Consider the following 55,810-nt stretch of genomic DNA (forward strand, 5'->3'; position numbering starts at 1 on the left):
AGTACATGGCCAATGCCCACACTGCCGACGCCCTGGTATGCATCTCCAATTGCGATAAGATCACCCCGGGCATGCTCAATGCGGCACTGCGCCTGAACATTCCCACCATCTTCGTCTCCGGCGGACCGATGGAGGCCGGCAAAGCCGTCGTGGTTGATGGCGTAGCCCACGCCCCCACCGACCTCATCACCGCCATCACCGCCTCTGCCAATGACGCGGTATCCGATGAAGGCTTGACCCAGGTAGAGGAATCCGCCTGCCCCACCTGTGGCTCCTGTTCTGGCATGTTTACCGCCAATTCCATGAACTGCCTGACTGAGGCCCTCGGCTTGGCGCTGCCCGGCAACGGCACCACCCTGGCCACCCACACGGCTCGCCGCAGCCTTTTTGAAAAGGCCGGCTCTACCATCGTTGATATGTGCCGCCGCTATTACGGCGAGGAGGACAAATCCGTTCTCCCCCGCAATATCGCCACCAAGGAAGCCTTCACCAACGCCATGGCGCTTGACATGGCCATGGGCGGATCCACCAACACCATCCTGCACACGCTCGCAGCCGCACAGGAGGGCGAGGTGGATTTCACCCTCGATGACATTAATGACATCTCCTACCGCGTGCCCTGCCTGTCCAAGGTCGCACCCAATGGCACCTACCACATTGAGGATGTCCACCGCGCCGGCGGTATCCCCGCTATCTTGGGAGAGCTTCGCCGCGCCGGGCACTTGAACCTGAAGGTACATACGGCGCTCTATGACAACGCCGAGCAGTGGCTCGATGACTGGGATATCCGCAACCCCCACGCCACCGATGAGGCCCGCGAACTGTACTACGCCGCGCCGGGCGGCGTGCGCACTACCGAACCATTTTCCCAATCCAACCGCTGGGACGAGCTCGACACTGACGCCGCCAATGGCTGCATTCACGACGCCGATCACGCCTTTTCTTCCGACGGCGGCCTAGTTGTCCTGCGCGGAAACCTGGCTCCAGACGGGGCCATCGTCAAGGCAGCGGGCGTTGAAGAAGAGCTGTGGACATTCTCTGGACCTGCCCGTGTGGTCGAATCCCAGGAAGAGGCCGTATCGATAATCCTGAACAAGGAAGTTCAGCCGGGCGACGTGGTGGTCATTCGCTATGAAGGCCCGTCCGGCGGCCCGGGTATGCAGGAGATGCTCCACCCCACCTCCTTCCTGAAAGGCGCCGGTTTGGGAAAGGCATGCGCCTTGATTACCGACGGCCGCTTTTCCGGCGGCACCTCAGGCCTTTCCATCGGCCATATCTCCCCGGAGGCAGCCCACCAGGGCCTTATCGGGCTCATCGAAAATGGCGACACCATCACAATCAATATCCACGAACGCGAACTAACCCTGGATGTGGACGAGGACGTGCTGGAGCGCCGCCGCGCTGCCCAAGAACAGCGCGAGCGCCCCTGGACCCCAGTGAGCCGCAACCGACCGTTCACTAAGGCGCTGCGTGCGTATGCAGCCATGGCCACCTCTGCCGATCGCGGCGCGGTGCGCGCGGTCGATGGCCATGTGAATTAGCCAGTATTAACTGCTAAATCCCTATGAGCCTCGGTGGGGTGCACGCCCGTTTGCCTGCAGATCGCATAAAGTGTACTGCGATGAAACTCGCGCGCACCCCACTTTTTCGTTATGCCTTAGCTCTGCTGGGCCTCATTTTTGGCGCCTGCAAGATTATTCAAGACACCCGCATCACGGACTTTCCCATTGACATGGTGGTCTACCGCGAGGGCGTCAAGGCCTTCCTTGAGCATCGCTCCGTCTATAGCGAGCCCATGCTGGCCGGGGACATTGAACTTCCCTTCATTTATCCGCCCTTTGGCGCGCTCGTCATGGTTCCGATCACGGCCTTTGACGGCATTGACCACGATATGGCAGGCGACATCGTGGTCGTCCTGTCTGACCTTCTCGTGCTCCTATGCCTCTACTTTGTATTCAAGGCAGTCCTGAAAAAGCCAGAAGTTCCTCCTGCCCGTCACCGCCATTACTTGGGCCATTGCCTTGCGCTTCGAACCAGTTGACCTCAACAATGGTTTTGCGCAGATCAATATCGTGGTGATGGCGCTGGTTATCCTCGACCTCGTTCCGCGCAAGCGCTTCTTGCCCCAAGGTATCTTGATTGGCTTGGCCGCCGCAATCAAAATTACCCCACTGGCTATGTTGCTGTATTTCCTCGTGCGCAAGGAGTGGAAGCAGATTGCCACAGCGCTCCTTTCCGCTGTTGCGGCCACCCTCCTTGCCGCAGCCTTCCGCTGGGACGCGTTCGTGGAGTTCTTCAGTTCCAAATTGCTCGATATGGGCTCTGGCGGCGACTTCGGCGTGGGGACTGATTACCAGTCCAATAGCTCTATCAAGGGCGCCATTCAGCGCATGTATTCTTCTTCCGAGGCCATGGACGCCAATGGGCTGGCCATCAACATCGCGTGGATCGCCGCCTCCCTCGTGGTAATTGCATTCGCCGCGTGGCTTATCAAGCGGCTGTGCGAGGAGCACCTGCTTGTCGACGCCCAATTGGTCACCGCCCTCACCCTCCTGCTCATCTCCCCGGTTTCCTGGTCGCACCACTGGGTCTGGCTCACGCTCATCATCCCGGTCTTTGTCTACCGCGCCTGGACCTGGCTGCCATCTGGATGGGCCGCGGGCAGCCTGCTGACCGTCCTCGTCGCCTGGTCAGCCATGCTGCTGACCGTCCCGCCCAAGTGGTGGTGGGGCGATCAAGTCGATGTCCACGCCATGGAGCGCTACCAGAAGTTCTGGGTGGATGACTTCGTGTGGCTAACCATACTGACCGTCGCACTTTTCGCAGCCGCTTTCTATGCCTCCCAGCGCAATAACCGGAACGCGAATACCGCTACTCCTGCCCCGCTAGCGTCTTAAGCGCTGCAAGGTGCGAATCGAATGCGGCTTTACCTTTAGCCGTGAGCATCACCCATACCGTGTCCTTGCCTCGCGAGGATCCATACTCACGAAAGCGACTGACATACCCCTCTTTTTCCAGTGCGCTTAGCTGCTTAGACAGCGTGGCATCGGATTGATTCACCTTGTCTCGAATCGCGGGAAATCGCATCTCTTTGTTGATGGCGCCTTCCACTGCCCCAGCCGCGTTGAGCACCGCACAAATCTTAAATCGGTTGAGCGGGTGGATTACTGGATCAAGCTCACTCATCGCCGCTTGCCCGCTTATTACTCTCGTGGTCTCGCGTGGACAGATCCATCGCACCGGAATTGAAAACCCAGAAGACAGCGAGTCCCCACAGCGTGGATGCTACGGCCGCAATTACCATGTGTCCTTCGAGAAAGGTCTGGAAAAACGTAGGGATAAAAATCAGAATGATTCCGAAATAGTATTTCTTATCCGGCTGGGGCTGTTCAAAAGGATTTTGTCTATAGCCTGCACGTACGTCACTCTTTTTAGCGCCAACCCAGAGTCCTACTCCCGCGCAGACCACCACTAAACCAAGGGACAACCACCACGGCATGCCATTCCCCCATTGGATCAAGACAAACCAAAGTACTGCCAGCGCTGCAGCAAACAAGGCATTAAGCGCAGTCCGCCGTCTGTCGCTTTGTTCCTTCTCCACTTCCTCGTTGAAGGCCAGTGCCTCGTGTACGCTTTCGTCCATGGTCGCCGTTCCTTTCGCCTTCGACTTTTCGTTGTTTTCCACTTTAGAAAGTATCATACTTTCCACCCAGGAAAGCAAGAGGGGAAAGAAAATCCGCCGCTATTGCGACGGACAATCTATTAGCGCCTAACTCAGCGGATTAACCCCTGCGCCGAAGAACCAGAGTGCGGCGAGAATGGCGATGCCGATGAGAACAAAGGCCCAGGAAGTACCCAGTGGGCGGCGTGCCCACGAGCGCTTGAAGTCTAGGGAGATAAAGCCTGGGCCAGTAAACTGCAGGCCCACTGCGATGACAAAGAGGACCAAGGAAAGCCATACGGATTCCGGCCAGCTAAAGACGTCCAGGCCGGCATCGGTCTGGGCTAGCTCGTGGACGGCGGTAAAGCCGGTCACTACCAAGCCAATCATGGCCGCCAGCGGCGTGATGAGGCCGAGCAGCAAGAACACACCAGCGATAAGCTGCATGGTCGGCACCGCAATGGACAGTGCGGTATCCCAGGCATAGTTAGCAAAGTCGCTCTCTAGACCGGACAAGCCCTGGCTATCACCCAGCTCGAAAAAGGTTTTTGCACCGGCAATGATCAGGTAGGCGCTCAGTGCGATGCGAATGAATAGCAGACCAAAATCGATAGTACCGCGGCGCCCGTAGCGTTGATAGCCTTCCTTTTCTTCTTGTTCCGCCTGTAGGCGCGCCTCGCGCTCCTCTGCGGTTTCGGTGCTGAGGGTGCTGTCCACGGGGGCGTCGGCAGTAGCAAGTGCCGTTTCTTGCTCTACGCTAGCCGGCGTGGTGGACTCCGGTTGCGCGAAGGCTACGGTCTCTTCGCCGGCGCCACTGTCCTGACGTGCGGCTTCATTGGCACTGGAATAGGACAGCACCTCGGTTTCAGGGTGGTCCTGCTGCGCCTGGGAAGGCTTGATCTCCTGCGGCTCAGCGCGGCCGGCGCGCTCGAAAAGGCCGGGCTTCGACTTTCCCTGGCCGGAAGCAGAATCCTTACTAGCGGGCTTCGCGTTGTAGGTAGGCACGTCCATATCCTCATCAAACGGGGTGGCTTTATCCGGTTGCTGCTTATCGCTCATAGCTCCAACTTAGGGCACGTGCCTGCACTTTTGTGGTACCCACCACGGCGCGCCGCACCAGCTTGCGCGCTATGTGGCCACCAAGTCGCTCGCAGCCTCGAGAACCGAACGCGTAAGTTCGCTCAAAACCTCTGATTCCAAGCGCCAACGCTGCCAGTAAAGGTCGATATCGAGCGGGGAGTCGTCGAGAAGCACCAGCTCTTTTGCCGCCAATAGGGGCAACGCTTGGGCCTGGGGCAGAAGTCCCCACCCCAGACCAACGCGAACGGCCTCGAGGTAGCCCTCGGAAGAGGGAATCTGCGATACCCGGGCACGCACCACGGCCGAATCAATGAAGCGCTCCCGCATCGCATCATCCAGCACCTGATCGTTGGGACCATAGCCAACAAGGGGCATAGTTTCCCAGGTCAGGTGGCCATTATGGAAGCTTTCTGCAATATGTGGTGCCGCGACTGGGAAGTAGCGCATCGTACCTAAGAAGCTAGACTCGCAGCCCGAGACCGGCGTGGCTTCCCTCGTTACCGCGCCAAGCACATCGCCCCGTCGCAGCATGGCTAAGGTGCGGGCCTCATCCTCAATCCGGATGCGCAAGGCGACATCACCGCGCCGCGCGGTATCGCTAAGGACCCTACGAAACCATGTCGCTAGGGAATCCGAGTTCACTGCGACAGAGAGCGGAACCCGGGCTAGGCGGTGGCCCAGGCGCGCGTCCGTTTCGGCCTGCACCAACGCCATACGGCGTGCGGATTGCACCAGGATCTCCCCCGCTTCTGTCGCGGTTACCGGAGTGGCACGGCGAAGGAGCACTCGACCGGTGCTCGATTCTAGGGCCTTGATTCGTTGACTTACCGCAGACGGCGAGATGCCGAGCACGGCTGCGGCGACATCGAAGCTGCCTTCATCCACGATGGCGAGCAATGTTTCTAGGTGCACCGGGTTCATGAAGCTATTCTAAACCAACTGTAGATTCATTAACTGGAATAATTCAGGCCGGGAATTCACACTGGAAGGCATGTCCATCGTGCTTGCTGGTTTCTTCCTGGGATTATCGCTCATCGTGGCCGTCGGCCCACAAAATGCCATGCTGCTCAAATACGGCATCCGCCGCGACCACATCGGCCTCATCATTGTCGTCTGCGCGCTTTCCGACGTCATCCTGATCACCTCCGGCACGGCCGGCGTGGGCTACTTGGTAGAAAAATTCCCCAACGCCCTGCAGGTTCTGAAATATGTTGGCGCCGCCTACCTGGCGTATTTCACCTTTACCTGCTTCCGCGATGCGCTCAAGACCAAAGGCGAGGCCATCGAGGTGGAATCCACGCAGCCGAAGGTACCGCAGGAAGTCGCTTCCTTCGATGGCTCTCAGGCACGCAGCACGACCAAGACCGCAACTCGCGTCGAGATTAAGCGCTCCCCCTCCTGGGCTAAGCCGCTGCTGACCGCCCTGGCCTTAACGTGGCTTAACCCAGGCGCCTACGTGGACGTAGTGGTCATGCTCGGCAGCATTGCTAATCAATATGGCGAATCGGGGCGCTGGCTTTTCGCCGTGGGCGCAATCTGCGCCAGCTTCACCTGGTTCCCCTTCATCGGCTTTGGCGCCGCGCGCTTCTCCCACGTGCTGTCCCGGCCCACAGTGTGGCGCTGGATCAACTTCGGCATCGGCGTCATCATGATTGGCCTAACGCTCAAGTTGCTCCTGCTCTAGGGCCAGGGTTCAGCCCGCCTAGTTTCCTCGCACGCGCGACGCAGTGGCGCCGGCCCAACGGTTGATGCCGGCGTCATGGGCGGCGTCGTCAATCGCAGCCAGCTCCTCCGCGCTGAAGTCGAGCTTGTCCAGCGCGCCCAGGTTGTGCTCGAGCTGCTCCACGGAAGAAGCGCCCAACAGCGCCGAGGTAAGCGTGCGATCGCCCTGATCACGCAGCACCCACGAGATAGCCATCTGGGCCAGCGACTGACCGCGCTGGCCTGCAATATCGTTGAGCGAGCGGATCATGGACAGGTTTTCCTCATTGAGCCAGTCTTTTTCCAAGGTCTTATTCTTCGCCGCACGCGAATCTGCGGGGATGCCGTCGATATAGCGGTCCGTCAGCATGCCCTGCGCCAACGGGCCGAAGCCGATGACGCCTAGGCCGCTGCGCGCTGTGACATCAAGCAGCGACTCGCCGTCTTCGCCCGGGCGCTCAATCCAGCGATTCAGAATGGAATAGCTGGGCTGATGAATCAGCAACGGGCAGCCCTCATCTTCCATAAACTCCACGGCCTCATCGGTGAGCTCCGGGCCATAGGAAGAAATGCCCACATACAGGGCCTTGCCGGAGGCTACGATATCGCGCAGTGCATACAGGGTCTCCTCCAGCGGGGTATCCGGGTCCGGACGGTGGTGGTAGAAGATGTCCACGTAATCCAAGCCCATGCGCTTCAGAGAAGCGTCCAAGGAGCTCACCAGGTACTTGCGGGAGCCGCCGAAACCGTAGGGCGAATCATTCATTACCCAGCCGGCCTTGGAGGAGATGATCATTTCATCGCGGAAGGGACGAAAATCACGGGCGAAGATGCGTCCGAAGTTGTCCTCTGCGGCGCCTGGTTCAGGGCCATAGTTATTGGCCAAATCGAAATGAGTAATCCCCCGGTCATACGCCGCGCGCAGGATGTCGCGCTGCGTGGCCAGGGGACGGTCGTCACCGAAGTTCTGCCATAGGCCAAGGGAAATGGCCGGCAGCTTCAGCCCAGAGTTGCCTACTCGGCGGTACTCCATCGAATCATAACGGTCAGATGCGGGTGCATAGATACTCATGGCACCCCATTGTCCGCTTAATTCTTGGAATTGTCAGCCTTTGGCAGCTCCTCATCTTCCTCAGGGTCGCCGGATGCGCCGGTTTCTTCGACCCACTTTTCAATTTCTTCCGGGGTGCGGTCAGTTTCTACCGCATCACGCTCGGTGTAGTAAGAGTGATCGTGGCGATTTTCTTCGTACTTTTCCTTGTCAAAGTCCACGTCGTCGTCGCCATCGAGCTCTTCGGTGACTTCCTCCACCAGCTCATCATAGAGGGCCTCATTGTCCATATTGGAGTCCTCGATGTGCTGGCCAATTTCATCGTCGTAGCGCTCGGCGTCGTAGTCCTTGTCTGGGTGCAGCTTCAGGTGCATGAGGGCACGTACGCGCTCACGGCGCACGGCCTCATCCTGGATCTGAGACTGGCTGCGGAACCAAGCAAAGACCAAGATGGCCACCATCAGAATGCCCATGTAGCCGATGACTGGGTAGATGTAGTTCATCAGGGTCTTAAAGCCGGCGAAGGACACGGCAAAACCGGCCAAGCAGCCAACGATAAAGATAACCGGGAAGCGCTTCTCATGGCCGGCAGATAGGCGCTTGCCCAGCGCGTAGAACATGCCGATAGCGGTATTAAAGATCATCATGTAAATGATGACCGCCATGATGGCACCCAGCGTCGGGTTAACGTCATCTACCAAGGACAGCATCGGAATATCGGAACCTTGTGCCTTATCCGAGTTCATCAGCAAGGAGAATCCGGCAAGGCCCATCATGATGGAGTAGATGACGCCGCCTACAACGCCGCCCCAACCGGCCTCGCGCGGGCTGATATTGTCGCCGCCGATGACCAGGGACATGGACACGGCGAGCATCAGGGCAAGGCCGTTGTAGTTGAGTGCGGAAATGAGCCAGTTACCAATCGGGGTGTCGATCTGGCTGGAGGCATCCATAGCTGCGCCGATGTCATCCGGCATATTGAGGCCGGTGTAGATGGCCACGCCGATGACCGCAATGATGATGGTCGGCGTTACGGCACCAATAACCTTGGATACCTTGTCCACGTCGAGCATGCCGACAATCAAAACCAAGACCAGCATGAGCGTGGAGCCGATCCAAGTCTTCCAGCCAAATTGCTGCTCCATATTGGAACCCGCGCCAGCCAACATCACAAAGCCAATAGCAAAGAGGGTGATGATGACCGCGATGTCCAGCAACTTGGAGACGATCGGGTGGGTGACATTGCGAAAAACGGTGTTGTGCTCAGAAGCGTGGAAGTAACTGCCCAGCTGCAAGAACACGGTACCGGCAAGGGTCATGATGAGTGCGGCAATAATGATGCCGGGAATACCCCAGGAACCAAAGGCAGTGAAGTACTGCACCACCTCTTGGCCCGTGGCAAAGCCGGCGCCCACCAACAAGCCCACGAAGGACATGGCAATGGCGATAATGTTTTTAGAAGACACGGTTGCCTAACTTTTTGTAGCGAATATCTCTCGCATACTGGTGCGCGCGGCCCCTTGTCCCCCACTCCCCAGCACGTGGGTCCCACAACACCGGTATGCGTTCCTTAAGGAATGGTACGTAAGTGACCCGTTAAACACCTACTGACACATACCGATGTTGTGATAAATCACATTTGGTGATTAGGCGAAATCAACCTAACGCTTTAGTCATCGAAGGTCGCGGTGTCAATCACGAAGCGGAACTTTACATCGCCTGCCACCACGCGCTCATAAGCGTCGTCAACATCGTTAACGCCGATCTTTTCAATGACGGCGCCGATACCGTGCTCGGCACAGAAGTCCAGCATCTCCTGGGTCTCTGCAATGCCGCCGATGTTATTACCCGTAAGCACCTTGCCGCCGCCAACGAGGCTACTCATATGAATCCCCAGCTCCTCCGGCGGAAGTCCCACAACGGACATGATGCCGCGCGGCTTGAGCAACTGCAGGTAGTCATTGAGGGAGTACTGGGCAGAAATGGTGGACAAGATGACGTCGAATTCGCCGCGGTGGTTGGCAAAGAAGTCTTCCTCTTCACCGGTGGCCAGAATATGCTTCGCACCCAGCTCATAGGCTTCCTTTTCCTTGCGCAGGGAGCGGGAAATCACGGTTACTTCCGCGCCCTTTGCCGCAGCGATCTGCACACCCATGTGACCCAAGCCGCCTAGGCCCACTACGGCAACCTTGTCGCCTTCCTTGACCTGCCAGCGAGCCAGCGGCGAATAGGTGGTGATTCCGGCGCACAGCAGCGGGGCTGCGACATCAAAGTCGATACCCTCCGGAATGGTGCACACAAAGTTTTCGTTGACCACTACCTTCTGGGCGTAGCCGCCTTGGGTAATGGTGCCGTCTACGTCTTCGGAGTTATAGGTGCCCACATTGCCATTCAGGCAGTTCTGCTCCTGTCCGTTGCGACACTGTTCGCACTCACCACAGGAGTTCACCAGGCAGCCCACGCCAACGCGGTCGCCGACTTTAAACTTCGTGACCTTATCGCCCACGGCTTCCACGACGCCGGCAATCTCGTGGCCCACCGTCAGCGGGAAGTGGGCTTGACCCCATTCGTTGCGGATGGTGTGAATATCGGAGTGGCAGATGCCCGCAGCCTTGATATCAATGACCACGTCGTCTTCGCGCGGATCGCGGCGCTCAATTTCTACGACCTTGAATGGTGCTTCAGGGCTTTCCTTTTGCAATACTTTGCTCTTAATTGTCATGCCCACGACCCTACGCTTAACCCCACTGACCTCGCCTAACGAAAATAATCACCAGTTCCGGCAGGGAAGGAAAACCAAAAAGCCAGCCACGTCCCTTCGGTTGAAGAGGGATGAACGCGGCTGGCTATGTGGGGGTCTTAGTTCAGCTTCTCTGCGATGAGCTTATTGACCTGGCCCGGATCGGCCTTGCCCTGGGTGGCCTTCATGACCGCACCCACGATGGCACCGGTGACCTTCTTATTGCCGGCACGGTACTTTTCCACGATGTCCGGGTTGGCGGCCAGCGCGTCATCTACGGCCTTCTCGATGGCGCCGTCATCGCGCACGACCTCCAAGCCGCGCTTTTCGACGACCTCGTCGACGTCACCCTCGCCCGCCAACACACCATCAACGGCCTTGCGTGCGAGCTTGGTGGTCAGCTTGCCCTCATTGACGAGCGCGATAACGCGCGCCACGTGCTGCGGGGTAATGGACAGACCAGCAAGATCGGTCTCCTGCTCGTTGGCCTTGCCGGCCAGGTAGGAAACCCACCAGGAGCGCGCCTCGTCCGGCTTCGCGCCGGCCTCAACGGTATCCACGATGAGGTCGAGGGCGCCGGCGTTGACCAAGTCGCGCATCTCCTCATCCTTGATGCCCCACTCTTCCTGGATGCGCGCACGGCGAACCCATGGCAGCTCCGGAAGGGTCTGGCGCAGCTCTTCTACCCACTCGCGCGGTGCGATGACCGGCGGCAGGTCCGGATCGTTGAAGTAACGGTAGTCCTCCGCCGTCTCCTTTGGACGACCCTTGGAGGTGGTGCCGTCGGTCTCTTGATAGTGGCGGGTTTCCTGATCAATGGTGCCGCCATCTTCGAGCACCTGCGCCTGGCGCTGCATTTCGAAGCGAACCGCCTGCTCCACGGAACGCAGGGAGTTAATGTTCTTGGTCTCGGTGCGGGTACCAAACTCTTCCTGGCCCACCGGGCGCAGGGATAGGTTGGAGTCCACACGCATGGAGCCTTGATCCATGCGGGCGTCGGAAACGCCCAAGGCTGCAACGAGCTCACGCAGCGCGGAAACGTAGGCCTTAGCCACCTCCGGCGCGCGCTCACCGGCGCCAATGATCGGCTTGGTAACGATCTCAATGAGAGGAATGCCCGCACGGTTGCAATCCACCAGGGACGCCGTGGCGCCGTGAATACGGCCGTCCGCGCCACCGAGGTGGGTCAGCTTGCCGGTGTCTTCCTCCATGTGGGCACGCTCGATTTCCACGCGCCACTCGGTGCCGTCTTCCAGTACAACGTCCAGGTAGCCGTCGTAGGCAATCGGCTCGTCGTACTGGGAAATCTGGTAGTTCTTCGGCTGATCCGGGTAAAAGTAATTCTTGCGGGCAAAGCGAGAGGACTCCGCAATGGAGCAATTAAGCGCCAGGCCAATCTTGATGGCGCCCTCCACGCCCTTGGAGTTAACTACCGGCAGCGCACCGGGCAGGCCCAGGGAGACCGGGTCAACGTTGGAATTAGGCGCTGCGTTGAAGTTCGTAGGAGAGGTAGAAAACATCTTGGTTTCCGTATCCAGCTCTACGTGGACTTCCATGCCCATTACCGGTTCGAACTTTTCTAGGACCTCATCGAAGTCCATCAGGTCATACATCGCAGCAGTCATGCGTGCCATCTTAATACGTCCATGCGCCCGCGCGCTCACGCCCCTAAGCTGAATATTATGACTACACCACATAGCGTTGATGCCGCGCTTATCGATGCCCCATTGATCAACATCGCAGTCTTCCGCACTGCTCCTACCCCTGAGGAGGTAAGCGAGCGCCTGACCACCACTTTTGGCGATCGCCTGGGAGATATCATGCCGGGCAAGAATCCGGGAAGCATCATGGTCGAGCTTGATGATTCCTTCTTATTGCACTACCAAGCCGTCGATACCCCTCCCACCCGCGATAGTTATGGCCTCCACCCCATTTTGAGCGCGGATTCCCGCGGCCTCGATTCCGCCACCGCACAAATCCTCGTATCCGTGCTTCCCCAAGAGACCGAAGATGATCGCGCGAAGCAATTCCGCGAGGCCCGCCGCGAACACCTTGAACTGCTCTCCAAGGCCACCGCGGTGGTAGCCGAGCACCCCGACTGCCTGATAGTCCACAACCCCCGCGGAAACGTATCCATTGCGCCGAATACTTTCCTCGAGGCCGTTCGGGATAACCTTGCTCCAATGCACATCGCTCCGGTGTGGCTTACCCAAAAAGAAAACAAGATCTTGGGTTATACCGTTGGGCTGGTCCAAGCCGGACACCCCGAAATCCAGGCGGCCACCAAATCCATGGATCCCACCGATCTCTATTACAAGCTGGCCAATATCGCAGACCACGTGCTCCAAGGCGCCACCGTCAAAGACGGCGACACCCTCTCTTTCGAGCAAGGCCAGCCACCTCTCACCGTACAGAAAGAGCCCTGGTTTGTAGACGAGTCCTATCCTGCGGTCACGATTAATTTCTAGCGGAATCCCCCTACTTTCGGGAATCCGAATAGCGGCAGATGGCTGCCAGCACCGCACCAGAAAGGTTGTGCCACACCGAAAAGACGGCTCCTGGCAGGGCGGCCAATGGGTTCATATAGGTCGATGCCAGGGAGGTGGCCAAGCCAGAATTTTGCATGCCCACCTCGACGGCCATGGTGCGCCGCGCGGTAACCGGCTGCTTGGTCAGCATTCCGGCCAGGTAGCCCAAGCCGTAGCCGCAGGCGTTATGGATTACCACTGCGGCAAAGACGAGTACGCCTGCGGTAGCGATGGTGTCGTGCGCGCCGCCGACCACGATGCACACAATGGCTGAAATGGCCGCAACCGAGATCCACGGCAATGCCGCGTTAATCTTTGCCACCACGCGCGGAACCAGCATGCCGATGAGAATGCCGGCGACTACCGGAATGAGCACGACCTTCACAATGGACCACGCCATGGCAGAGGCGGAGACCGGCATGTACTCCCCTGCCAGCCACAGTGTCAGCAACGGCGTGAGGACCGGCGCCAACAGGGTGGAAATGGACGTCATGGTCACCGACAAAGCCACATCACCGCGCGCAAGGTAAGACACCAGATTGGAACTCGTGCCGCCGGGCGCGCAGCCTACAAGAATGACGCCGGCCGCTACAGCATCGGGAAGATCCATCACCGCGACTACCAGCAGCGCCACCAGCGGCATGATGACGAACTGCGCTACCACACCAATGAGAACGGGCAGCGGACGGCGTGCCACCAAGGCAAAATCCACTGGCTTGAGGGTTAGGCCCATACCGAACATGACAATGCCCAGCAGCGGGGTGACCTGCGGGGCGAAGGAAGCTGCGGTCTCTGGCGCGAGGTATCCCACCACGCCGCCGATAATCACCAGCACGGGAAAGCCTAGCGCTGCAATGAGCGCTTGGCGGTCTTGCACTGAGGAGGGCGCAGCGGGCGCCTCCACCCGATTATCTGTCATGCTATCGATACTCATGGGCAAAAGAATACGCTCCCACCCTGTGGGAGCGCTATCTTAATATTCGGAACGCGAAATACCTCTAGCCAAAGAGCGCTTGGGCGTTGCGGTAACGCGATTCCGGCACCGTCTTCAGTGTACCCACGGCATCTTCCAACGGGACGAGGTCAATATCCTCACCATGAAGGGCAACGCACATGCCGGACTTGCCCTCGTGGATGGTGCGCGCTGCGTGCACGCCGTAGCGAGTAGCAAGGACGCGGTCATAGGCCGTCGGCGTGCCGCCGCGCTGGATATGCCCCAGCACGGTCGTACGCACGTCATACCCGGTGCGTGCCTTGATTTCATCCCCGATTACCTGGCCGATGCCGTTAAAGGTCTGGTGCCCGAACTGATCGACGCCGCCGGCCTCGAAGTCCATCGTCCCTTCCTTTGGGAGGGCGCCTTCTGCCACGCAGATAATGCCGTACTTCTCGCCCATCTGGAAGCGGCGTTCCATCGCCTTCGTAATCTCCGCGATATCGAAAGGCTCTTCCGGTACCACGGTGTAGTGCGCACCGCCAGCCATGCCCGCATGCAGGGCAATCCATCCCACGTGGCGGCCCATAACCTCCACGATCAGGATGCGATTATGGGACTCCGCGGTGGTGTGCAGACGGTCGATAGCATCGGTGGCCACAGAAACCGCAGTATCGAAACCAAAGGTGTAGTCGGTAGCATTGACGTCATTATCGATTGTCTTCGGCACACCCACTACCGGCACGCCGTTATCAGAAAGCCACTTTGCGCCCTTAAGGGTACCTTCACCACCGATGGCGACAAGGGCGTCTACCCCGGCATCCGCCATGTTGGACTTAATCTGGTCAAGGCCGGCCTTGAACTTATCCGGATGCAGGCGGCCGGTGCCCAGGATGGTGCCGCCGCGCAACAGAATACGGTCGATTTCCGCATCGTCATAAAGATCGCGGCGGCGGTCTTCCATCAGGCCCACCCAGCCGTCTTCATAACCTACAACGGTATCTCCAAATTCATTGGACGCGGTACGCACTACCGCACGGATTACAGCATTGAGGCCGGGGCAATCGCCGCCGGACGTTAAAACACCTAGACGCATACTTACCAATCTAGCGCGCGATTTTTAGGCCCGCAGAGTGTCCCTAAAACCTAGGGCAGAAACCAGGCCAACCACCAGCGCAGCCACGATGACGAGCAGCGAATTAATAATTGCCGTCTCTGGGCTACCCGTTTGCATAACTGCGGATACCAGGGCAACTCCCACCACGGAACCCACCTGGCGGGAGGTGTTGTACACACCGGAGGCAGCGCCCATGAGCTCCGGCGAGATATCGCGCAAGGTGGTAGCTGCGTTGGAACCCCAAATGAAGGACTGTCCCACGCCGAGCCCGGCAATGGGTAGACCGAGGCCCCACGGAAGGGCGTCGACCTGCATGACCCACCATGCCGCAAGGAGCGAAAGTATCAGGATGGAAAATCCCAGCACCCCCAGGATCCGCGGGTTAACATAATCCGCCATGATGCCAGCGAGCGGAGATATCAGGAGAGACACCAGCGCCATAGGAGCCACGATGATGCCGGCTTCGCCCGCAGGCACCCCCTGCATGGTCTGCAGCCACAACATGATGGGCAGCATCACCGCGGCCGCCATAAACCCCATTGCGATGATGCCTACCGAGCCCGCCAGGTAATTGCGGTCACTAAATAGCGCCAGCGGCACCAGCGGACTCGACCCGCGGGCCTGGGCAGTTGCCTGCAATCGAATAAACCAGACGCTAGCGGCAACTCCGGCGAGCAAGATCAGCCAAATGGCCCATCCCCATCCAAGCACCGGGCCCTGCTGAATACCAAAGACGATTGCCGCCAAGGCGATGAGCGAAACGATGGCCGAGGGCGCATCGATAGACTGCGCGGTCGTGGGTAGCTCAGGCACCCACAGCAGCGCGAAGACAATGGCTAGCACCACGAAGGGAACGTGCACCCAAAAGGCGGCCTGCCACCCAAAGTTCCCGACTAGAAAGCCACCGGCGAGTGGACCGGCAAGTGCAGCTACCGAGCCAATGACGCCCCACACACCCAGTGCGCGCCCACGGCGCTCACGCGCAAAGATCCGATTGATAACGGACATGGTCTGTGGCATCTGGAGGGACGCACCCACGCCCTGCACCGCACGCGCCGCGATAAGCACTTCCACAGTGGGCGCCACGGCACACGCCACCGCACCGAGTCCGAAAATTCCCACACCCAAACAGAACATCCGGCGCTGGCCCAAAACATCACCCAAGCGGCCGGCAAAGAGCAGCGGCACCACCACAGCCAACAAATAGGCCGCGGATACCCACATGGTGTGGTTTACCCCCGCGTTCAGCTCGCGTTGCAGGTCAGGCAGCGCCACCGCCACCATGGATTGGTCCAGCAGGGATACAAAGAATCCGAGGGACAATGCAAACATGGCGCGCCATGCTTGGCGCTCGGGCGGCAGATGCGTCTCCACAGTCATGGCCTTAGAGTCTAGCGGTCCGAGAAATGTCGACCTAGACTGGCTGCATGTCCATGATCGATATTAAAAAGCCCCAAGACGTTTCTACCGCCACCACTGTCACGCTCGGCCTCATCGGTGGCTGGGTGACTGCCCGCGAGACCGGCATTCGCCCGCTGGGCGGCGTAATCCTCGCCGCCGCCGGTGTATGGGCGGGTCGCTCTTGGGCCAAGAAAACCACCCCGGCTACCACCGCCGGCCTGTGCGCACTCTACGTGGGCGCATTCGGCGCCTCCCACCCGCTGGCTAAGAAGATCGGTGCGTGGCCGGCGGTACTGAGCGTCACTGCAGCCTCGGCGGGCGCGGCATATGCGCTTTCCGACGCCAAATAGTCCCCACCCACACAAATGCGCACCACGTCCCTAGACATGGTGCGCATTCTTTTATCCTGTGTGCCGCTAGTTTCTACTTGGCTACCGTGAACTCAACCGCAGCATTCTCGCTACCCAAGGCGACGGTGCCGCCGGGGAGGTTACAGAAGGAGGGGTTGGATTCGAGGAGGCCCCGGAGGGCGTCGGAAAGCTGCTGCGTATGCTCGTCGCAGGCCGCGCGGGTGGAGTTGAACTCGCCCACGCTGATAGTGCCGTCCTTAGCCACCTCGTAGGTAGTGGTGTAGATATTGCAGCCATCATTGACTACCAAGGTGCGGTCCTTGGCAAAGGTGACGCTCAGCTTGCCATCTTCCTTAACGGAGTGGAGCTCGCCGGTGATGGTCTGTCCTTCAATGTGAGGCTCCAGCTTCTCTACGCCCTCCGGGAGCGGAGAAATCAGATCAGACTGAGTCGGCGCGGTCATGCTAAACCCCGGATCGATGTCGGGGACCTGCGCGGCGTTGGCGGCACCAGCGCCCATCAGTGCAGCGGCGGACAACGAAAATAGTGCGGTCTTTTTGAAATGCATGCCCAAGAATTTACCCCCGCCGAATATAAATTCAACGGGGGTAAAGAAATCCTTATGGAATCGTCAGGGACTCCACAGGCGGCGTTTTACTTATCGCGGCCGGCCTCGTAGGCAGCGCCCACCTTGTAGAGGCGGTCATCCTCGAAAGCCGGAGCCATGATCTGCAAACCGGTGGGCAGGTTGGTATCGCTGGCCAAACCGGAGGGCACAGACATGCCACACAGGCCGGCCAGGTTCAGCGGCAGGGTGCACAGGTCAAAGTTATACATTGCCATCGGATCCTCGGCCTTCTCCCCCAGCTTGAATGCGGTAGTCGGGGTGGTCGGGGAAACGAGCACGTCAACCTGCTCGAAGGCACGGGCAAAGTCCTGCGCAATGAGGGTACGCACGCGCTGCGCCTGCAAATAGTAAGCGTCGTAGTAGCCAACGGACAGCGCATAGGTACCCAGCATGATGCGGCGCTTGACCTCGGGGCCAAAGCCCTCCGCACGGGACTGGGACATGACCTGCTCCGCGGAGTGGGAGCCGTCATCGCCGGCACGCAGGCCGTAGCGCATGCCATCGAAACGTGCCAGGTTGGACGAGACCTCACACGGCATAATCAGGTAGTACGCCGCCAGGGCGTCGTCGAAGTGCGGGCAATCAACCTCAACGATTTCGGCACCCTGCTCGCGCAGCTGCTCGACGGCGGCGTGGTAATTCTCCATTACACCTTCCTGCCAGCCATCGCGTTCAAACTGCTTGATGAGGCCCACCTTGACGCCAGAGAGGTCACCCTTGGCGCCTTCGCGTGCGGCAGCGACAACCGGTGCTACCGGCTTATCCACGGAGGTCGCATCGAAGGCATCGTGGCCGGCGATGACCTCGTGCAAGAGCGCGGTATCCAGGACCGTGCGGCCACAGGGGCCGGCCTGATCCAGGGAAGATGCCGCAGCAATAAGGCCATAGCGAGACACGGTGCCGTAGGTTGGCTTTACACCCACAGTATTGGTCAGCGCGGCTGGCTGGCGGATGGAGCCGCCGGTATCGGTACCAATGCCGAGTGGCGCTTGGCCGGAAGCGAGTGCAGCTGCGGTACCGCCACCCGAGCCGCCCGGGGTGCGCTCGGTGTCATAAGGGTTATGAGCCGGACCAAAGGCAGAGTTCTCATTAGAAGAACCCATGGCAAATTCGTCCAGGTTGGTCTTGCCCAGGATCGGAATTCCGGCCTCGCGCAGACGCTTGGTCACGGTGGCGTCGTAGGGAGAAACGTAGCCTTCCAGCATCTTGGACGCTGCGGTGGTCGGCGCATCGGTGGTAACGAGCAAGTCCTTCAGCGCCAGAGGCACGCCTGCCAGACCAGAAGCAGGCTCTTCGCCGGCATCGAGGGCCTTATCCACGGCGTCGGCAGCCGCGAGGGCCTCTTCCGCCCCCACGTGCAGGAAGGAATTAAGCTCCTCATTGGTCTCTGCGATGCGATCCAGGAAGGCCTGAGTAACCTCGCGGGAGGTAATTTCGCGGGAGTGAATCTTTTCCGCCAACTCGGCGGCGGTCAGGGAGATCAAGCCCTCCGCAGGAACGGTCAGGTTAGACATTTATTCTCCTCCCAAAATCTGTGGCACAACGAAGCGCTCATCTTCTACGGCCGGCGCCTGATCCAAAGCCTGTTCTGCAGTAAGGGTGCGCACAATAACGTCCTCGCGCATCGGGGCGTCCACGGAGTGCGGGTGACTCATCGGCTCCACACCCTCGGTATCCACGTTTCCTACCGCGGAAACGGAATCAACAATTTCATCAATCTGCGTTGCAAACTGGGCTAGCTCTTCCTCACTGAGGGCCAGGCGGGAAAGCTTGGCGAGGTGGGCTACCTCATCACGCGAAATCTCAGACACGCGAACTCCATCCTTTATCTGCATAATCGACATGCGGGTGAAAAATATTCACACGATGCATGTACTATGTGAATTGCTAACGACCCATGGTACTGCACCTACCGCGACGGCTGCCGCGTCACCCCAAATTTGCGTTGCTTGAAGCCCGCATTGTGACGCACGTATCATGTCTGGGACTACAAACTACCGAAAGCGTGCGAGACCTTGTCCTTTTTGATCCGTGTACTGCTCCCCGATGCCCCTGGCAGCCTGGGCCAGCTTGCCGACGCCTTTGGACTCGTCGACGGCAATATCCAATCGGTCGATATCGTAGAAAACTTCCCCGATGGCACCGTTATGGACGACATCGTCATTGAGCTACCCCAAGGCGCCATGGCCGATGTGCTTATCACCGCCGCCTCCTCCGTCGACGGTGTGGAAATTGACTCCATCCGCCCGTTTAGCGGCCGGGTAGACCGCCGCGGCCAGATCGAGCTGCTCGCGCGTGTAGCTCATGCCACCAATGTCACTGCGGCTATGGAAGAGGTTGTCGCGGCGATCCCGAAGGCACTCACCTCCACCTGGTGCATCGTCATTGATAATAACGAGCCTATCCGCCGCCTGGCCTCGTCCAACGCAGCGCCAGAAGATGACGGCACCGTTCCTCACGACATTGAGGTCGAAAGCGCCCGCGTCCTCCAGCCCGAGCGCGACGAGTGGGTACCCGAAAGCTGGTCCCTACTTGACTCCGCACTCGCCGCCGCCCCACTCGGCGATACCGGGTTGGTCATCGCCATGGGGCGAACCGGCGGCCCTGACTACCTCGCCTCCGAGGTCGAGCACTTGGGCCACATCGGCACCATCTTGGGTAGCTTCCTCAAATAGCCACAGCGAATTAGACTTCGCCGGTTTCTAGTAGTTGCTGGAATTGCGACTCGTTGAGAATCGGGATGTCCAGCTCGCGAGCTTTATCCTCCTTCGAGCCGGCGTTTGCACCTGCTACTAGATAGGAGGTTTTCTTCGACACCGAACCGGTGGCCTTGCCGCCACGAGAGACAATCGCTTCTTTCGCGGAATCCCTAGTGAAGTTTTCCAAGCTGCCGGTGACCACAATGGTCAAGCCCTCGAGGGTCTGCTCCTTGTGATCCTCGGCCGCTACCTCCATAGCCACGCCCGCAGCAGCCCATTTATCCACAATCGTGCGATGCCAATCCACCTCGAACCAATCGTGGAAGGATTGCGCGATGGTCATGCCGACGCCATCGACCTCTGCAAGCTCCTCCGTCTCCGCAGCGCGCAGCCTGTCCATGGATCCATAGCGGGAAGCAAGCGCCCGAGCCGCAATCGGGCCCACGTGACGTATGGACAGCGAGACCAAGACGCGCCAGAAGTCGCATCCCTTGACCTCTTCCAGGTTGTTTAGCAAGTTCTGGCCTGCCGTATTGACCTTGACGTTGCCCTCCTTCTTAGAGCGCTTGTCTTTGGTGTCCTTCTTTGCGGTATAGACATCTGAGGCCAATAGCTTTTCCGCGGTGAGCTCAAAAAGCTCCGACTCATCAACGAGAATGCCATTGTCGATCAGATCCATCGCACCCTTCTCGCCCAAAGCCTCAATATCCAACGCCTTGCGGGAAGCCAGATACTCCAAGCGTGCCGAGAGCTGCGCCGGACAGGACTGTGTGTTGGGGCAACGCCAATCGGCGTCGCCGTCCTTCTGTGGGGCCAATTTCGTGCCGCACGCAGGACAGTTCTCCGGGAAGGTCCACTCATGCTCGCTACCATCGCGCTGCTCGCGCACCGGCCCAAGGACCTCCGGAATAATTTCGCCCGCCTTGCGGATAATGACGGTATCCCCGATGAGCACGCCCTTGCGCTTGACCTCGGATTGGTTGTGCAGGGTTGCCATAGACACCGTGGAACCGGAAACAAAGACCGGCTCCATGATGGCGAAAGGCGTTACTCGCCCAGTACGGCCCACCCCCACCTCAATATTCTTGAGTTTCGTGGTCACTTCTTCCGGCGGATACTTATAGGCAATGGCCCAGCGCGGCGCGCGGGAAGTCGAACCAAGTGCGCGCTGCGAAGCCAAATCATCCACCTTGACCACGAGTCCGTCCATTTCAAAGATGGCGTCGTGGCGGTGTTCTGCCCAATGCGCCACCTCTTCCTGAACCTCTTTGGCCGAGTGTACCTGCTTGGTATACGGGGAAACGGGTAGCCCCCAAGCCGCAATCGCCTTATAGGCATCGTGCTGTGAGCTGGGCGAGAATCCCTCGCGCGCACCCAAGCCGTGGCACACCATTTTCAGGCGGCGTTTTTTCACTTCGGCGGGATCCTTCATGCGAAGTCCACCGGCCGCGGCATTGCGCGGATTAGCAAATTTATCCTTGCCATCAGCCGCGCGTTCCTCATTGATCTCCTCGAAGTCCTCGGGGCGCATGTATACCTCGCCACGGATCTCGATAAGCTCCGGAACTGGGTATTCATCAGTCCCCGTCAGCTCGTGCGGAATATCCTCGATTACGCGTGCATTGGCAGTGATATCCTCGCCCACCGTGCCGTCGCCACGAGTCGCAGCGGTGGTCAAGCGCCCATCGCGATAAACCAGATCTATAGACAAACCATCGATCTTCAACTCAGTGAGATAAGTTTGGGCCGGAGTTCTATCCAACCAATCCTGCATCTCGCCAGCGCTAAAAACATTGTCCAAGCTCATCATGCGCTCAAGGTGCTCAATATCTTCGCCTCCGCTCGGAGCGGCGCCTACCTGCTGGGTGGGCGAATCAGGCACGGCAAGCTCTGGGTGCTCTTCTTCTAGTGCAAGAAGGCGCTGAAAGAGGGCGTCAAAGTCGGCGTCGGGAATAGCAGGCTCACCGTTGTAGTACAGATTGCGGTGGCGGCGCACTTCCTGCGCGAGGTCGTTCCATTCACGGTGCAGATCAACTGGATTAGTCACGCTGCACAAGTGTAGCTATCCCTCGTGTCGGGGCTAGCTATTAAGGTATGAATCATGAATTTCGACGCCTCCCGCATGCTCGCCTTCGACCTTGAGACCACCTCGGCCAGCCCTAAACAAGCCCGCATTGTTACCTCTGCCCTAGTCCGCATTGACGGCCGCGATGTGCAAAAAATTGAGCACCTAGCCGATCCCGGAATCGAAATTCCGCAGGAAGCGACCAATGTCCATGGAATCACCACGGAAAAGGCCCGCGCAGAGGGGCGACCACATGAGGATGTTCTAAAAGATACGGTCGACGCAATCAAGGCCGCATGGGAGGATGGCCTGACGCTGATCGTCTACAACGCGGCGTTTGATCTCACCGTATTGCGCAGCCTGACCGGCGATTTTACGGTGACCGGCCCGGTTTATGACCCGTACGTAATTGACCGCGTCAGCGATAAGTGGCGCAAGGGAAAGCGCACCCTTGGCGCCGTGTGCGAACATTATGGCGTTGAGCTTGGCAATGCTCACGAAGCTACTGCCGACGCCCTCGCGGCCGCCCGCGTGGCCTGGAAGCAGGTTCGCCAGCACTACCCCAACCTGGCGCAGATGGATGAAAATGAGCTCATGGAGTTCCAAGCCGTCAAGTGGTACGAGGACCGCGTCGCCTTCAAAAAGTACTTGGAAGGCAAGGGCCGCGATGCCTCGGATGTCTCGACCGCGTGGCCGCTAATCGGATAAAGTCTCCCAAATCTCCACATTGAGCCGAAAGTCTCCCAAATCTCCGACAAGACCGGTTACACTAGCCGCATGGACAATCCATTCCGCCCGACATTCGGCGCCCCTCCCCTGTTCTGGGTCGGCCGCGGCGTCGTGCTCGATAGTTTCCGCACCGCCCTCGATGGTTCGGCAGGCAATGCCTCCCGTTCCATGGTGCTAAGCGGCGCTAGGGGCATTGGCAAAACGGTCCTCATCAACGAGTTGGAAGATATTGCTGAAGCGCGCGGTTGGGTAACGCTACGCGCCTCTGGGCGCTCCACCATGGTGGAGGAACTGGTCAACACCACGATTCCGAGGCTTCTCGAGCGGCTCTCGCCCAGCGATAAGAAGAAGGTCAGCCGCATCGGCATCGGCGGCGTAGGATCGATTGGCTTCGACCACCAGAAAGAAGACCGCTTCACCCCCACGTTGAATACCCGCCTACGCGAGCTTTCCTCCGAGCTGAAAGGCACCGGCATCCTCCTCACCATCGACGAGGTTCAAGACGCCGACGTCGAAGAGCTCACCACCATCGCCGTGGCCTACCAAGACTTAGTGCGCGATGAAATCGATATCGCCTTGGTGGCCGCTGGCCTGCCGCAGGGGGTCAACCACTTGCTGGACCTGCCCGGGGTAACCTTCCTGCGCCGGGCCCAGAAATTCGTGCTCGGCCCCTTGTCACCGGCCAATGCGGAGCAGGCGCTCGAGCATACTGCCTCGGGCTCAGGGCTGGAGTTTAGCCACGAAGCGATTACCGACGCCGCCGCACTCACCCGCGGCTACCCCTACCTCGTGCAATTGGTCGGCTCACTAGCGTGGGAGCGCAGTCGCCGGAACCACGAAAGCGGCATTTCCCAGCAGACAATCGCCTCTATTGCCCCAGATGCAATATCAATCATGGGCGCGCAGGTGCACCAGCCTGCGACGCTAGCCCTGCCGCCGGCGCAGCGGGAGTTCCTGGAAGCGATGGCCGCAGTCGAAGTCGATGGCATCGCCACCATCGCAGACATCGCGGGCCACATGGACCGGACGGTGCGCTCCTTATCGGCCACCCGCCAGCGGCTTATCGACGCCGACCTCATCGAACCCACCGCACATGGCAAGCTACGCTACGTCATTCCCTATATGGGCGAATACTTCACCACCACGGATAGCCGCGGGCGCGTCGATTAAAGATCGCCGGCGTCGCGGACGAGGATGCCCGCCACCTCAGCGGCAAAAGAATAGCTGTGCGCGGCCTTGTCCACCGGCCACGGGAAGATATCAACCTGCCCTGGAATTCGCTCCCGCGAAAGCCCCATGCGGTCAAAGTGCTGCGCGATAGCAATAGCCTCCGCGCGAGCATCGCACCCTGCCACGCCGAGACCAACGCGACCGCCGCCATCAATCCATTGCCCCAAGCCATCGAGATGCTCTGGCGAGCCTAGACCAGCGAAATCGAGCAGCACCGTCTTCGCCGCCACTTCCCATAGTGGCTCGCGAAGCCGTAGGTAGTCCGCGTCAAACTCCGCCAGTGTCGCATTGACCTGGTCCGCGGGAACAGCCCTAATCGTATCGAAGTCGGTGGTGCCTGGAAGGGTGCCCGAAAGGACGTCGGCAAGCAGGGGCTCGTCCAGCTGGACCCGCACTTCTGCCCCAAAACGCTGTGCCACCTGCGCCGTGTGTTCCTGAATCCCGGCCAATAAAGCACCACACAGGTCCCGGAACGCACCTGAATCAGTAATCGCGCGGTGCCCGTTTCCTAGCTCCACAGCGGCCGCCAAACTCCACGGGCCTACCGCTTGGACCTTGACACGCGGAACTGACTCGCCCCACACCTCCTGAATCTCGTCCAGGTCCCGGCTCATCTGGTCGCCAATCCGATGCGAGATGAGCTGCGGCCGATCCCTGAGTACCCACGATCGTGGTCCGCGGTCAATAGAGACTGCTTCCAACAAGCCCGCTGTTCGCCCAATGGCCCCAGCGTGAATCCCGCGGTCCGGCAACTGCGGAAGGTGCGGAAGACCACCCGTCTCCCCCATCACGATGTCTGCCGCCTCACTCATGGAATAACCCGGCATGGGCCCTAAGCCAAAAGCGTCCATAATCACCTCGGCGCTAGTATTATTTTTCAGAATTATCTATTCGATACGCGACGTATCACTTGGAAAGGAACCTTACTATGGGCGTGGAAAAATACTCCGGCTGGACCTTCTACAACGAGTGCGAAATCCCTCAGGACATTTCCACCGTCTTGGCCGAACAGGAATATCCTGTCTGCGCCTTCAAGACCGTCCGTGATGCCGCCATATTTACCAATAGGCGCCTCATCATCCGCGATGCCCAAGGGCTTACAGGCAAAAAGGTAGAGATGTACTCCCTGCCCTATTCCTCCATCACCATGTGGTCCACGGAAAACGCAGGAAAGCTCCTGGACGTCAATGCGGAACTACAGCTGTGGACTAGGGCCGGCGAGTTCAAAATCAATATTGGACCCAATATCGATGTCCGTGCCCTAGACCGGCTCATTGCCAACTGCGTGCTTAATTAGTTCCGCAGATGGTGCCGGAGCCGATGACGATGTCTCCCAGCTCGTCCGGCGAAGGCAAGTACAGCACTGCTGCTTGGCCGCGGGCGACACCAGATAGCGGCTCCTTGAGTTCGAGGCGCATTTCGTCCGCCTCGCGGTCAACGTGGGCGGTACAGGGCACCACGGAGCCGTGTGCGCGCACCTGAACCTCGCACTCGAAATCCCCATCCATGCCTGGGTGGAGGTACTTCAGGCGATCTGCCTGAATCGAGGTCACAGCCAAGTCCTCGCGGGCACCGACGGTAACCGTGCCGGTAGCAGCATCAATATCGGTGACGTAGCGGGGGCGGCCGTCGGCAGCCGGCGCCTTAATGTCTAGGCCCTTGCGCTGGCCGATGGTGTAGTTCCACGCGCCATCGTGCTCCTTGAGCTCCGTACCCTCTTGGTCCACGATCATGCCGGGGCGCAGCCCAATGCGGGCGCCCAAAAAGGCCTGCGTATTGCCGTCTGGAATGAAGCAGATGTCATAGGAATCCGGCTTCTTCGCGGTGGAAAAGCCATGCGCCGCAGCCTCTTCACGGATCTGCGGCTTGGGGGTATCGCCGATGGGGAAAAAGCAGTGCTCCAACTCCTCGGCCGAAATCACGCCGAGCACGTAGGACTGATCCTTATTCTCATCTAGGGACCGGCGCATGTAGCCGTCTTCGTCGATGGTGGCGTAGTGGCCCGTCGCAACCGCATCGAAGCCAAGCGCCATGCCCTTTTGCAGCAACGCCCGGAACTTAATCTTCTCATTGCAACGCAGGCAGGGATTGGGGGTCTCGCCGCGGGCGTAGGAATCCACGAAGTCCGTGATGACCTCTTCTTTGAATTCTTCCGAAAAGTCCCAGACATAAAAGGGAATGCCCAGCTTATCGCAGATGCGGCGGGCATCGGCCGAATCCTCCAATGAGCAGCAACCACGTGCCTTTTCCCTGGTCTGCTGCGCGTCTTTGTGCAGGGCGAGGTGAACGCCAATCACCTCGTGGCCGGCTTCTACTGCACGCGCGGCGGCAACCGATGAGTCCACGCCGCCGGACATGGCAACCAATACTCGCATTGTGCTCCCCATTTCACCTTGACTACAGGCCCGAAAGTCTACTCCCTAGCCCCAACGCGGTTTAAATCGAATCCATTCCCTAAGCTTGTGTGACATGGGCAGAAAGCGAGCTTCCACTTATCCGGGAATTACCGGCACCTACGATATTTCTACCGGCACAGCCGAGGTTGTGCCGGATGAGTTTCGCGACGGCGCCTATATTCTCAACGTTAATGGCGTGCCGAGCAGCCACATTGTGCTCGGTGAGCCGGAGGAGCTGGAGTTTGAGTATATGCGCTGGATTGCGGCAGCGGTAGAGCACCTCAATTCTCGGCCCGCGAATAAGCTCCGCGTGACCCACCTAGGCGGCGCGGGATGCTCCCTTCCGCGCTATTTTGCCAGCAAGCTTCCGGGCAGCCGCCACACAGTGGTCGAACTCGACGCCAAGTTAGGCGAGTTGGTGCGTACGCTTTTCGACGTCCCCCGTTCCCCCACCGTCAAAATCCGTGCCGGCGAGGCCCGCACGGAAACCGAGGGGTTCCTTCCGTCCAGCCGCGACATCATCATCCGCGATGTCTTTGCTGGCGACAAGACACCAGCCAACCTCACCACCCTGGAGTTCTTTCAGGCTGCACAGCAGTCGCTGGCGCCGGGTGGCCTCTACGTAGCCAACTGCGGCGACTATTCCGATCTACAGCTGGCAAAGAGCGAGCTGGCGGGACTGGATAAAGTATTTGACCACCTCGCCGTCATCGCGGACCCACCGATGCTCAAGGGCCGGCGCTACGGGAACATCATCCTGGTAGCCTCAGATACAGAAATGCCAGCCGAGGGCTCCGTCGAAGCCGCTCAGCTGGCAAAGGCACTCCTTGGCGGGGCCGTGCCCGCCCATTACAAAGACGAGGCCTGGACCCGCGCGTTTTTCACCGGTGCTACTGCAGTACGCGATTAAGCAGCGTAGCCACCTGACCCGCATCAAAATCAGGAACATCGGCGCCGGCGTTCTTGGCGGCATTCTTAGCTTCCGATACCTCCGACTCGGAGACGTTGCCTGACTTAACATTGTTCACGTGACCGGCATTGTCCAGCAGGATAGCTAGGTCACTGACGGAAAAGTTGCCCTTGGCCATATCACCCAGGTCCTCCACTGGAAGGGCATCCTTGTCTTGCAGGGTCTTTACGAAGGCAGCCAAGCCCTCCGCTGCTTCGGGATCGAGGCCGGACTTTTCGGCGGCGTCGGCAAGCTGCGGAATCGCAATCAGCCCCGCCGCCAGGGCCAAAATAGCGCCGATGAGCGGCGTACTATCGGAGCTCAAGTCAAGCCCATCGCTCACAACCAGCTGTTCTAGCGCGCCGCCGACGTCAACGTAATTGCCGTCGCTGAAAGTCTGCAGCTGCTGCTTGGAACCATTAAACAGGTTCATGTCGACATCGGTAGAAATGCCTGCTACCTTGCCAGAACCAGAACGCTGCCAGAAAGATAGCTCGTTCCATCCGCCCACCGCTTCAGGTGCTTGGTCCTGATAGGCGGCGAGCCACAGTGGCATATCCGAGAACTTCTGGGAGTTATTCATCTGCCCCATCCAGAAGTACTTGTAGGTGTAAATCATGGGCGTGCGGCCGGTAAGACGCTTGAGCTCACTAGTAAATTCTTCAATCCACTGCTCCAGCTGTGCCGCAGACTTCCCTTCCGTCACCTCGATATCAAGTGCAGGAGGCAATGTCTGATTCGGGGCAAGGGCGATCTGCGCGGCAAAGTTCGCTGCTTGAGTCTTGGCGTCGCCAGCCGGACGTGCGTAGTGGTATGCACCGGTCTTGAGTCCAGCAGCATTAGCCGCCTGAATATCCTGTACGTAGTGGGGGTTTACCCAATCCCCGCCTTCGGTAGCCTTCACAAATGCAAAGGACTGTCCGTCGGAACGCACTTTAGACCAATCGATGGGCGTACCGCCCGGATGCTGGTGCGCCGCCACGTCAATGCCCTTAGGTGCACCAAAGCTCACCGCCTGGGCAATGGCGGTACCACTTACAGCTAGTGCAGCCACGGTAACTACCGCAGTGATGCTCTTTCGGAGTGCTTTCTTTGAAGTCATGCGCGTGAGTCTAGCAACACCTTCACTCCTGTCACATCTTTAACACGCACCACTTGAAATAATTTTCTTTACTTCCATTTCGCCCCTCTTGGAATACATCCCTTTAGAACACATATTTGCCCATAACCCTTGCGGAGCGGCAGGGCACGGCTTAAAATAAACACCATGAAATTACGCACACTAGTTCTACTATTCGGGGGATTTAATCTTGGACGCCTACTACATAGTCAATGACACCAACGATCCGATAGCAGTAAAAGCCACAGAAATCAGGAAACAAGAATACCTATTCTGGAGAGAGGTCAAGCCAGATCTAGAAGACGATTTCGATATCTCCTGCCACACACTTTCTGCTCGGACGGGCTTAAGCGAGCGGCGCACGCGGGACATAACCATGGCCCTTTATCGACTCGCAGAGCTACCACTCACAAAGGCGCTCCAGGAAACCTATTACTTCCTGGATTTCTCTCGTCTTATTACTATCGACGCCGTGCTTAGCAAGCTGGGCGACATCCCGACCGAAATTCTCGAGCGGATAGATCAAGAGCTTGCGCGTTACCTGACCCCTACCAAGCCCGGCCAGGTACTGCCTTCGAATACGAATTTGCGGCGAAAACTAAATGGCCTCATCGCTGTAGAGGACCCACACCCCAATGAAGATAGAGAGCCTGATGCAGGGAACGACTCCTATTTCACCTACCACAGTTTCGGTGGGAAGGCCGGGCTAGCAGTGGAATTCGATGAAGTTACCATGCTAGCCATCGATGAACACGTTAGTAAGGCAGCCGAAGAGCATAACCTCACGAAAGCTGAAGCCCTAGCCAAGTTGATTCTGGGCGAAATTGAGTCGCGGGCCAAAGTGGTTCTTCATATGTACCGAGCCCACGACCAGGAGGCTGCTCCCGCATTTATCCGGGGATTCGGATGGGTAAGCCCTGAGACCGCTGACAGTCTGCGTCCCACCCAGACGCGGGATATGGACCTTGCAAAAAGGATGGAAAGCGAAAGCTACGTTACTCCCCCGCTCATTGGCGCCTACGTGGAAGGCCGCGATGGCGTGTGCCGCTGGCCAGGTTGTAATCGCCCGGCAGAGAACTGCCAAAAGGACCACCGAATTGACCATGCACAGGGAGGAAAAACGGCGGGAAGCAACTTGGCCTCACTGTGCCAGCACCATCACAACATCAAGACTGATGGTGGCGCCTTCTACATCATGGATCCACATACTGGAGACATAGTATGGCTCTTTGACGATGGCCGCTGGGAATACGATGAGCCCCAAGGACCGCTAGCGCCCAGGAACAAGAACTGGGCGCTAACGGTAGGCCAAGCTATCGCCGCCCGGCGAGCTGCGGCGAAAGAAAGGAATGATAGCTAGACGGAACGGGCTCGGGAAATAACCTCCGGAAGATGAGCCAAGACGTAGTCAACATCCTCTTCCGAAGTAAGCCTGCCGAGAGTAAAACGCAGGGAACCGATTCCTTCCGCCTCACTTACGCCCATTGCCTCGAGGACATGAGACATGCGGTTTACGCCAGCGCTGCAAGCACTGCCGGTAGAGGCCTCGATCTGCAAGGAATCCAGCAGCATGATGAGGCTATCGCCATCAGCACCGGGAAATGAGACGTGCAGGTGGGAAGGCAAGCACGGCTCGGCAGAGTTGACCACTACGTCGTCGATGGTGGCGAGAATTCCGTCGCGCAGCTTATTGCGGAGAGCAGCAATTCGCTCACCCTGGGAGGCGATTTCGGAGACGGATTCCTCCAACGCCGCAGCTAGACCGGAAGCGCCCGCCACGTCCACGGTGCCAGGGCGGATGCCCCGTTCTTGGCCGCCACCGTAGGCAATCGGCTGGGGCGCGGGGCTCCGCTTGGCCAAAAGCAGACCGATGCCGCGGGGGCCGCCGAACTTGTGGGCGCTGGCGGCGAGGCTGGCGATCCCTAGATCAGAAAAATTGATGGGAACTTTGCCCACGGCCTGCACCGCATCCACGTGCACGGGTGTGCCTGTCGCATTCGCTCGGGCTGCGATCTCTTCGATGGGCTGAATGGCGCCGGTTTCGTTGTTGGCCCACATGCAGGTAGCGACGTCGGCAAGCGTGTCTAGGGCCGACAGATCTGCGATGTGCCCGGAACGGTCGACGGGAAGGATATCGACGGCCGCTCCGGTTTTCTCCAGCTTAGAGACAGTATCGCGCACGGCCGGGTGCTCAATATCGGTAGAAATGATGCGGTTCGTTTGCCCAGCCGCGTAGAGGCCCTGAATGGCGATATTGTCCGCCTCAGTGCCAGAAGAGGTGAAGATGACTTCGATGGGCTCGCAGCCGAGGAGGGAAGCGACCTTTTCGCGGGCATCATCCAGCACGGACCGAGCCTTGCGGCCGGATCCATACTGCGCGCCGGAGTTGAGGGAGCCGGCCGCCGCCACCCATGCGTCAATCGCGCTCTGGCGCATCGGCTGGGTAGCGGCATAGTCGAAGTAGTGCGGCATTACTGGCGCGCCTTCAGTTCCTCGGTCAGGGCTGGTGCGATTTCATGCAGGTCGCCCACGACGCCGAGATCAGCGATCTGGAAGAACGGCTCATCCTGGTCTTGGTTGACCACCACAATGGTGCCGGAAGTCTGCATGCCAGAGGTGTGCTGGATAGCGCCAGAGATACCCAAGCCGATGTAGAGGTCGGGCGAGACGGTAACACCGGTCTGGCCGATCTGATAGGCGGCGTCATAAAAGCCTTCATCGACGGCGTCGCGGGTGGCGCCGACTGCGGCTCCGAGGGCGTCGGCAAGCGGCTCGACAACGGCGCCGAACTCGTCGCCCACTCCTCGGCCGCCGGCGACGACTGCCTTGGCCTCGGTAATTTCTGGACGTGCGGACTTCTGTGCCGGGGTAAAGGAAGTTACCTTGACGTCTTTGCCCGTGGCGGCCGGCAACGGCATCGGCGCCGGCTGCGCCTCCACCTGCTGTGGTGCAGCCTCAACCGCGCCAGGGCGGAGGGTGTAAATCGGGCACTGGCCAGCGGCGGTAGAGGTGGTCTCATAGGAACCACCGAAAATGCTCATCTTGGCGGAGCCATCGGCGGCGATGCCATTGACATTGACCAGCGCGCCAGAGGCGAGGCGAGCCGAGAGGCGGCCGGCAATCTCGTTATTGGCCGGAGTTGCGGCCAGCACGATGGGCGCTGGGTTCGCAGCGCCAAGCGCATGCAGGGCATCGACCTCCGGGGTGAGGAACCGCTGGTCATAATCCTCGGCCGTTGCCTGAACCACCTGTGCGGCACCGAGGGCGGCAAGGTCGGCATCGAACTTATCGGCCTGCTTGCCGACGACCACTGCGGACACCGTACCCAATTCCCGCGCGGCCGTAATCAGCTCGCCGGTAACGGGAAGGAGGTTGTCCGCGTCGTGCTCAACTAGTACGTAAACGTGCGACATATCTACTCCTAAATCAAGTTCTTAGCGGACAGGAAGTCAGCGATCTTCTTCGCTGCGTCCTGTGGGTTAGGCTCCGAAATAACTTCGCCGGCGGTGCGCGGCGGGCGCTTCTCAGCGGCCACCACGGAGGTCGTCGGCGCGATGGCCTCGATGCCCAGGTCAGTCAGGGTGAAGGTGGTGATTTCCGCCTTCTTAGCTGCCATAAGGCCCTTGAAGTTGGGGAATCGCGGCTTGTCGCTCTTATCGTTCACCGTAACGATCGCCGGCAACGGCGCCTCAAGTTCCCAGGTGCCGCGCGCATCCTCGCGGGTGCCCTGCAGGGTGCCGTCAGCTAGCTCTACCTTGTGCAGGCCGGTAAGCGCCGGCAGCTGGCGGTATTCGGCGAGCAGGCCGGCAAGCAGGCCGGTGGAGGCGTCGGAAGCCTCGGCGCCGGCGGTGATCAGCTGGACGTCGTCAAGCTTGTTAAGCGCGGCGTTGAGGGTCCACGCGGTCGATAGCGCGTCCGCTCCGGCCAAGGAATCATCGGAGACGAGCACGGCATCGTCGGCGCCCATGGCCAAAGCCTTACGCAGTGCCTCGTCGGCTTGGGCCGGCCCCATCGTCAGTGCTACGACCTTGTAGCCCGCATCGGGGTTATTGTCGCGCAGGCGCAGGGCTTGTTCCACGGAGTACTCATTAACCTCATCAATGACGTTATCCACGGAGGTGCGATCCAGGGTGTGGTCATCGTTCAGAGACTTGGTAGACCACGTATCCGGCACGTGTTTGACCAGAGCCACGATAGTTGGCATTGGGCACTCACCTTTCCGATATATTTATGTTGCGTAATTATCCTCGGACGATGATACTCGGGGTTGACACAGCAAGGCGATTCCCTGTGAGCCAATTCGCGTAATGATGACCGCAAATGGTTTCTTGCCCTTCAGCTTCATCTTCTTCCGCAGCTGGTCAGGGTCCACTTCTACCCCGCGTACAAGGATTTCTAGGCTTCCCGCATCATAGGATTTAAGTACGGATTTTAATCTCTTTAGGGGTACTTTTTCTATGAATGGAAATCCCGAAGTCCCCTCCGGAATCCTCTCCCCTGTCAGGTATGCGATGCGCGGATCGATTTGATGCAGCCCTTCCCTTGCCGCGTAGTGCTGGACCAATCCCGCTCGAACGATGGCCCCATCCGGGTCGATGAGGTAACTGCCAATGTCTCCAGCATCGGGTAGGTTGTCTGCGTGGTCATCGAGGACATCTAGCTTGCCTCCGCGAATCACCACTGCCCTTCGGCCGCTGCCAAGGCCTGGGGTATAAAGGCAGGCTTCTTTTACCCCGCCATCGACACTCGCGACGGTAACGAGGCCGTCCCACTCGCTAAAATCAAGGCCAGGCGCGCACTTGATGGCCAGCTCCTTGTCGCGATGCTTATCGACGACCTCCGGGAGCGGTGGCACCAAATCCTCCGGCCGCGTGATTCGCCTGCCACCGGCGCGGCGGGCTGGGTCTGCAAGGAGAACATCGGCAGTGGTAGTAGTCGTCAGCGCATCCGCGCGGAAAATCTTGGCGGAAGAAAGGTTATGCCTGGCCATTCTTACCCGTGATTCATCCAGGTCTGAGCCAAAATAGTCGAGCGGAGAATTATAGCCTTCGGTGCCGATGGAACAGGTGACGTCGTGGACGCTGCGCACGCCCTGCTCGGCGAGGAATTTCGTCCGATACGCCGCCACTTCGATGGGGGTTGCTTGCTGGGCGGAGTCTGCGTCCATAAGCCAATCGTGCGGGAGCTTGCCGGAACTGCGGGCGGTTACCAGCTCCATGACGGCGCGCCCATACTCACCGAACTTAGCTTTGAGGATTTCGGCGTCTTTCAGCCGAGAAGCCTTGGTTAAGGTGAGGTCGAGGTGTGCTATGTCCTCTTGGCGCTCGGCAAGGAAGTCAACTTCTGCGGGGGTAAAACTCATATGCGGTCTATGGGGGTGGTGGAAAAGAATTCGCGATAACGGGGGTCCTCGCGGGGATCCCCAATGACGGGGCGCAGGTCCGAAAAGGACGCATCCTCTAGGACCTCTTGGACGGAGGAATACTTGCTCAGCCTTTGCATCTGTGCCCACGTGGGGATGGCAAGGCGCACCAGCCCGGCGCGCCAGCCGTCCAGGATGAGCTGCGGGGAGAACCATCCGGCATCGTCTGCTTCATCGGTATCCCCATCGGGTTCTTGGCCGGAGGGCAACACCCCAACGAAGAAGAAGGTGTCGAACCAATGGCTTTTTCCCTTTCCTACCCAGCGCGCCCAGGGAAGGAGCATATCGGCGTCGACACGCATGCCGTTATTGCTGAGGAATTCGGTAAAGGAAATGGTGTGGTTTTCTAGGAGTTTTCGCTCTTTGTGATAGCGCCGCGCATTGGAGACGATGCCGTCCTCGCGGATGGCGAGAAGGGTGCCGGCCTCCTCGAAGAGCTCGCGGGCAGCCGCAAAAACAAGAGCGTGGGCTTTGTACTTGGTCACGCCCATCCGACGGGCCATGGAGATGACGGACTTTCCGGCCCATAGCTCGCCCGAGTCCCAGGAACGTGGTGGAAAGTCGCGCGGATCTACGCCGCCGCCGGGAAAGACTGAATGCCCCGGGTAGTTGTGCATGGTGTGGACGCGCTCTTGTACCCACACTTCAAGACCGTCATCGCCGTCCCGCAGGAGCAGGACGGTTGCCGCCAGGCGCCCACCGTGAAAGCCGGTGGTATCGCTGGCGTCAATGGCATCGAGACGGTCATGAAAAGGATTGGTCATAGAGAAGCTCGGCGGGCGAAGTATCGCTGTCCAATGCGGTCCACCTGAATGGGCTGGTGGAAGGCGCGAGTCAGGTTTTCGGAGGTAAGGACGGAATTAATCAGTCCTTTTGCCACAACTTTACCCTCATCCAACAGCATGGCGTGGGTGAAGCCATAGGGGATCTCCTCCACGTGGTGGGTGATCATGACAATCGCTGGGGCATCGGGGTCCATGGCTAGATTGCCAAGGTATCCCACCAGGTCTTCGCGGCCTCCCAGGTCCATTCCGGCGGACGGCTCATCGAGAATGAGCAACTCCGGGTTAGACATGAGTGCGCGTGCGAGGACGACGCGCTTCTTTTCTCCCTCAGACAGGGTCCCCCAGGTGCGCTCTTTGAGGTGGGTGGCGCCAACTTGGGCCAAGATGTCATCCGCGCGGGAGAAATCCATGTCCTGGTATTCTTCGCGCCAGCGGCCTAGCACTGCGTAGCCAGCGGAGACAACTAGATCGTCCACGCGCTCAGTGTCCGGAATCCGCGATTGCACCGCCGCGGAGGAGATGCCAATAAGCGCGCGCAGATCGCGCATGTCGGTTTTGCCGATTTGCTCCCCCATCAAAAAGGCGGTGCCTTTCGAGGGGAACTCTTCGGCCGCAGCCATGCGCACCAGCGAGGTCTTGCCCGCGCCATTGGGGCCAATAATGACCCAGCGCTCATCGAGCTCTACTTGCCAGTCCACGGGCCCGACGAGGGTCTTGCCGCCGCGGCGCAGCTCGACGCCGCGAAAATCTACGAGCCAATCTTGATCAGTGGGAGTTACGTCGTTCACGCCTTCCATTGTGACTGATTTGTTCTTTGCCCGGTGAAACTGACACAGCTGCATTAGTCTTATGGGCATGACTACTCGCCTTGGTATTGACGATGTCCGCCCGCTTATCTCCGCCGGTTCTGTAGCTTCCAAAGCAGTTGTAGGCGAGGTAATTCCTGTCACCGCCCTCGTCTGGCGCGAGGGCCACGACGCGGTCTCGGCAACCTTGTCTGCGTGGGCGGCACGGACCACGGCTACCTCCTCGGTCACCATGCAGGTTGATCCCGATGACCAGGACCGCGTGCACGGCGTATTTACCCCGGGCACCCAAGGCACCTGGTACTTCCGCGTCGATGCCTGGTCCGATCCCATCGCCACGTGGAAGAACGCGGTAACCAAGAAGATGGCGGCTGGGCAATCTGCCGCGGAGCTGGCCAATGACCTGCAGCATGGCGCGGAGTTGTTTTCTCGCGCGGCTCTGCAAACCCCGTCGGATGTGGTGGAACCGCTCTTTGCGGCAGCTCGGGACTTGGAGGATGAGTCCTTGGACGTCGATAAGCGCGTGCAGGTAGCGCTCTCGGAGGAGGTAACAGGCATCCTGCACTCGCATCCCCTGCGCGACCTACTGGTGGAGGGCGCAATCCACGAGGTATATGTGGAGCGTCCCGCCGCACTCTATAGCTCGTGGTACGAGCTCTTTCCTCGCTCCACCGGAGGCTGGGATGAAGAGGGAAATCCAGTCCACGGCACTTTTGACACCACTGCCAAGGCACTGGAGCGGGTGGCCGATATGGGCTTCGACACGGTGTACTTTCCGCCCATCCATCCCATCGGCGAGGTACACCGCAAGGGAAAGAATAATTCGGTCGTGGCCGAGCCCGGCGATGTGGGAAGCCCCTGGGCCATTCAGGACCACTCCACCACCCATCCGGATTTGGGCACGATGGAGGATTTCCAGAAACTAGTCTCCCGCGCCCAGGAACTCGGCTTGGAGGTAGCGCTCGATTTTGCGCTACAGGCATCGCCCGACCATCCGTGGGCGAAGAGCCACCCAGAATTTTTCACCGTCCTTCCAGATGGCACCATCGCCTACGCCGAGAACCCGCCGAAGAAGTATCAGGATATCTATCCGCTCAACTTCGATAACGCCCCTGATGCCATCTACCACGAAATCTATGAGACCTTGATGATTTGGGTGGAAGCCGGTGTAAGTACGTTCCGCGTGGATAACCCACACACCAAGCCGGCAAACTTTTGGGATTGGCTAATTACCCGCGTACATGCCACCCATCCGGACGTCATCTTCTTGGCCGAGGCCTTTACCCGCGCGCCTCGCCTCTTCGGTCTAGCGAAGGCAGGTTTTTCCCAGTCCTACACCTATTTCACCTGGCAAACCTCCAAGCACGAGCTCACCCAATTTGGCCAGATGCACGTCGACCAAGCAGATATCTGCCGCCCCAACCTCTTTGTTAATACCCCGGATATCCTGCACGAGTCCCTGCAGACCGGCGGGCGTGCCATGTTCGCCATTCGCGCTGTCCTAGCCGCGACCATGTCACCGCTGTGGGGCGTGTACTCCGGCTTCGAACTCTACGAGCACACCCCGGTAGCCCCAGGCTCCGAGGAATATCTCGACTCTGAGAAGTACGAACTGCGCCCGCGCGATTTTGCGGCGGCGGTTGCATCGGGAGATTCCCTTGAGTCCTATATCCGGCTGCTCAACCAGATCCGCCGCGATAATCCCGCTTTGCAGCAACTGCGCACCCTGCGGTTCCATGACACCGACAATGAAGCCATCATTGCCTATTCGAAGGCGGATCCAGCCTCCGGCAACGTAGTCCTCATTGTGGTCAACCTGGATCCGCGCAATGCGCAGGAAGCCACCGTCACGGTAGATATGCAGGCTATCGGCCGCCACCCCGGCGAGTCCTATACCGTCCAAGACACGATTACCGGCTCTGCTTACCACTGGTCCGAGCGCAACTTTGTGCGCTTAGAGCCGCTTCGCGACGTCGCCCATGTCTTCGTCCTTCCCCCTGCCGACCACGCCCTCCAGGAACAGCTCACCTGGCGCGTAGTTAGCGACTATCGCCCGTAAACATTCGCCCACCGGACCGCACTCGAACTAGGTACTCTGATTGTATGACTATCCCGGCCGCTGATCTCGCTCGCCTCAATGACTGCCGCCACCATGACCCGCACGGTTTCTACGGCTGGCACGACGGTACCGTCCGCACCCGCCAACCAGGCGCTACCGAGGTGCAGCTGCACACTCCCACGCAATCCGTGTCCATGGATTCGGTGGGCGATGACATCTGGGAGGCGGAAATTGGCGATAACTGCGATTACCGCCTAGAAATCTCCTATCCGGAGGCACCTACGCGCACCGTGGCAGACGGCTATCACTTCCTTCCCACGGTGGGCTCGCTGGATCTGCACCTGATTGGCGAAGGCCGCCACGAGCGCCTCTGGGATGTCCTCGGCGCCAACCTGCGTTCTTATGACACCGAAATGGGTACCGTATCCGGCGTCTCCTTTGCCGTGTGGGCGCCCAATGCCCAGGGAGTTGCCGTCGTGGGCGATTTCTGTGGCTGGAACCCCACTCAGTATCCGATGCGTTCTTTAGGATCTACCGGCGTATGGGAGGTCTTCGTTCCTGGTATCGGTGCTGGCGAGCACTATAAGTTCGCCATCTTTAGCCACGAGGGCCGCAAGGACAAGGCCGATCCCCTAGCCAAGCGCACCGCCTGCCCGCCGGAGACGGACTCCATCGTGGATTCCACCAGCTTCGCCTGGTCCGACTCCGCCTGGATAAACAAGCGCACCGGAAACCTCGATGTCCCGATGAGCATCTATGAGGTCCACGTCGGCTCGTGGAAGGTCGGGGCGAATTATAACCGCCTTCGCGAGGAGCTCATCCCTTATCTCAAGGAGCACGGTTTCACCCACGTCGAGCTCTTGCCCGTGGCCGAGCACCCCTTCGGCGGATCCTGGGGATACCAAGTCTCTGGCTACTACTCGCCGTCTGCGCGTTGGGGCTCGCCGGATGAATTCCGAGAGCTGGTCAATGCCCTGCACGAGAATGGCATCGGCGTCATCGTGGACTGGGTGCCAGCCCACTTCCCCAAGGATGATTGGGCCTTGGGTCGCTTTGATGGCCAAGCTCTCTACGAGCACCCCGATCCCCGCCGCGGCGAGCAGGCCGATTGGGGCACCTATGTCTTTGACTTCGGCCGCAATGAGGTCCGCAATTTCCTCGTGGCCAACGCCCTATACTGGGCCGAAGAATTCCACATCGACGGCCTGCGAGTAGACGCCGTGGCTTCCATGCTCTACCTAGACTATTCCCGCGATGAGTGGCTGCCCAACCAACATGGCGGCCGCGAGAACCTAGAGGCCGTGCAATTCCTGCAGGAAACCAACGCCACCCTCAACCGCACGCATCCAGGCGTACTCACCATTGCTGAAGAATCCACCTCCTGGCCGGGCGTTACCGCCCCCACCTCTGAAAACGGTCTAGGCTTTTCCCTGAAATGGAATATGGGCTGGATGAATGACACCTTGGAGTACTTCAAGCACGAACCCATCCACCGCTCTTATCACCATGGCGAGCTCACCTTCTCCATGGTCTATGCCTATTCTGAGCGCTACGTGTTGCCGTTTAGCCACGACGAAGTAGTCCATGGCAAAGGCTCGCTGTGGCAGCGCATGCCTGGCGACGACTGGAATAAGGCCGCCGGACTGCGCGCTCTATATGGCTACATGTTCTCCCACCCCGGCAAGAATCTGCTCTTCATGGGCCAAGAATTTGGCCAAACCACCGAGTGGTCCGAGGAGCATTCCGTGGACTGGAGCAACCTCGACGGTTGGGGTAGCGAATGGCACCAGGGCATTAAGCGCCTCGTGCGCGATATCAACCTCATCTACCGCGACACCCCAGCTTTGTGGAGCCAGGATTTCAGCCAAGACGGCTTCCAATGGGTCAAGGCCGATGACTCGACGAATAACGTGCTGGGTTACGTCCGCTACGGTGCGGACGGCTCCGCGCTACTCGCCGTGTGCAACCTTTCTGGCTCTTCCATCCCCAACTATGGCCTCTGGGTTCCACAGGACGGCGAATGGCAGATGGTACTCAACACCGATGACGCCGTCTACGAAGGCGCTGGGAACCCACTTCCCCAGCACATTCACGTGGCGGAGAACTCCGCCACGCTTCACCTACCGGCTAACTCGGTGCAGTGGTACGTACTGGAGAAATAAAACGCCTATCGCTGCGCGCGTAGGAACTCCACCACGCGCGCTTCGATGTCATCGCGAAGCGCATCCATGCGCTCTTCGCCCTCCAAACCACGCAGTGAAGGATCCTCGATGTCCCACCGCTGCGCTGGCCCCTCATATTTCGCATCACCTACTACAATGACGTGGTCGACAGCGGCAGCCAGGTGAGGATCCACTAGAGCAGGGGTACCAGTCATTTCTGCGCCCACCTTCGCGAGGGAAGCTTTGGCTTCTTGATTGATGCCCTGCTGGGTATGCTCCGGGGTAGTTTGCACCCCAGCCGAGTAAATATCCCAGTCAGGCGCATGCTTGGCGGCTAGTGCCGCAGCCATCTGCGACTTGCCGCGATTTGTATTACACAGGAAAAGCACTGATGTCATGCTTTTATACTACCCGAGCTAGTACAAGGCACTTGCCAGCTTGGTGCGAGCTTCCATCACACGCGGGTCATTGCCCTCAAAGAGTCCGAAGAGCTCCAGCAAGCGCTCGCGCAGGCGTGACTTCTCATCACCAGCCGTTGTCTTCATAGTCTCGATGAGGCGATCAAAGGCCTTTTCTGGGGCTCCGGCTACCACCTCGGCGTCGGCAGCTCGCATTTGCTTATCGACGTCCCCTTTATCCCCTTCCGCGGCCGCAATCGGGTCCTCGGTCTGGTTGGCAGGATCGAGGCGCTGGAGCAATACGGTGGTGTCGCGCGCCTGTTTGATCTGCACATTATCGGGCTCGGATTCCAAGATGGAGTTGTAGACGTTGAGAGCGCCATCAAAGTCGCCGGCGTTCAAGAAACTTTCTGCTTCCTGGAGACGCGGATCCTCTTCTTCCTCTTGTGGCTGTTCCGATGCCTCATTGCCTTGCAGGCCCTTCAGCTGTGGTCCAACATTTTGCACCAGGGTATCGACCCATTGCTTTAGGGCGTCTTTGGGTTGCGCACCCTCAAAGTTCGTTAGTGGCTGCCCAGCACCCAAGGCCACGACTGTCGGCAGATTCTTAACACCAAAGGCCTGCGCAACCTGCGGAGTAGCATCCGCATCCACGTAAGCAACCAAGAAGCTCAAGTTTCCTTGCGCGGCCAAATCCGCAAGGTCCGTCTTCAACTGCTCCGACTGGGTAGAGCGAGCAGTACCGATGAGAACCACGACCGGAACTTCCGTAGACCGGCGAACCACATCTTGATCGAAGTTGGCCTCGGTCACCGTGAAGAAGGGCTGGACGCCGGCGGCACTTGTCTGCGGCGATTCCTGCGCCTTCTGCCGGGCCTCGGCTCGCGCCTTGACCTGGCTGAGGTCGAGCGCTCCTCCTACATAAGCATTATTTGGTGAAGTCATCTAGTCCTCCTTTGCAAGGCGGCGGTTAACCGCATCTACTTTGTCCGTTAGCTGATTAGTTACGCCTTCGCGAATATCGGCCTTGACCACCAAAGAAGTGCGTGGGGAAACCGCACGCACTGCATCGGTAGCCTTTTTAATCGTGTCAAAGACCTCGTCCCATTCGCCTTCTAGCAAGGTGAACATGGCATTAGTCTCGTTGGGCAGGCCGGATTCGCGGACTACGCGCACAGCCTCGGACACGGCATCGGCCATTTCTTGGGAGTCATTATTGACCACCGCTGGGGCTACAGAAAATGCAACAATCATGCCCGCTAGTCTACCTACGCTCCCAGCAGTGGCGGTGCCAATGCCGGCGATCGTCGCCCTGGCGGCCCACGTCCCGCGGCCAGGCGACGATGTGTGCCACCCCGGGCGGAATGTTTTGGTTACAGCCAGGGCACAAGTAGTACTTCTGAGCGCGAGCAGAACCAATATGCCGCATGACGTAGGGTTCGCCGTGCGTCCAGCTTGGTCCCTCGACCGTTTGCGAGCCCAGAAAGGTTGAGCCGTCCTTAGGCAGGGATCGGATCTCTATGGGTTTGCGTCTATTTCGCCGTGGCATTAGAACAGTCGCAGTTCATTCGACTCGAGGCCGCGCAGCTCTTGGTAATCCAGTACGACGCACCGAATGCCGCGGTCCTCAGCCAAGGTACGAGCTTGCGGCTTGATTTCCTGGGCCGCAAATACACCGGACACAGGGGCGAGAAGCTCATCGCGGTTAAGCAGCTCTAGATACCGTGTCAGCTGTTCTACGCCATCAATGCCACCGCGGCGCTTTACCTCGATGGCGACGTTATTATTGTTCTCATCCTTCGCCATGATGTCCACAGGACCGATGGCTGTAGGATATTCGCGGCGCACCAAGGTGTAGCGCTCGCCCAAGGTATCAATCTGGTCCGCCAAGAGCTCCTGTAAGTGAGCTTCGACGCCATCCTTGACTAGGCCTGGATCCTCGCCCATGTCATAGGAGATTTCTTCATGAATCTCAGCAATGGTGATACGCAACTGCTCGCCCTTGGGGTTTTCCACCAGCCACAAAATTTCGCCGGTGTCTTCCCCGTCGAGGTCCTCAATCGCTGACTCCTTCAGGGTGCACGGGGGTGTCATCCAGTTGAGCGGCTTATAAGCGCGGTCGTCGGCATGCACGGACACGGAACCGTCCGCTTTGACGATGAGCAGGCGGTCTGCCATCGGCAGGTGGGCATCCAAGCGGCCCACGTAATCTACTGAGCATCGGGCGATTACTAAACGCATGTTCTCTACCCTAGCGGGTGGAGTTATCGCTTGGATTGACGGGTAGCGCGCTCGCGCAATTCTCGGAAGTCAAAGCGCTGCTGGCGCTTTGATGGAGCGGCCTCCACCCACGCCCCGAAGGCCATGATGCCGTGTGCGTCCGACGCCAGCTCATATTCTTTTCCCTTGGCCCGAAAGCGAATGACCTCGGTGGCAGCGGACATAAAAGAAGCCTCGTCATCATCAAGCGGGCGGGTGCTCACTACTTCGATGTCGAGGCGGTTGATGCGCAGATCACAGCGCGGAGAGACAGAACGGAGCTTGAAATACTCCACAAATTCGCCTTCATAACGCAACGAACCATGGCGCCAGGAAAGGGAATTCTTAGCCGGAACTCGGCGCAGGAGGACTGAAGTACCGCGCGATCGCACGGTGAAAAAGCGAAGCGCAGCCAGAAAAATAACTAGCAGCAGGGCCACTGCAAGGGCCCACAGAAGCACTGCAACCACCGTTGAATTCATGGGCCTTTTCACGCCATCCTCGCTCTGTGGAGAAACTGATTCTTTGGATTGTAGCGCCTTGAAGGGCCTACACGCCAATAAGAAAAGACAAAGAAAAAACGAAGAAGGCGCACCGGCTATAAACCGATGCGCCTTAAGAGAGCAGGAAGGGCGGCTATTGCTGCCCTCTCCTACCAATCCAAGGGATTAAGCCTTGGCGCGGCGAACTGCACGCTGTGCGGCCTCGCCACGGGACTTGGTGAGCTCGTGCTCAGAAGCGAAATCCTTCTGAGCCTTCTCCTCATCCACCTCATTGGACCAGATGGCCCAATCAGCGAGGACGGTAATCTTGTCCTGGGTAACGGAGAGGAAACCACCCTGCACGGCGGCGACGCGGCGCTCGCCGTCCACTGGGTGGATGGTCACCACGCCATTATCGATCAGCTGACCGATCATTGGCTCGTGACCGGGAAGCACGCCGATCTCACCCTCGGTGGTCTCAGCCGTGACCATGGAGGCCTGTCCAGACCACAGCAGGCGCTCGACGGAAACCAATTCGGCGGTGATGTCAGCCATGTGCCTCTCCCTACTTCTCGTTCAACTTCTCGTATGCAGCCTTGACGTCGTCCAAGCCACCCAAGCCGTTGAAAGCCTGCTCTGGGTAGTGGTCAAACTCGCCATCGCAGATGCGCTCGAAGGCATCGATGGTCTCAGACAGCGGCACGTAAGAGCCCGGCAGGCCGGTGAACTTCTGTGCGACGAAGAAGTTCTGGCCCAAGAAGCGCTCGATACGGCGGGCACGCTGAACGGTGACCTTATCCTCCTCGGACAGCTCGTCCATACCAAGGATGGCGATGATGTCCTGGAGTTCCTTGTTCTTCTGCAGAATACCGATGACGCGCTGTGCAACCTCGTAGTGCTTCTCGCCAACGATACCCGGCTCGAGGATACGAGAGGTAGAGGTCAGCGGGTTCACTGCTGGGTAAATACCCTTGGAAGCAATAGCACGGTCCAGCTCGGTGGTGGCGTCCAGGTGAGCGAACGTCGTTGCCGGAGCCGGGTCGGTGTAGTCATCGGCAGGAACGTAAACGGCCTGCAGGGACGTAATGGAACGGCCCTTGGTCGAGGTAATGCGCTCCTGCAGGACACCCATCTCATCAGCCAGGGTTGGCTGGTAACCCACAGCGGAAGGCATACGACCCAGCAGGGTCGAAACCTCGGAGCCGGCCTGGGTGAAACGGAAGATGTTGTCGATGAACAGCAGCACGTCCTGGTTCTGCACATCGCGGAAGTACTCCGCCATGGTCAGGCCGGACAGAGCCACGCGCATACGGACTCCTGGCGGCTCATCCATCTGGCCGAAGACAAGTGCGGTATCTTGCAGCACGCCCATCTCTTCCATCTCCAGGAAGAGGTCGGTGCCCTCACGAGTACGCTCGCCGACGCCGGCGAAGACGGAGGTACCGGAGAACTCACGGGCGATACGGGTAATCATCTCCTGAATGAGAACGGTCTTACCCACACCTGCGCCGCCGAAGAGGCCAATCTTGCCGCCCTTAACGTACGGGGTCAGCAAGTCAATGACCTTAATGCCAGTCTCCAGAATCTCGGTCTTACCCTCGAGCTGGTCGAACGCTGGCGGCTCGCGGTGGATGCCCCACTGCTCACCATCGCGGCCGAGACCCGGCTCGTCGAGGCAGTCACCGAGGGCGTTGAAGACGTGGCCCTTGACGACGTCGCCGACCGGCACGGAAATTGGCTTTCCGGAGTCGATGACCTCTGCACCGCGGACGAGGCCGTCGGTCGGTGCCATGGACACGGTACGGACAAGGTTGTCACCGAGGTGCTGAGCGACCTCGAGGGTGACGGTCTTTGCAACAGCTTCGAGCTTAATGTCGACGTGCAGTGCGTTGTACAGGGCCGGCAGTGCCTCACGTGGGAATTCCACGTCCACAACCGGACCGATGACGCGCACGACACGACCGGCGACTGCCGAAGACTGTGCATTCTGCTCTTGCAGAGCTGTAGTCATAATCTAGTCACTTTCTGCGCTGTCAGATAGCGCGCCAGCGCCACCGACGATCTCTGAAATTTCCTGGGTAATCTGTGCCTGACGGGCCTGGTTAGCCACGCGAGAGAGGTCCTCGACCATCTCGGTTGCGTTGTCAGTAGCAGACTTCATAGCTGTACGGCGTGCAGCGGACTCGGAAGCAGAGGCTTCCAAGAACATAGCAAACAGGATACGCGAGACGTACTGCGGAAGCAGCGCTTCCATCAGCGTCTCTGCGTCTGGCTCGAACTCGAATCCTGCGGCAACGTCGTCCGCAGATGCGGAGTCAGTCAGAGCGGAGTCTCCGAGGTGATACTCCTCATCCTGAATAACCGGCTGAACTGGCAACAGCTGCTGAGCACGCGCGGTCTGGGTCAGCATGGACTCAAACTCGGTGTAGACAACGTGTACCTGGTCAAAGCCACGTACACCGGCGCCCTCACCCTGCGCATGCAGGCCGTCGCGGCCCTTGGTAGTGCCATGGGAACCAGCAATGAAGCCATCAATCAAGTGACGGCGCACATCGTGGGTGGTCTCCCAGGTTGGATCCTGAGAGAAACCGCCCCAGCTGCCAACTACCTCGTCCTCGCGGAACTTGTAGTGGCCGATGCCCTTATTACCGGTAACGTAGCGAACTACCTCGTAGCCCTTGCTTTCCAGGAGAGCTTGCAGCTGTGCTGCCTTCTTGAAGACGTTGTTGTTATAGCCACCGCACATACCGCGGTCAGAAGTGACCACGAGGATGGCGGCGACGTTTCCGTCTTCACGCTCACGCAGCATGTCATGCTCCAACGTAGAGGCGGCAGCCAGCTTGTTCATCATGCTGGTCATCTCAGCCGCGTACGGCTGTGAGGCCTCTACCCTAGCCTGCGCCTTGGTAATGCGCGAGGTAGCAATGAGCTCCTGGGCCTTGGTGATCTTCTTAGTCGAATTGACGGACCGGATGCGGTCACGTAGTTCGCGAAGATTAGCCATCGTTTCTCCTCCCTTCTTTAATCTAGACGGTTAGTTGTGAGTTCTGAACTCTACTTAGCCGTCTTGCGGGAGACGTTGAGCTCGGTGTTCTTTACGTCGCTTTCATCCAAAGGCTCTACCGGCGCCTCGGAGCCCAAGTTGTGGCCCTCGGAGGTGCGGAAGGTCGGCTGGAAGTCCTTAGCTGCCGCAACCAATGCGTCCTTGGACTCATCGGTCAGCGGCTTGCCGCCGGAAATCTGCTCAAAGACCTCTGGGGTATTGGCATTGAGGTACTCGTGCACCTCGTCCTCGAAGCGGCGGACGTCTTCAACGGGAACGACGTCGAAGATGCCAGCCTCGGCGAGGTAGATGGACACCATCTGGTACTCCACCGGCTGCGGGGAGGACTCGGACTGCTTCAACAGCTCGACCAGACGGGAACCGCGCTCCAGCTGAGCCTTGGAGGCAGCATCCAGGTCAGATGCGAATGCCGCGAAGGCCTGCAGGTCACGGTAGGAAGCCAGGTCCAGACGCAGGTTACCGGCGACCTTCTTCATGCCCTTGGTCTGTGCTGCGCCACCGACACGGGAGACGGAAACACCGACGTTAATAGCCGGACGAACGCCCTGGTTGAACAGGTCGGACTCCAGGAAGACCTGGCCGTCAGTAATGGAAATGACGTTGGTCGGAATGAAGGCGCCGACGTCGTTTGCCTTGGTCTCGATGATCGGCAGGGCGGTCATGGAGCCAGCACCCATGTCGTCGGAAAGCTTTGCAGCACGCTCCAGCAGGCGGGAGTGCAGGTAGAACACATCGCCCGGGTATGCCTCGCGTCCCGGCGGACGGCGCAGCAGCAAGGAAATGGCACGGTAGGCCTCAGCCTGCTTGGTCAGGTCATCGTAGATAACCAGGACGTGGTTGCCCTGGTACATCCAGTGCTGACCCAGTGCTGCACCGGAGAACGGTGCCAGCCACTTGAAGCCGGCGGAATCGGAAGCCGGTGCGGCCACGATGGTGGTGTAATCCAGTGCGCCGTGCTCCTCAAGGGTGCGGCGTACGCCGGCGATGGTCGAGCCCTTCTGGCCGATAGCGACGTAGATGCAGCGTACCTGCTTATCCTTGTCGCCGGACTCCCAGTTAGCCTTCTGGTTCAAAATGGTATCGATGCAGACCGCGGTCTTACCGGTCTTACGGTCGCCGATGACCAGCTGGCGCTGGCCGCGGCCGATCGGGGTCATTGCGTCGATAGCCTTGATGCCGGTCTGCATTGGCTCTTCAACCGGCTGGCGCTGCAGCACGGACGGTGCCTGCAGCTCGAGGACACGCTCCTCTTCAGCGTTGATTGGGCCCATGCCGTCGATCGGCTGACCCAATGGGTTAATTACGCGGCCGAGGAATTCCTCGCCCACTGGGATGGAGAGAACCTCGCCGGTCCTCTTAACCTCGTCGCCCTCCTTGAGGGACTCGAAGTTGCCCAGGACCACGACACCGATGGAGTTGGTGTCAAGGTTCTGTGCGACGCCAATAACGCCGCCTGGGAACTCGAGCAGCTCATTCGCCATAACGGACGGCAGGCCAGAAACCTGCGCAATACCGTCAGCTGCCGAAATGACCACGCCGACCTCCTCACGGGAGGCCTCCGCGGAGTAGCTCGAGGTGTAGTTCGCAATCGCACTACGGATCTCGTCGGAGGAGATCGTCAGCTCCGCCATGTTCTTCCTGCTCTCGGTAGTATCTTCCAGCACTTACTTAAATCGTTTCTGTCGTTTCGGCTATGCCATCTGGGCACGCAGGCGGGCAATTTTGCCTGCCGTAGAACCGTCAATGACTTCATCGCCGACGCGGATGCGCATGCCACCGAGGAGGCTGGTGTCAACCTCAGAGTGAATGGACATCGCACGACCATAAATTTTGCCCAGCTTCTCAGCGAGTACTGCTTGCTGGCCTTCGTTTAGTTCACCCGCAGCGGTAACGCGCGCAATAGTGCGACCCTGCAGATCAGCTGCAGAATCAGCCAGTGCGGCTACGTCATCGATCGGGTTCTGCTCTGGGCGGGAGATGGCCTGAAGCACCAGTGCCTCAGTAAACATCGTGACCTTGCCGTAGAGCACGTTTGCCAGCAATCCGCGCTTGCGGGCGGAATCAGCAGTTCGGTCGGAAAGCAGCTGGGTGAGCTCGCCCTCACGGTCAAGGATCTGGGACAGGCGGAAGAGCTCGTCTTCTACCTGGCCCAGCTGCCCCTGCGCCTCAGCACCGCGCAGCAGTGCGCGGCGGCCCAGGGACACCAAGCCCTTGACAAAGTCCTTCGGGGTGGACCACTGTGCAGCCGCAGCTTCCTGGATGATGCGCAATGCGCCACCGGAAATCTTGGAGCCAAACAGGGTCTCGGCCAGGGACTTGCGTGCCTCGCTCGGGGCGGCGATATCGGTGAATGCGACGCGCAATTCGCGGTCTGCATCCAAGACATCGACAACCTCAAAGATATCCAGGCCCGCCTGCGCGGCGGTGGCGACATTGTTGTCGCCTCCCAGGATCTCATCCAAGCGGGTTTGCGAGGTTGCGAGTGCTTCGCGGCTAGCTGCCTTCATAGTTGCCTACTTTCCGGCCGGTGCCACAGAGTCGAGCTCGGACAAGAAGCCATCAATGGTGGAGGACTTCTTAGAGGCGTCGGAAAGCTCGCCGCCCAGAATCTTCTCCGCCAGGTTGATGGAGTTCTGGCCCATTTCGGAACGCAGCTCAGTAACAACCTGCGAGCGGGAAGCCTCCAGCTGCTTCTCGCCATTGGCGACGATGCGGCGGGACTCTTCTTCCGCGTTGGTCTTAGCCTCGGCCTCAATCTGCTTGCCGCGCTCGCGCGCCTGCTCGCGGATCTCGGCTGCCTCTGCACGGGCATCGGCCAGCTGAGCATTGTACTTTTCCAGAGCGGCCTTAGCCTCGGCCTGCTGAGCCTTGGCGCGCTTCAAGCCACCCTCGATCCGGTCTTCACGCTCCTGCAGCATCTTGGTGTACTTCGGAAGCACAAGCTTCCAGAACAACAAGAGAATTACAATGAAGCACAGCAAAGACCAGAAAATGTCATAATTCTTGGGCAGAAGCACGGAGAAGCTACCCGATCCCGGGTTCTCCCCTCCTTCTGCAGCAAGCATATAAACGACGTTATTCATAGGTCTCCCGTCTTAAAAGTTTCGGTTTGGAAAACTCGAGCTTTTAGAACAGGAAGCCGGCAACGAGGCCAATAAGTGCCAGGGCCTCAGTGAAGGCGATACCCAGGAACATGGTGGTACGAAGCTGACCGGCCATCTCCGGCTGGCGAGCCATAGCCTCAACGGTCTTGCCGGCGACGATGCCGATACCGATACCAGGACCAATAGCTGCTAGGCCGTAGCCAATAGTACCGAAGCCTTCAAACTTAGAAGCGGCGTCCGCTGCCAGAATGATCTCGTTCATGGTGAAAGTCGTTCCCTTTCGTAAATGTGTCAGCCCACAATCGGACTGAATGTCAATGTTGTGAAGTTAGGTGGTTTACTCGGTCGCGCTCGTCGACCTCGTCCTTAGTGCGAATCTGCGTGCAGGGACAGCTCAATGTACACCGCCGTCAACAGAGCGAAGATGTACGCCTGCAGGAAAATAACCAGAATCTCGAACAGGCTCATAGCCAAGCCCAAGACAACGGTTAATCCAGACAGGGCGGTCCACCCATTCAGCTGCCAGAAGAAGAAATTCGTAGCAGAGAAGAGAAGAACCAGGATGATGTGTCCAGCAAGGAAGTTCGCCATGAGACGAATAGCAAGGGTAACCGGTCGCAGAATGAACGTAGAGAAAAATTCAATCGGTACCACCAGCAAGTGCAGTAGCGGAGGCAAGTTCGGAATCACTACAGAGGAGCGAATGAACTTTCCCAAGCCGTAACGCTTAGCACCGGCGTAAATCATGGCGATATACGCAACGGCAGCCAAGACAATTGGCATACCAATACGACCGTTTGGCGAGACGTTTAGCCCCGGGATAACGGTCGCAACGTTCATAAACAAAACCGCGAAGAAGATGCTAGCGATAATTGGCAGAAATCGCTTTCCCTCCTTCTTACCCAAGATGTCCTCAGCGATATGTACACGGACAAAGTCGACCGCGTTTTCGCCCACATTCTGAAGGCCGGAAGGAACCAGCTTGGGGTTCTTAAAGGCGGCCCAGAATAGGATCACCACAATCAGCGTCATCAATATACGAATCAGCATCAGGCGATCAAGCGCGAACCATCCGCCGGCAAAGTCGCCGAAAAACAGATGGTCAGCATTCATTTGCCCCGGGAAGAATTCTTCACCTAGATCGGGCGTATGGAAGTGCCCTTTCATAGCCAATGTTGTAACGCTCAGCGTTCTCTCCCGTGTTCGGGCCACACAGCTTGTGAAAGCTTCTGTGGTGCGATGGACGTCTCAAACTCTCCGCCTTGAACACGGACTCCGTCGCACATCAGCGTGATCAAGGCAGGGATTTACCAGGACGGAAAGCAGGCTGGTGCCAACTACCGCGGTAACCCGAGGGAAATAGTATCAGCTAGATCAAGAGTTTTTGCACGTGGGGGCCCCAGTTTGCGAGTTGATCTTTCCCACAGCAGCGATCAAAGGATCAAAACCGCTATTTTCCGGCCAAATTCAAGAACGTGGAGTTCATCACACTGTTCTCTTTCACCTCCTCCTCGGGGGTGCCCATTTCCACTTCTGGCCGGTAGTGCACATAAAAAAAGAGCTGTCCTCCGCCACGACATGCAAAGAACAGCACATCCCAAATTGAGGTCGCTAGAGTAACCGTATGGGACTTAGGATACGTAGGTAACCCTAGAGGTAACGACTCCCCAAACCTCGGTGCCTAATGTCACAACGAGAGCTAAAACCACCGTTATAAACAACGCCCAAGTGTCGTAGAAATCCAGATCGCGGATCAAGGCAAGCACACCAATAAGGACAATTAGCTTGATTAGCCACCCTCCTAGAACTAAGGCAATCGTTGTGGGCGGGGTAGATTTCGCGGTAAGGAGGACAGACCCAGCTGTAAAAAGCACGAAACCACCGCCAAAGGCAGCACCAATAGCAACTCCCCATACCCCCGGCATACCCTTCATACCGCCCCACACAGCGAGGGAAACGATTGTAATGGCAAGGAGAGCCTTTGCACCTAGGCTTACAGCTCGCTGTATTGGAAGTCGCGGATCATCAAAGTCAGGATTCACTATTTGGTCACTCACGGCTACACACCCTACCTCACGAGGGCTCGGATTCCTTCACCACGACGGCCCCTCGCGCAGTTGGACCAATCTTTCCTTGCCGCAAAGGTACGAGGGTTGCCGCGAATGCCAAGAGCAAGGCAACGATGGTGACGCCAATGGCCACCGGCGCGGGCACGATGGAAAAGGACACCGCGCCAAAGGCCACGGCGGAGACCCACAGGTAAAGGACCAGCACAGTCCGGCGGTGGGTATGGCCGAGCGAGAGTAGGCGGTGATGGATGTGCGCCTTATCTGCAGAAAACGGCGAGCGCCCTTGAGACAGGCGGCGAATCACAGCCCAGACAAGGTCCAGGACTGGAATAAACACCGCTGCGACCACCACAATGATGGGCGACATCAAGGCGACAATGTCCACCGTGCCATAAAGCGACATGTTGATCTTGCCGGACGCAGAAGTCGAGGCCGCAGCGAGCAAAAGACCAATAAGCATCGAGCCAGAATCCCCCATGAAGATGCGAGACGGTTCGAAGTTATGCGGCAAGAATCCAGCGCACATTCCCACCAGGGCAGCGCTGATGATGGCCGGTGGGTAGGCCGAGACTGCCCCGCCTTGGTCGTGGAGAACCGTCAAAGAAAACACCAGGATTGCCCCGCCCGCAATCATGCCAAGGCCTGCCGCCAGGCCATCGAGTCCGTCCACAAAGTTGATCGCATTGATCAGCAGAACGGTAAAGAATGCGGTGAGCAGGGTGCTTTGCAATTGGTCGAGGACGACCGTGGTGCCGCCGCCAAAAGGGATGAAAAGCAGCGTCCAGGTAAGGCCCAGCCCGCTCATCAAGGTGGCCGCAAAGAGCTGACCAAAAAGCTTCACTATGGCACTCAGTTCCACCAAATCATCGACCACTCCGACAAGGACTAGCGCCAGGGCCGCCCAGAGCACCGCATTCATCTCCGGAGTGACGGGCATAAAACCACGAGTCAAGGCTGGAAGCTGGGCTGCGAGAAATATCGCCGCCACGAAGCCGGTAAACATGGCCACCCCACCCATGCGCGGGGTGGGCTGTGTGTGGGCGTCGCGCAGCCGAATCTCCGCCACGCGGCCGGTGCGCACCAAAAAGGAGCGCACCACACCGGTGGTGAGATACGTAAATGCTGCTGCGACGAGAATGACGAGGGCCAGCTCGCGCAGCGGGACACCACTGCCGCTCACGCGAATTCCCCCTTAAGCCTGTGGACGGGTGCGCAGGGTCTGCGCGTCGACGCCGATAACCTCGCCGATTTCCTCGGCCGAGAGCGCTCCTTCGCGCAGCAGGTACGGGCGCTCGCCGGAGAGGTCAATGATCGTCGAGGGCTTGCCGACGGCCGTCTCTCCCCCATCCAAGTAAACCGTCACGGCTTTACCAAGCTGCTGCTTGGCCATGAGCGCCGTGGTCGGCGGCTGGTGGCCAGAAATATTGGCAGAGGAGACAGCCATGGGGCCAACCTCGCGCAGCAACTCGATGGCGATGGGATGCAAAGGCATGCGCAGCATCACGGTGCCGCGGGTATCGCCGAGGTTCCACGGCAGGGACGGCGCTTGCGGGACGACGATGGACAGACCACCGGGCCAGAAGGCCTCCACCAAGTCACGCGCGGTATCGGTATAGGAAGCAACGAGGCCGCGAACGGTATCCCAGGAACCCACCAAAACCGGCACCGGCATATCCGGGCCGCGCTGCTTGGTGGCCAGGAGGTTGGCTACGGCATCATTATCAAAGGCATCGCAGCCGAGGCCATAGAGCGTATCGGTAGGCATAACCACGAGGCGACCGGATTGGGCAGCCTTGACCGCAATGTTCATACCCTCTTCGCGCTCGGCATCGTTGGCGCAGTTAAAAATCTTTCCTTGCATCATCTTCTCCCCTTCTTGCCCTCACTGGTGTCTTAGTCTACCCCGCGCACCGCAGTGACAAAGCGGGGCGTTCCCGTCAGGTCCTGCAGCGCGGCGATCTGTTCGAAGCCGCCGTGTCGGGCCAATGCGGCTTGGACGGCCTCGCTCGTGGAGTCGTCGTGTTCGATGGCTAGCTTGCCGCCCGGGCGCACAAGGCGCGCAATGGTCGGGATGAGGCCGGTGATGACCCCCATCCCATCCGCTCCGGCAAAAACCGCGTTATGCGGGTCATGATAGACCTCGGGATCAAGATCCGGGGTCTCTGGCACGTAGGGCGGGTTGGTCACGAGCAGGTCCACGGTCCCATTCCAGTCCGCCAAAGTATCGTCGGCCGTGGCATCGGCCTGAATGACCTCTACCCCGGTGTTACGGACATTGGTGTGGGTGTAGGTCAGGGCGGCGTCGGCAAGCTCCACTGCTTTCACTTGCGCCTCCGGTAGATAGTGGTGCAGGTAGAGCGCTAGCGCGCCCGTGCCGGTGCACAGATCTACCAGCCGCGGGCCGTCCGCGTTGCGCACCGCCCAGTCCGCCATAACCTCGGTCTCCGGCCGCGGGATGAACACGCCGGGGCCCACCTTGAGCTCCAGCGGTCCGAACCAGGCGCTGCCAAGGACGTACTGCAAAGGCTCGCGGGCTTCCCGGCGGCGCAGCAGCGCATCATAGGCCACGTCGAAGCCGGGCATAGGAGCCTGATCGAGCGGGATATCCATGTGGCCGCAGTGGATGAGGTGCGCGGCCATGATGCGTGCATCCCACTCAGGGCTGGCCACCCCGGCAGCACGAAGGCGCTGCACCCCGCGGCGCAGCGCCTGTCCATACGTGTTATCCACGCTGGTTTAGCCCTCGGCCTCGAGGCGCTCGGCGCGCTCTTGGTCCTGCAAGGCCTTAATAAGGTCATTCATGTCACCGTTCAGCACAGAGTCCAAGTTATTGGCCTTGTAACCAATGCGGTGATCCGTGATGCGGTTTTCCGGCCAGTTATAGGTGCGGATGCGCTCGGAACGGTCCATGGTGCGCACCTGGGAGGCGCGCTGCTCGCCGGCCTCAGCCTCGCGGGCCTCGCGCTCCATCTGATCCAGGCGGGCCTGCAGAACTTGCAGCGCACGCGCCTTATTCTGAATCTGGGAACGCTCCTTCTGACAGGTCACGATAAGCCCGGTGGGCAGGTGGGTAATACGCACCGCGGAGTCAGTGGTGTTCACGCCCTGACCGCCCTTACCAGAAGAACGGTAGACGTCGACGCGAATATCCTTGTCATCGATATTGACGGACTCGACCTCTTCCGGCTCCGGGTAGACCAGCACGCCGGCGGCAGAGGTCTGGATGCGACCTTGGGACTCGGTAACCGGAACGCGCTGCACGCGATGCACGCCGCCCTCAAACTTGAATACGGACCAGGCGCCATCGCGCGACGGGGACTTGGAACGGAAGGAAATGGTCATATCCTTCACGCCGCCCAGATCGGACTCATTGAGGCCCAAGACCTCCCAATTAAAGCCCGTCTTATCCGCATAGCGCTCATACATGCGGGCCAAGTCGCCGGCAAAGAGGGCTGCTTCTTCGCCGCCCGCGCCGGCCTTGATTTCCATAATGATGTCCTCGGAATCCTGCTCATCGCGGGGCGCGAGCAGGTCAGCGAGCTTTTCTTCCAAGCTCTCCACGGACTTTTCTAGGCGGTCCGCTTCCTCCTGGAAGTCATGGTCCTCGTAGGCCATTTCCTTGGCATCGGCGAGATCCTCGCGCGCCTGAGTGAGCTCATCATTGACCATGATGATGGGGCGCAGCGCCGCGTAGCGCTTGGAGAGCTTGCGGAATTGCTTCTGGTCGCCGGCTACTTCCGGATCGGCCATCTGCATCTCAATGCCCTGGTACTCGGACACGATGTCATCAACGAGGGAAACCTGATTAGACATAATCTTCTTCATCCTTATCCGCAGCCATCGGGGCCGAGGAGGCCACCTGCATCAAGAACTCGCCATTGGAGCGGGTCTTCTTCAGCTGCTTAATGAGCAGGTCAATGGCCTGGTGGGAATCCAGGGCGGAGAGGATGCGACGCAGCTTGGTCATGATGCGTGCCTCCTCTGGAACGAGCAGCAGCTCGTCCTTACGGGTGCCGGACGGGTTGACGTCCACGGCCGGGAAGACGCGGCGCTCAGAGATGCCACGGTCCAGCTTCAGTTCGGCGTTGCCCGTGCCCTTGAATTCCTCGAAGATGACGGTATCGCCGGTAGAGCCGGTCTCCACCATGGCGGTGGCGATAATCGTCAGCGAACCACCCTCTTCGATATTGCGGGCGGCACCCAGGAAGCGCTTTGGCGGGTAGAGCGCATTGGAGTCCACACCGCCGGAGAGGATGCGGCCAGAAGCCGGGGAGGAATTGTTATAAGCGCGGCCGAGGCGGGTAATGGAATCCAGCAGGACCACGACGTCCTTGCCCTGCTCCACCAGGCGCTTGGCGCGCTCGATAGCCAGCTCCGCCACGGAGGTGTGCTCTGATGGCGGGCGGTCAAAGGTGGAGGCAATTACCTCACCGTTGACGGAGCGTTGCATGTCCGTAACTTCCTCAGGGCGCTCGTCTACGAGGACGACCATGAGGTAGCACTCCGGGTTATTGGTAGAAATCGCGTTGGCGATATTCTGCAGAATCGTCGTCTTACCGGCCTTTGGCGGGGAGACGATAAGCGCGCGCTGGCCCTTACCAATCGGCATAATGAGGTCGATCACGCGAGTGGTGAGGATCTTCGGGTCCGTTTCCAAACGCAAGCGCTTATTCGGGTACAGCGGGGTCAGCTTATTAAAGTGCGGGCGCTGCTTTGCGCCTTCCGGATCGATGCCGTTGACGGTATCGACCTGTACCAGCTGGTTGTACTTGCGGCGGTTGCGGCCATTGCCGTGCGTGTGCGTCGGGCCGGAGACCTTGA

Annotated in this window: 58 protein-coding genes (2 of these 58 cut by a window edge); 14 read left to right on the top strand and 44 right to left on the bottom strand. The window is 59.1% G+C overall.

What is annotated here, in order from left to right:
* From ilvD to ACKFRY_RS09205, 3 genes are all read left to right on the top strand, one after another.
* Positions 1–1,541, top strand: the 3' portion of a protein-coding gene (gene ilvD, locus ACKFRY_RS09195) for a dihydroxy-acid dehydratase (RefSeq protein ID WP_408922719.1). The gene continues 313 nt to the left of window position 1, outside the view; 1,541 of the gene's 1,854 nt are visible here — the last part of the coding sequence; its start codon lies off the left edge, out of view; the stop codon is at positions 1,539–1,541.
* Positions 1,542–1,621: 80 nt separating this feature from the next.
* Positions 1,622–2,041, top strand: a complete 420-nt coding sequence (locus ACKFRY_RS09200; RefSeq protein ID WP_408922720.1) for a hypothetical protein — start codon at positions 1,622–1,624, stop codon at positions 2,039–2,041.
* A complete protein-coding gene (locus tag ACKFRY_RS09205) occupies positions 2,022–2,897 on the top strand; it encodes a glycosyltransferase family 87 protein (protein ID WP_408922721.1) in 876 nt (291 codons plus the stop codon). Before ACKFRY_RS09200 ends, ACKFRY_RS09205 begins: the two co-directional genes overlap by 20 nt.
* Here the strand turns inward: ACKFRY_RS09205 and ACKFRY_RS09210 are convergent.
* The 4 genes from ACKFRY_RS09210 to ACKFRY_RS09225 all read right to left on the bottom strand — a co-directional run bounded on the left by ACKFRY_RS09210 (position 2,872) and on the right by ACKFRY_RS09225 (position 5,662).
* Positions 2,872–3,186: a transcriptional regulator gene (locus ACKFRY_RS09210; protein WP_200435212.1), complete on the bottom strand. Its 315-nt coding sequence runs from the start codon at positions 3,184–3,186 to the stop codon at positions 2,872–2,874. The genes ACKFRY_RS09205 and ACKFRY_RS09210 overlap by 26 nt on opposite strands.
* Positions 3,179–3,685, bottom strand: coding sequence for a hypothetical protein (locus ACKFRY_RS09215; protein ID WP_325162600.1), 507 nt, complete (start codon positions 3,683–3,685; stop codon positions 3,179–3,181). Before ACKFRY_RS09215 ends, ACKFRY_RS09210 begins: the two co-directional genes overlap by 8 nt.
* A gap of 84 nt (positions 3,686–3,769) precedes the next feature.
* Positions 3,770–4,720, bottom strand: a complete 951-nt coding sequence (locus tag ACKFRY_RS09220) for a DoxX family protein (RefSeq protein ID WP_408922722.1) — start codon at positions 4,718–4,720, stop codon at positions 3,770–3,772.
* Positions 4,721–4,789: 69 nt separating this feature from the next.
* Entirely contained in the window at positions 4,790–5,662 is an 873-nt protein-coding gene (locus ACKFRY_RS09225; protein WP_005323334.1) for a LysR family transcriptional regulator ArgP, read from the bottom strand.
* Positions 5,663–5,732: 70 nt separating this feature from the next.
* Here ACKFRY_RS09225 and ACKFRY_RS09230 point away from each other — a divergent pair, with 70 nt between their 5' ends.
* Positions 5,733–6,425: a LysE/ArgO family amino acid transporter gene (locus tag ACKFRY_RS09230; protein WP_408922723.1), complete on the top strand. Its 693-nt coding sequence runs from the start codon at positions 5,733–5,735 to the stop codon at positions 6,423–6,425.
* Between the two features lie 18 nt (positions 6,426–6,443).
* On the opposite strand, the gene ACKFRY_RS09235 is transcribed toward ACKFRY_RS09230, so the two are convergent.
* The 4 genes from ACKFRY_RS09235 to gatB all read right to left on the bottom strand — a co-directional run bounded on the left by ACKFRY_RS09235 (position 6,444) and on the right by gatB (position 11,858).
* Positions 6,444–7,514, bottom strand: a complete 1,071-nt coding sequence (locus ACKFRY_RS09235; RefSeq protein ID WP_408922724.1) for an aldo/keto reductase — start codon at positions 7,512–7,514, stop codon at positions 6,444–6,446.
* Positions 7,515–7,531: 17 nt separating this feature from the next.
* A complete protein-coding gene (locus ACKFRY_RS09240; protein WP_005323337.1) occupies positions 7,532–8,959 on the bottom strand; it encodes a hypothetical protein in 1,428 nt (475 codons plus the stop codon).
* 203 nt (positions 8,960–9,162) lie between these two features.
* Entirely contained in the window at positions 9,163–10,215 is a 1,053-nt protein-coding gene (locus tag ACKFRY_RS09245) for an NAD(P)-dependent alcohol dehydrogenase (RefSeq protein WP_408922725.1), read from the bottom strand.
* Positions 10,216–10,352: 137 nt separating this feature from the next.
* Entirely contained in the window at positions 10,353–11,858 is a 1,506-nt protein-coding gene (gene gatB / locus ACKFRY_RS09250) for an Asp-tRNA(Asn)/Glu-tRNA(Gln) amidotransferase subunit GatB (RefSeq protein WP_040425024.1), read from the bottom strand.
* 57 nt (positions 11,859–11,915) lie between these two features.
* Between gatB and ACKFRY_RS09255 the strand changes: the two genes are divergently transcribed.
* A complete protein-coding gene (locus tag ACKFRY_RS09255) occupies positions 11,916–12,701 on the top strand; it encodes a DUF4261 domain-containing protein (protein WP_179386406.1) in 786 nt (261 codons plus the stop codon).
* 10 nt (positions 12,702–12,711) lie between these two features.
* Here the strand turns inward: ACKFRY_RS09255 and ACKFRY_RS09260 are convergent, their stop codons facing one another.
* The 3 genes from ACKFRY_RS09260 to ACKFRY_RS09270 form a co-directional block, all read right to left on the bottom strand.
* Positions 12,712–13,680, bottom strand: a complete 969-nt coding sequence (locus tag ACKFRY_RS09260) for a bile acid:sodium symporter family protein (RefSeq protein ID WP_408923425.1) — start codon at positions 13,678–13,680, stop codon at positions 12,712–12,714.
* A gap of 79 nt (positions 13,681–13,759) precedes the next feature.
* Complete coding sequence (locus ACKFRY_RS09265; protein WP_408922726.1) at positions 13,760–14,791, bottom strand: ATP-dependent 6-phosphofructokinase; 1,032 nt, start codon at positions 14,789–14,791, stop codon at positions 13,760–13,762.
* Positions 14,792–14,815: 24 nt separating this feature from the next.
* The gene (locus ACKFRY_RS09270; RefSeq protein WP_150851469.1) at positions 14,816–16,192 is read right to left on the bottom strand and encodes an MFS transporter; all 1,377 of its coding nucleotides are present in this window, start codon (positions 16,190–16,192) and stop codon (positions 14,816–14,818) included.
* 47 nt (positions 16,193–16,239) lie between these two features.
* Here ACKFRY_RS09270 and ACKFRY_RS09275 point away from each other — a divergent pair, with 47 nt between their 5' ends.
* Positions 16,240–16,563 carry a hypothetical protein gene (locus tag ACKFRY_RS09275; protein WP_005323344.1) on the top strand — a complete coding sequence of 108 codons (324 nt, stop codon included), beginning with the start codon at positions 16,240–16,242 and terminating at the stop codon, positions 16,561–16,563.
* 73 nt (positions 16,564–16,636) lie between these two features.
* On the opposite strand, the gene ACKFRY_RS09280 is transcribed toward ACKFRY_RS09275, so the two are convergent.
* The 3 genes from ACKFRY_RS09280 to gatC all read right to left on the bottom strand — a co-directional run bounded on the left by ACKFRY_RS09280 (position 16,637) and on the right by gatC (position 19,002).
* Positions 16,637–17,131, bottom strand: a complete 495-nt coding sequence (locus ACKFRY_RS09280) for an META domain-containing protein (protein WP_408922727.1) — start codon at positions 17,129–17,131, stop codon at positions 16,637–16,639.
* 86 nt (positions 17,132–17,217) lie between these two features.
* Complete coding sequence (gene gatA / locus ACKFRY_RS09285) at positions 17,218–18,705, bottom strand: Asp-tRNA(Asn)/Glu-tRNA(Gln) amidotransferase subunit GatA (RefSeq protein WP_316981068.1); 1,488 nt, start codon at positions 18,703–18,705, stop codon at positions 17,218–17,220.
* Complete coding sequence (gene gatC, locus ACKFRY_RS09290) at positions 18,706–19,002, bottom strand: Asp-tRNA(Asn)/Glu-tRNA(Gln) amidotransferase subunit GatC (protein WP_005327681.1); 297 nt, start codon at positions 19,000–19,002, stop codon at positions 18,706–18,708. It lies immediately after the preceding gene.
* Between the two features lie 204 nt (positions 19,003–19,206).
* Here gatC and ACKFRY_RS09295 point away from each other — a divergent pair, with 204 nt between their 5' ends.
* Positions 19,207–19,866 (top strand): amino acid-binding ACT domain protein, encoded by a 660-nt coding sequence (locus tag ACKFRY_RS09295; RefSeq protein WP_040425027.1) that lies wholly within the window; start codon positions 19,207–19,209, stop codon positions 19,864–19,866.
* A 10-nt stretch (positions 19,867–19,876) separates the two neighbouring features.
* Here ACKFRY_RS09295 and ligA read toward each other — a convergent pair whose 3' ends face one another.
* On the bottom strand, positions 19,877–21,946 hold the full coding sequence (gene ligA, locus ACKFRY_RS09300) for an NAD-dependent DNA ligase LigA (RefSeq protein ID WP_408922728.1): 2,070 nt from the start codon (positions 21,944–21,946) through the stop codon (positions 19,877–19,879).
* Positions 21,947–21,991: 45 nt separating this feature from the next.
* On the opposite strand from ligA, the gene ACKFRY_RS09305 reads away from it, so the two are divergent.
* Positions 21,992–22,663, top strand: a complete 672-nt coding sequence (locus tag ACKFRY_RS09305) for a 3'-5' exonuclease (protein ID WP_408922729.1) — start codon at positions 21,992–21,994, stop codon at positions 22,661–22,663.
* 69 nt (positions 22,664–22,732) lie between these two features.
* The gene (locus tag ACKFRY_RS09310; RefSeq protein ID WP_408922730.1) at positions 22,733–23,854 is read left to right on the top strand and encodes an AAA family ATPase; all 1,122 of its coding nucleotides are present in this window, start codon (positions 22,733–22,735) and stop codon (positions 23,852–23,854) included.
* On the opposite strand, the gene ACKFRY_RS09315 is transcribed toward ACKFRY_RS09310, so the two are convergent.
* Positions 23,851–24,765 carry a methionine synthase gene (locus ACKFRY_RS09315; RefSeq protein WP_408922731.1) on the bottom strand — a complete coding sequence of 305 codons (915 nt, stop codon included), beginning with the start codon at positions 24,763–24,765 and terminating at the stop codon, positions 23,851–23,853. The genes ACKFRY_RS09310 and ACKFRY_RS09315 overlap by 4 nt on opposite strands.
* A gap of 77 nt (positions 24,766–24,842) precedes the next feature.
* Between ACKFRY_RS09315 and ACKFRY_RS09320 the strand changes: the two genes are divergently transcribed.
* Positions 24,843–25,211, top strand: coding sequence for a PH domain-containing protein (locus ACKFRY_RS09320; RefSeq protein ID WP_150851061.1), 369 nt, complete (start codon positions 24,843–24,845; stop codon positions 25,209–25,211).
* Here the strand turns inward: ACKFRY_RS09320 and mnmA are convergent.
* A complete protein-coding gene (gene mnmA / locus ACKFRY_RS09325) occupies positions 25,204–26,289 on the bottom strand; it encodes a tRNA 2-thiouridine(34) synthase MnmA (RefSeq protein WP_150851060.1) in 1,086 nt (361 codons plus the stop codon). The two genes, ACKFRY_RS09320 and mnmA, sit on opposite strands and share 8 nt — an antisense overlap.
* Before the next feature lie 94 nt (positions 26,290–26,383).
* Between mnmA and ACKFRY_RS09330 the strand changes: the two genes are divergently transcribed.
* Positions 26,384–27,220 (top strand): spermidine synthase, encoded by an 837-nt coding sequence (locus ACKFRY_RS09330; protein ID WP_408922732.1) that lies wholly within the window; start codon positions 26,384–26,386, stop codon positions 27,218–27,220.
* Here the strand turns inward: ACKFRY_RS09330 and ACKFRY_RS09335 are convergent.
* The gene (locus ACKFRY_RS09335) at positions 27,201–28,361 is read right to left on the bottom strand and encodes a glycoside hydrolase family 25 protein (RefSeq protein WP_408922733.1); all 1,161 of its coding nucleotides are present in this window, start codon (positions 28,359–28,361) and stop codon (positions 27,201–27,203) included. The two genes, ACKFRY_RS09330 and ACKFRY_RS09335, sit on opposite strands and share 20 nt — an antisense overlap.
* Positions 28,362–28,569: 208 nt before the next feature.
* Here ACKFRY_RS09335 and ACKFRY_RS09340 point away from each other — a divergent pair, with 208 nt between their 5' ends.
* A complete protein-coding gene (locus tag ACKFRY_RS09340) occupies positions 28,570–29,739 on the top strand; it encodes an HNH endonuclease signature motif containing protein (protein ID WP_179386395.1) in 1,170 nt (389 codons plus the stop codon).
* Here the strand turns inward: ACKFRY_RS09340 and ACKFRY_RS09345 are convergent.
* The 6 genes from ACKFRY_RS09345 to ACKFRY_RS09370 are packed head-to-tail and all read right to left on the bottom strand — an operon-like array spanning position 29,736 to position 35,383.
* The gene (locus ACKFRY_RS09345; protein WP_302257477.1) at positions 29,736–30,851 is read right to left on the bottom strand and encodes a cysteine desulfurase family protein; all 1,116 of its coding nucleotides are present in this window, start codon (positions 30,849–30,851) and stop codon (positions 29,736–29,738) included. The two genes, ACKFRY_RS09340 and ACKFRY_RS09345, sit on opposite strands and share 4 nt — an antisense overlap.
* Positions 30,851–31,792: an electron transfer flavoprotein subunit alpha/FixB family protein gene (locus ACKFRY_RS09350; protein WP_408921220.1), complete on the bottom strand. Its 942-nt coding sequence runs from the start codon at positions 31,790–31,792 to the stop codon at positions 30,851–30,853. The genes ACKFRY_RS09345 and ACKFRY_RS09350 overlap by 1 nt, the downstream gene beginning before the upstream one ends.
* Positions 31,793–31,800: 8 nt before the next feature.
* Positions 31,801–32,583: an electron transfer flavoprotein subunit beta/FixA family protein gene (locus ACKFRY_RS09355; RefSeq protein WP_408921221.1), complete on the bottom strand. Its 783-nt coding sequence runs from the start codon at positions 32,581–32,583 to the stop codon at positions 31,801–31,803.
* A 24-nt stretch (positions 32,584–32,607) separates the two neighbouring features.
* The gene (locus tag ACKFRY_RS09360) at positions 32,608–33,741 is read right to left on the bottom strand and encodes a THUMP-like domain-containing protein (RefSeq protein ID WP_408922734.1); all 1,134 of its coding nucleotides are present in this window, start codon (positions 33,739–33,741) and stop codon (positions 32,608–32,610) included.
* Complete coding sequence (locus ACKFRY_RS09365; protein WP_150851146.1) at positions 33,738–34,565, bottom strand: NUDIX domain-containing protein; 828 nt, start codon at positions 34,563–34,565, stop codon at positions 33,738–33,740. The genes ACKFRY_RS09360 and ACKFRY_RS09365 overlap by 4 nt, the downstream gene beginning before the upstream one ends.
* Positions 34,562–35,383, bottom strand: a complete 822-nt coding sequence (locus ACKFRY_RS09370; RefSeq protein WP_005327654.1) for an ABC transporter ATP-binding protein — start codon at positions 35,381–35,383, stop codon at positions 34,562–34,564. Before ACKFRY_RS09370 ends, ACKFRY_RS09365 begins: the two co-directional genes overlap by 4 nt.
* A gap of 58 nt (positions 35,384–35,441) precedes the next feature.
* Here ACKFRY_RS09370 and ACKFRY_RS09375 point away from each other — a divergent pair, with 58 nt between their 5' ends.
* Together ACKFRY_RS09375 and glgB are read left to right on the top strand one after the other, a co-directional pair.
* On the top strand, positions 35,442–37,451 hold the full coding sequence (locus tag ACKFRY_RS09375) for a maltotransferase domain-containing protein (RefSeq protein ID WP_250412346.1): 2,010 nt from the start codon (positions 35,442–35,444) through the stop codon (positions 37,449–37,451).
* 44 nt (positions 37,452–37,495) lie between these two features.
* Entirely contained in the window at positions 37,496–39,613 is a 2,118-nt protein-coding gene (glgB, locus tag ACKFRY_RS09380) for a 1,4-alpha-glucan branching protein GlgB (protein ID WP_408922735.1), read from the top strand.
* 5 nt (positions 39,614–39,618) lie between these two features.
* Here the strand turns inward: glgB and ACKFRY_RS09385 are convergent, their stop codons facing one another.
* From ACKFRY_RS09385 to rho, 20 genes are all read right to left on the bottom strand, one after another.
* Positions 39,619–40,011, bottom strand: a complete 393-nt coding sequence (locus tag ACKFRY_RS09385) for a low molecular weight phosphatase family protein (protein WP_179386387.1) — start codon at positions 40,009–40,011, stop codon at positions 39,619–39,621.
* 18 nt (positions 40,012–40,029) lie between these two features.
* Complete coding sequence (locus tag ACKFRY_RS09390) at positions 40,030–40,956, bottom strand: co-chaperone YbbN (RefSeq protein WP_408922736.1); 927 nt, start codon at positions 40,954–40,956, stop codon at positions 40,030–40,032.
* Entirely contained in the window at positions 40,957–41,265 is a 309-nt protein-coding gene (locus ACKFRY_RS09395) for a thiamine-binding protein (protein WP_005323373.1), read from the bottom strand. It lies immediately after the preceding gene.
* Positions 41,266–41,275: 10 nt separating this feature from the next.
* Positions 41,276–41,560 (bottom strand): hypothetical protein, encoded by a 285-nt coding sequence (locus ACKFRY_RS09400; protein WP_408922737.1) that lies wholly within the window; start codon positions 41,558–41,560, stop codon positions 41,276–41,278.
* Positions 41,560–42,252, bottom strand: a complete 693-nt coding sequence (nucS, locus tag ACKFRY_RS09405; RefSeq protein ID WP_250410351.1) for an endonuclease NucS — start codon at positions 42,250–42,252, stop codon at positions 41,560–41,562. Before nucS ends, ACKFRY_RS09400 begins: the two co-directional genes overlap by 1 nt.
* Before the next feature lie 23 nt (positions 42,253–42,275).
* Positions 42,276–42,752, bottom strand: coding sequence for a DUF2550 domain-containing protein (locus ACKFRY_RS09410; protein WP_408922738.1), 477 nt, complete (start codon positions 42,750–42,752; stop codon positions 42,276–42,278).
* A gap of 186 nt (positions 42,753–42,938) precedes the next feature.
* Positions 42,939–43,307, bottom strand: a complete 369-nt coding sequence (locus ACKFRY_RS09415; protein WP_005323377.1) for a F0F1 ATP synthase subunit epsilon — start codon at positions 43,305–43,307, stop codon at positions 42,939–42,941.
* Between the two features lie 10 nt (positions 43,308–43,317).
* The gene (gene atpD, locus ACKFRY_RS09420; RefSeq protein ID WP_005323378.1) at positions 43,318–44,763 is read right to left on the bottom strand and encodes a F0F1 ATP synthase subunit beta; all 1,446 of its coding nucleotides are present in this window, start codon (positions 44,761–44,763) and stop codon (positions 43,318–43,320) included.
* A gap of 3 nt (positions 44,764–44,766) precedes the next feature.
* Positions 44,767–45,756 (bottom strand): F0F1 ATP synthase subunit gamma, encoded by a 990-nt coding sequence (locus ACKFRY_RS09425; RefSeq protein ID WP_250409366.1) that lies wholly within the window; start codon positions 45,754–45,756, stop codon positions 44,767–44,769.
* 50 nt (positions 45,757–45,806) lie between these two features.
* On the bottom strand, positions 45,807–47,447 hold the full coding sequence (atpA, locus tag ACKFRY_RS09430; protein WP_023021750.1) for a F0F1 ATP synthase subunit alpha: 1,641 nt from the start codon (positions 47,445–47,447) through the stop codon (positions 45,807–45,809).
* A 60-nt stretch (positions 47,448–47,507) separates the two neighbouring features.
* On the bottom strand, positions 47,508–48,323 hold the full coding sequence (locus ACKFRY_RS09435; protein ID WP_005323381.1) for a F0F1 ATP synthase subunit delta: 816 nt from the start codon (positions 48,321–48,323) through the stop codon (positions 47,508–47,510).
* 6 nt (positions 48,324–48,329) lie between these two features.
* Positions 48,330–48,899 carry a F0F1 ATP synthase subunit B gene (locus tag ACKFRY_RS09440; RefSeq protein ID WP_005323382.1) on the bottom strand — a complete coding sequence of 190 codons (570 nt, stop codon included), beginning with the start codon at positions 48,897–48,899 and terminating at the stop codon, positions 48,330–48,332.
* Positions 48,900–48,942: 43 nt separating this feature from the next.
* Complete coding sequence (locus ACKFRY_RS09445) at positions 48,943–49,182, bottom strand: ATP synthase F0 subunit C (RefSeq protein ID WP_005323383.1); 240 nt, start codon at positions 49,180–49,182, stop codon at positions 48,943–48,945.
* Positions 49,183–49,286: 104 nt separating this feature from the next.
* Positions 49,287–50,087 (bottom strand): F0F1 ATP synthase subunit A, encoded by an 801-nt coding sequence (gene atpB, locus ACKFRY_RS09450; protein WP_005323384.1) that lies wholly within the window; start codon positions 50,085–50,087, stop codon positions 49,287–49,289.
* 464 nt (positions 50,088–50,551) lie between these two features.
* The gene (locus ACKFRY_RS09455) at positions 50,552–50,977 is read right to left on the bottom strand and encodes a hypothetical protein (RefSeq protein WP_034668137.1); all 426 of its coding nucleotides are present in this window, start codon (positions 50,975–50,977) and stop codon (positions 50,552–50,554) included.
* Between the two features lie 16 nt (positions 50,978–50,993).
* Complete coding sequence (locus tag ACKFRY_RS09460; protein ID WP_316981052.1) at positions 50,994–52,169, bottom strand: MraY family glycosyltransferase; 1,176 nt, start codon at positions 52,167–52,169, stop codon at positions 50,994–50,996.
* Positions 52,170–52,181: 12 nt separating this feature from the next.
* Positions 52,182–52,850: an L-threonylcarbamoyladenylate synthase gene (locus ACKFRY_RS09465; protein ID WP_408923426.1), complete on the bottom strand. Its 669-nt coding sequence runs from the start codon at positions 52,848–52,850 to the stop codon at positions 52,182–52,184.
* A 32-nt stretch (positions 52,851–52,882) separates the two neighbouring features.
* Positions 52,883–53,719: a peptide chain release factor N(5)-glutamine methyltransferase gene (gene prmC, locus ACKFRY_RS09470; protein ID WP_408922739.1), complete on the bottom strand. Its 837-nt coding sequence runs from the start codon at positions 53,717–53,719 to the stop codon at positions 52,883–52,885.
* Between the two features lie 6 nt (positions 53,720–53,725).
* The gene (prfA, locus tag ACKFRY_RS09475; protein WP_408922740.1) at positions 53,726–54,802 is read right to left on the bottom strand and encodes a peptide chain release factor 1; all 1,077 of its coding nucleotides are present in this window, start codon (positions 54,800–54,802) and stop codon (positions 53,726–53,728) included.
* Positions 54,795–55,810, bottom strand: partial view of a transcription termination factor Rho gene (rho, locus tag ACKFRY_RS09480; RefSeq protein WP_408922741.1) — the 3' portion only. 832 nt of this gene lie beyond the right edge of the window; 1,016 of the gene's 1,848 nt are visible here — the last part of the coding sequence; its start codon lies beyond the right edge, outside the window; the stop codon is at positions 54,795–54,797. The genes prfA and rho overlap by 8 nt, the downstream gene beginning before the upstream one ends.

The organism is Corynebacterium tuberculostearicum (assembly GCF_046097255.1).
Classification (GTDB): domain Bacteria; phylum Actinomycetota; class Actinomycetes; order Mycobacteriales; family Mycobacteriaceae; genus Corynebacterium; species Corynebacterium tuberculostearicum_J.

Coding starts and splice junctions, on each gene's coding strand:
- ACKFRY_RS09370 (WP_005327654.1), bottom strand. CDS start 35,383: ATGGAAGGCGTGAACGACGTAACTCCCACTGATCAAGATTGGCTCGTA.
- ACKFRY_RS09400 (WP_408922737.1), bottom strand. CDS start 41,560: ATGCCACGGCGAAATAGACGCAAACCCATAGAGATCCGATCCCTGCCT.
- mnmA (WP_150851060.1), bottom strand. CDS start 26,289: ATGCGAGTATTGGTTGCCATGTCCGGCGGCGTGGACTCATCGGTTGCC.
- ACKFRY_RS09415 (WP_005323377.1), bottom strand. CDS start 43,307: ATGGCTGACATCACCGCCGAATTGGTTTCCGTCGAGCGCCTGCTGTGG.
- prfA (WP_408922740.1), bottom strand. CDS start 54,802: ATGTCTAATCAGGTTTCCCTCGTTGATGACATCGTGTCCGAGTACCAG.
- ACKFRY_RS09210 (WP_200435212.1), bottom strand. CDS start 3,186: ATGAGTGAGCTTGATCCAGTAATCCACCCGCTCAACCGATTTAAGATT.
- ACKFRY_RS09310 (WP_408922730.1), top strand. CDS start 22,733: ATGGACAATCCATTCCGCCCGACATTCGGCGCCCCTCCCCTGTTCTGG.
- ACKFRY_RS09385 (WP_179386387.1), bottom strand. CDS start 40,011: ATGACATCAGTGCTTTTCCTGTGTAATACAAATCGCGGCAAGTCGCAG.
- ACKFRY_RS09230 (WP_408922723.1), top strand. CDS start 5,733: ATGTCCATCGTGCTTGCTGGTTTCTTCCTGGGATTATCGCTCATCGTG.
- gatA (WP_316981068.1), bottom strand. CDS start 18,705: ATGTCTAACCTGACCGTTCCTGCGGAGGGCTTGATCTCCCTGACCGCC.
- ACKFRY_RS09265 (WP_408922726.1), bottom strand. CDS start 14,791: ATGCGTCTAGGTGTTTTAACGTCCGGCGGCGATTGCCCCGGCCTCAAT.
- ACKFRY_RS09235 (WP_408922724.1), bottom strand. CDS start 7,514: ATGAGTATCTATGCACCCGCATCTGACCGTTATGATTCGATGGAGTAC.
- ACKFRY_RS09395 (WP_005323373.1), bottom strand. CDS start 41,265: ATGATTGTTGCATTTTCTGTAGCCCCAGCGGTGGTCAATAATGACTCC.
- ACKFRY_RS09390 (WP_408922736.1), bottom strand. CDS start 40,956: ATGACTTCACCAAATAATGCTTATGTAGGAGGAGCGCTCGACCTCAGC.
- ACKFRY_RS09270 (WP_150851469.1), bottom strand. CDS start 16,192: ATGACTGTGGAGACGCATCTGCCGCCCGAGCGCCAAGCATGGCGCGCC.
- ACKFRY_RS09330 (WP_408922732.1), top strand. CDS start 26,384: ATGGGCAGAAAGCGAGCTTCCACTTATCCGGGAATTACCGGCACCTAC.
- ACKFRY_RS09220 (WP_408922722.1), bottom strand. CDS start 4,720: ATGAGCGATAAGCAGCAACCGGATAAAGCCACCCCGTTTGATGAGGAT.
- nucS (WP_250410351.1), bottom strand. CDS start 42,252: ATGCGTTTAGTAATCGCCCGATGCTCAGTAGATTACGTGGGCCGCTTG.
- ACKFRY_RS09425 (WP_250409366.1), bottom strand. CDS start 45,756: ATGGCTAATCTTCGCGAACTACGTGACCGCATCCGGTCCGTCAATTCG.
- atpB (WP_005323384.1), bottom strand. CDS start 50,087: ATGAAAGGGCACTTCCATACGCCCGATCTAGGTGAAGAATTCTTCCCG.
- ACKFRY_RS09225 (WP_005323334.1), bottom strand. CDS start 5,662: ATGAACCCGGTGCACCTAGAAACATTGCTCGCCATCGTGGATGAAGGC.
- ACKFRY_RS09345 (WP_302257477.1), bottom strand. CDS start 30,851: ATGCCGCACTACTTCGACTATGCCGCTACCCAGCCGATGCGCCAGAGC.
- atpD (WP_005323378.1), bottom strand. CDS start 44,763: ATGACTACAGCTCTGCAAGAGCAGAATGCACAGTCTTCGGCAGTCGCC.
- ACKFRY_RS09260 (WP_408923425.1), bottom strand. CDS start 13,680: ATGACAGATAATCGGGTGGAGGCGCCCGCTGCGCCCTCCTCAGTGCAA.
- ACKFRY_RS09255 (WP_179386406.1), top strand. CDS start 11,916: ATGACTACACCACATAGCGTTGATGCCGCGCTTATCGATGCCCCATTG.
- glgB (WP_408922735.1), top strand. CDS start 37,496: ATGACTATCCCGGCCGCTGATCTCGCTCGCCTCAATGACTGCCGCCAC.
- ACKFRY_RS09350 (WP_408921220.1), bottom strand. CDS start 31,792: ATGTCGCACGTTTACGTACTAGTTGAGCACGACGCGGACAACCTCCTT.
- ACKFRY_RS09200 (WP_408922720.1), top strand. CDS start 1,622: ATGAAACTCGCGCGCACCCCACTTTTTCGTTATGCCTTAGCTCTGCTG.
- ACKFRY_RS09280 (WP_408922727.1), bottom strand. CDS start 17,131: ATGCATTTCAAAAAGACCGCACTATTTTCGTTGTCCGCCGCTGCACTG.
- ACKFRY_RS09320 (WP_150851061.1), top strand. CDS start 24,843: ATGGGCGTGGAAAAATACTCCGGCTGGACCTTCTACAACGAGTGCGAA.
- ACKFRY_RS09360 (WP_408922734.1), bottom strand. CDS start 33,741: ATGAGTTTTACCCCCGCAGAAGTTGACTTCCTTGCCGAGCGCCAAGAG.
- ACKFRY_RS09445 (WP_005323383.1), bottom strand. CDS start 49,182: ATGAACGAGATCATTCTGGCAGCGGACGCCGCTTCTAAGTTTGAAGGC.
- gatB (WP_040425024.1), bottom strand. CDS start 11,858: ATGACTGCTGCGATGTATGACCTGATGGACTTCGATGAGGTCCTAGAA.
- ACKFRY_RS09465 (WP_408923426.1), bottom strand. CDS start 52,850: ATGCAAGGAAAGATTTTTAACTGCGCCAACGATGCCGAGCGCGAAGAG.
- ACKFRY_RS09315 (WP_408922731.1), bottom strand. CDS start 24,765: ATGGACGCTTTTGGCTTAGGGCCCATGCCGGGTTATTCCATGAGTGAG.
- ACKFRY_RS09275 (WP_005323344.1), top strand. CDS start 16,240: ATGTCCATGATCGATATTAAAAAGCCCCAAGACGTTTCTACCGCCACC.
- ACKFRY_RS09305 (WP_408922729.1), top strand. CDS start 21,992: ATGAATTTCGACGCCTCCCGCATGCTCGCCTTCGACCTTGAGACCACC.
- ACKFRY_RS09410 (WP_408922738.1), bottom strand. CDS start 42,752: ATGAATTCAACGGTGGTTGCAGTGCTTCTGTGGGCCCTTGCAGTGGCC.
- ACKFRY_RS09435 (WP_005323381.1), bottom strand. CDS start 48,323: ATGAAGGCAGCTAGCCGCGAAGCACTCGCAACCTCGCAAACCCGCTTG.
- ACKFRY_RS09355 (WP_408921221.1), bottom strand. CDS start 32,583: ATGCCAACTATCGTGGCTCTGGTCAAACACGTGCCGGATACGTGGTCT.
- ACKFRY_RS09365 (WP_150851146.1), bottom strand. CDS start 34,565: ATGACCAATCCTTTTCATGACCGTCTCGATGCCATTGACGCCAGCGAT.
- ACKFRY_RS09440 (WP_005323382.1), bottom strand. CDS start 48,899: ATGAATAACGTCGTTTATATGCTTGCTGCAGAAGGAGGGGAGAACCCG.
- ACKFRY_RS09375 (WP_250412346.1), top strand. CDS start 35,442: ATGACTACTCGCCTTGGTATTGACGATGTCCGCCCGCTTATCTCCGCC.
- ACKFRY_RS09335 (WP_408922733.1), bottom strand. CDS start 28,361: ATGACTTCAAAGAAAGCACTCCGAAAGAGCATCACTGCGGTAGTTACC.
- atpA (WP_023021750.1), bottom strand. CDS start 47,447: ATGGCGGAGCTGACGATCTCCTCCGACGAGATCCGTAGTGCGATTGCG.
- ACKFRY_RS09245 (WP_408922725.1), bottom strand. CDS start 10,215: ATGACAATTAAGAGCAAAGTATTGCAAAAGGAAAGCCCTGAAGCACCA.